The sequence below is a fragment of the Nocardia sp. NPDC050793 genome (assembly GCF_040654065.1).
In the GTDB taxonomy this organism is placed as follows: domain Bacteria; phylum Actinomycetota; class Actinomycetes; order Mycobacteriales; family Mycobacteriaceae; genus Nocardia.
In genome coordinates, this window is the sequence record NZ_JBFAHG010000010.1 from 1 (window position 1) to 57,671 (window position 57,671).

The following is a 57,671-nucleotide window of genomic DNA, read 5'->3' on the forward strand; positions in this document are numbered from 1 at the left end:
GCGAGTCTTACGAGCCCGTTCGCGGCCGTCTCGCTACCCAGCGGTCGAAGCGCATGCGACGAAGTCGCGAGTCTCGACCGCTGGGAAGCGAGACACAAGGGGCCGCGAACCCGCGCGCGCCAGCGCGCCAACAACACAGCCCGCGAACACGTGCGCGCCAGCGCGCCAACTACCCTGTTGATCATGGGTGAGCCGCAGCCGATCCTCGAACCGCTGACACCGGCCGCGATCTTCCTCGTCGCCACGATCGATGAGGGCGGAGAAGCGGCGGTGCGCGATCTGCTCGCCGACCTGCCCGGTTTGCGCCGTTCGGTCGGCTTCCGGTTGCCCGGCGCCGGGTTGAGCTGTGTCGCCTCGATCGGCTCGGACGCGTGGGACCGCTTGTTCGCCGGACCACGGCCCGCCGAGCTGCATCCGCTGCGCGAGTTCGTCGGCGCGCGCCATCGGGCGCCGTCCACGCCGGGCGATCTGCTGTTCCACATCAGGTCCGAGGTGCACGACGCCTGTTTCGAACTGGCGATGGTGATCGGCGACCGGCTCGCGGGCGCTGCGACCATCGTCGACGAGACCGCCGGCTTCCGCTATTTCGAGCAGCGCGACCTGCTCGGTTTCGTGGACGGCACCGAGAATCCGGAGGGCGCGGCCGCGATGAGCGCCGCCCTGATCGGTGACGAGGATCCCGAATTCGCCGGTGGCAGTTACGTGATCGTGCAGAAGTACCTGCATCCGCTCGACGACTGGCGCGCGCTGACGGTCGAGGAGCAGGAGAAGATCATCGGCCGCACCAAGCTGGACGATTTCGAGCTCTCCGACGAGGACAAGCCCGCCGATTCGCACGTCGCGGTGAACACGCTGGTCGACGCGGACGGCAACGAACGCCAGATCGTGCGCGCCAACATGCCGTTCGGCAGCGTGCGCGAGGGCCGGTTCGGCACCTACTACATCGCCTACGCGGCCACCCCGAGCGTCACCGAGACCATGCTCTCGCGGATGTTCGAGGGCACCGAAGAGGCGGCCTACGACCGGATTCTGGACTTCTCGGTCGCGGTCACCGGCACGCTGTTCTTCACTCCGCCACTGGATTTCTTCGACGACCTGCCGCCCGCGCCGAACGCGGCGTCCGCCGCGGCGACGGGCGGGGAATCTCTGCCGCGCAATGACGTTGATATGCCCGACGTCGATATGTCCGCCGTAGCGGGCGACGGCTCACTCGGTATCGGCACGTTGAATAGGAGCACGCCGTGAACAACCTCCATCGCGAACTCGCGCCGATCACCTCCGAGGCATGGACGGCGATCGAAGAAGAGGCCACCCGCACCTTCAAGCGGCACATCGCGGGGCGCAGGGTGGTCGACGTGTCCGGCCCGCACGGCGCCGACTACTCCGCCGTCGGGCTCGGTCGCACCACCCCGATCGACGCGCCGGACGAGGGCGTGCAGGCGCGCCAGCGCGTCGTCGCGCCGCTGGTCGAGTTGCGGGTTCCGTTCACGCTCTCGCGCGAGGAACTCGACAACGTCGAGCGCGGCGCCAAGGACACCGATCTGGACCCGGTGAAGGAGGCCGCGCGGCGCATCGCTTTCGCCGAGGACCGCGCCATCTTCGAGGGCTACCCCGGCGCGAACATCACCGGTATCCGGGCGAGCTCGTCGAACGAACCGATCCAGGTGCCCACCGATCCGCGCCTGGTCCCGGAGGCCGTCGCGCAATCGCTGAGCGCGCTGCGCCTGGCCGGCGTCGACGGACCGTACTCGGTGCTGTTGAGCGCCGATCTCTACACCGCGGTGAGCGAGACCTCCGACCACGGTCACCCGATCCGCACACACATCGAGCGCCTCATCCCGGAGGGCGAGATCATCTGGGCGCCCGCCATCGACGGCGCGTTCGTGCTGACCACCCGCGGCGGCGACTTCGATCTGAGCCTCGGACAGGACCTCTCGATCGGTTACCTCTCGCACGACGCCGACTCGGTGCGGCTCTATTTCCAGCAGAGCTTGCAGTTCCTGGTCTACACCGCGGAGGCGGCGGTCGCGCTACGCGCCTGACGGCTCGGCGCCAACGATGGGTACACACCGCGCGGACGTCTCGGCCCGGCGTACCGGTGCGTGCCGAGGCCGCGCACAGCGCCGCCCGCTTCGACGCACCGAGCGAGCGGGTACGGTGAGCCCGTAGTTCCCCGGGAGGCGAGACAGAGATGACGATGGTGCGCGCGGGCGTGGTCCCGACTCGACGGGCCATGCTGTACGGCGCGCTCGGCATCGCGGTGACAGTTCTCGTATGCGCCGCGATCGTCGCCGGTTTCGGGCTGAATCGGGTGTTCACCGGCCTGCTCGCGGGCGGGGTCGGCGGCATCGCGCTGTTGGTTGCGCTCTTCGGGCGGGACGCGATCCTGCTCACCGAGGGCGCCATCTATCGCCGCACGCCGTGGGCGGAGTCCAGCATCGAATGGGACCGGGTGGTCGCCGGCCGATTCGCGCTCGACGATCAGGCCCACTGGTCGCTGGCACTCGATCTGGCCGGCGGCGACGAGCGGCACGGCGAACTGGTGCTGCTGTCCATCCCGCCGGTGGTCCGTCCCGTGTCGGGCGCCTACGACCTGCGCAAACGCGATCAGGTGAAGCAGATACGGGAGATGCTGCGGCACAAGCGGGTTCCGGTGACGGTGCTGCCGGAGATCGCCGGTGCGCTGAGCACGCACTGGAACGTCGCACCGCCGACGCGCTGAACTCGCGCGCGGACGAACCGGTCGCGCCGTTCTTCCGCCGCGGCGCCGAACACGGATGACGAGCACCGCCCGCGTCGTATACGTTGACTGTCGTGTCGATGATGAAGGGCGCCAACGTTGCGGTGCCGATGTCCGCGGTTCGCATCGAGCTGGGGTGGCAATCGGGCCCGGGAATTCCGGACGCGGATGCCTCGGCTTTGCTGCTGGTCGGCGGAAAGGTCCGCTCCGACAACGACTTCGTTTTCTACAACCAGCCGCAACACCCGTCGGGCGCCGTCCGGCACGAGGGCAAGCAGCAGGGCCCGACGGTGCTCGACGTGCTGTCGGTGCAGCTGGCGCAGGTCGAACCGCAGATCGAGACCATCGTCGTCGCCGCATCCTCCGACGGCGGCACCTTCGGCCAGTTCCGCGGCCTGTACGTGCGGGTGCTCGACGCCTCGAACGGCGCCGAGGTGGCCCGCTTCGACAGCACCGACGCCACCACCGAGACCGCGTTCGTGCTCGGCGAGCTGTACCGCCGTCAAGGCGCGTGGAAGTTCCGCGCGGTAGGTCAGGGCTATGACTCCGGATTGGCCGGGTTGGCGACCGATTTCGGCATCAGCGTCGACGACGCTCCGGCTCCGGCGGCACAGCAGACGCCACCGCCCGCGCCGCCCCAGCAGTTCACCCCACCGCCGACCCAGCAGTACGCGCCTCCTCCTCCGCCGCAGCAGCAGCCGTACGCGCCGCCCCAGCAGCAGTACGCTCCCCAGCCGCAGCAGCAATACGCTCCGCCGCCAACGCAATTCGCGCAGCAGCAGTACGCTCCCCCGCCGCCCCAGCAGCAGTACGCGCCGCCGCCTCCGCAGCAGCAGTACGCTCCCCCGCCGCCTCCGCAGGGCGGCGGCGCGCCGGTGAACATGAGCAAGATCTCGCTCACCAAGGAAGCGCCCTCGGTGTCGCTCACCAAGCAGGGCGCGACCCGCGGCACCATGCGGATCAACCTGAACTGGACCAGCCAATCGCACCGCGGCGGCGGTCTGTTCGGCAGGCGGCGCGGCGGAGGCGGCTTGGATCTGGACCTCAGCTGCTTCTTCGAGCTGGCCGACGGCCGGATCGGCTCGGTGCGCGCCCTCGACCGCTCGTTCGGCGCCCTCGACCGTCCGCCGTTCATCCAGCTGGACCAAGACGACCGCACCGGCAGCAGCGCCACCGGCGAAAATCTGGACATCAACCTGGATTTCACCGCCCAGTTCCGCCGCATCCTGGTCTTCACCTCGATCTACGAGGGCGCCAACGATTTCCGCGGCGTGCACGCCACCGCGACGCTGTATCCGCTGAACTGCCCGCCGATCGAGATGACGCTCGACGGCTGCGCGGACGACTCGCGCGACGCGGTGCTCGCGCATATCGAGAACATCAACGGCGAGTTGGTGGTCCGCCGCGAGGGCACCTTCATCCGCCCGCCCGCGGGCAGGCCGTGCGCGGGTGTCATGGAGATCGCGCGGATGTACAACTGGGACTTCGGCTTCAAGGCGGGCCGCGGCAAGGGCTGACCCGCGGCGGCGTCAGTCCGCGGCGAACCGCTCCAGCAGGAAGGCCGCGTCGGAGCGCGCCTCCTCCAGGTCACCGGCCCAGCCGAGCATGCGCAGCGCGGCGTCGGGAATGGTCTGCTCGGGGTAAGCGGGCGCGCGGCCCTCGTCGGACCGGATGCTGATCACCGTCTCGACGAGGCGGAACGGCAGCACCTCCGCGCCGGGAATCCCCGCCGCGCCCGCGCCTTCGACGACGGCCTCGGCCAATGTCTCGTAGTGCCCGCGCAATTCGTCGCGACGCAGCCGGAAAGCCGCGAAGCGCTCGGTGCGCAGCTCGGGAAGCAGGTACAGCGCACCGAGATTCCAGCGTGCCGCGCAGAGTTGTCGCACGTCGAACCAGGCCAGCGCGTACAGCCGGGTCGGCGCGGGGTCCGTGTCGGCGCGCAGGCGCTCGGCGAGTTCGAGTGGGGCGGCGATGGTTTCGGAGAGCAGCGCGTCGAGGATGTCGTCCTTGGCGGCGAAATGGTGGTACAGGGACGCCTGTCGGATGCCGACGGCGTCGGCCACCGCCCTGGTCGAGGTGTTGGCGTAGCCGTTCGTGGTGAACAGTTCGCCCGCCGCGTCAAGGATTTCCGCGCGCGGCGTGTGACCGCGGCGGGGTCGCTGTTCCAAACGGGGACGGCCGGGACCGAGGTTTGCCACCTGCCCATTCTGGCACCGTGAGCCAGGTCGGCGGTCGGCGCCATCGGCGGCCGTCATCCGCCCGAGAGGTTTCTGTCACTCGATAGAAACTCAGGCAACGCAGAAGTTACCGGGGTTGCCGCAAGCGATACACGGCGGACACCGAAACCGCGATCGTGGACGCAAAACTGTCATGCGATAGGTATTGGCCGCACGCCGAAGGACACCGCCCATGGCCACAACAGTCGCCCCGCCTCCGCCCTCCGACGCCAACGTCGACAGCGCCGACCTCGCCAGTTTCGGCTATCGACCCGTCCTCCACCGTAAGCTGGGTCGCTACGCCTCGTTCGCGGCGGGCTTCTCTTTCGTCTCGATCCTCACCACGATCTTCCAGTTCTTCGGCTTCGGCTACTCGTTCGGCGGCGCCGCCTTCTTCTGGACCTGGCCGATCGTCTTCGCCGGGCAGTTCCTCGTCGCGCTGAACTTCGCCGAACTGGCCGCCCGCTACCCGCTTTCCGGCTGTATCTACCAATGGTCGCGGCGGCTCGGCGGCGAGCGCGTCGGCTGGTTCGCGGGCTGGATGATGGTCGTCGCGCAGATCGTGACCGCGGCCGCGGCCGCCATCGCGCTCCAGGTGGTGCTGCCGGCGATCTGGAGCGGATTCCAGATCGTCGGCGAGGACACCGCGCTCACGTCCGCGTCCGGCGCGGCCAACGCGGTGCTGCTCGGCAGCATCCTGCTGATCGTCACCACCACCGTCAACGTCATCGGCATCGACCTGATGGCGAAGATCAACTCCATCGGCGTCACCATCGAGATCGTCGGCGTCGCGGCGATCATCGGCCTGTTCTTCGTGAACAGCGAACGCGGACCGGGGGTCGTGCTGCACACCGATCAGGCCGCGCCGGGACCGTACTGGGCCGCCTTCCTCGTCTCCGGCCTGATGGCCGCCTACGTGATGGTCGGATTCGATTCCGCCGGTGAGCTTTCCGAGGAGACCAAGAACCCGCGCCGGGTCGCGCCGCGCACCATTCTCACCGCGTTGTCGGTCTCCGCGCTCGGCGGCGGGCTCATGCTGCTCGGCGCGCTGATGGCGGCTCCGAGCCTGGACGACGGCGCGCTGGCCACCGAAGGACTCGCCTACGTGCTGACCTCGAAGCTGGACAGCCCGGCGGGCAAGGTGCTGCTCGGCTGCGTCGCCGTCGCGGTCATGGTGTGCACCTTGGCGATTCAGACCGCAGGCTCGCGGCTCATGTTCTCCATGGCCCGCGACGGCAAGCTGCCCTTCGCCAGGCAGCTCGGGGCGGTGCATCCACGCTTCGGCACCCCCGTGCTGCCCGCGGTGGTGATCGGTCTGCTCGGGATAGCGCTGCTGGTGGTGAATCTCGGCAACGCCGCGATCTTCGCGACCCTCGCCAGCGTTTGCATCGTCTCGCTGTACCTGGCCTACCTGCTGGTCACCGTGCCGCTGCTGGTCCGGCGGCTGCGGGGCTGGGGCCGCACGGCGGAGGTCGCCGACGAATCGCTGTTCAGGCTGGGCCGCTTCGGGATTCCGGTGAACGCGCTGGCGGTGGTGTGGGGTGTCGCCATGGTGATCAACCTGGCCTGGCCGCGCGCCGAGGTGTACACGCCGAACGGCGGCGGCTGGTGGATGCTCTGGGCCGCGCCGCTTTTCGTGCTCGCCGTGGCCGCCGTCGGCGCGATCGTGCACCGGTTCGTCGTGGCCGCGCCGCGCACCGCCGCGAGCGGCGAACCGGCCCGGCAACCGGCCTGACCGCGTTCGTTCCGTGCGCGGCGTTCGGGCCGCCGACCGCCGCGCACGGGTTCATCTCGAAAGGATTCTCGATGACCGAGCCAAGCAGCCCAGGCACCGCCTCCACCGGGGGCGCCCGCTCGCACGCTCGCGCACAGGCCGCGGCCGCGACCTTCGCCGGACCGGACCTGCCCCCCGACGTGCCGTCCGCGAAGATCACCTGGGTGCAGCGCATTCCGGCGGACGGATACGCCAATGTCGTCCTAGGACGAGGCACCCGCATCCGGCTGAGCGACCCCGCCGGGTCCGCGTGCGCCCACGTGCTGCTGCTGCGCGCCGACGCGCCGTGGGAGCGGCTGAACGTCGCCGATACCGTGAAAGTGCCCTGGCAGGCATACCTTTCGACAGGGCATCCGCTGCTCACCGATCAGGGCCGGGTGCTGGCCACCCTGCTGGCCGACAGCTCGGGCCACCACGACACCCTGTGCGGCCCCACGCCCGAGGCTCGCGGGCTGCTGCGCCTCGCGGGCGCCAAACAGGGCCTCTCGCCACGCGATATCGCGCCGAGCGTCTCGTTCTTCCGCGGGGTCCGGGTGGCGCCGGACGGCGCGTTGAACGCGACCGGCAGCGCGGCCGCGGGCTCCTCGGTGGACCTGCTCGTCCACCTGCCCGCGATCATGCTGGTGGCCAACGCCGCGCACCCGCTCGACGAGCGCGCCACCACCGACCTCGACATCGTCGCCTGGTCCGCACCCGGGGACCTGACCGCGAATCACAACGGCGACCCGGAATACCAGCGGGCCGTGCAGAACACCGAAGCGGCCTGGACGGCCACGACCATGGAGATGACGGCATGACCCCGCCCCTGTCTCGCACCGTCGTACTCGACGAGACCGTCCCCGCCCGCGCGCCGTGGTCGGCGATCGTCCGCGCGGGCGAGCAGCTGGAGATCATCGACCTGCACGGCAACCAGGCCGTCGACTGCCTGCTCTACGCCGCCGCCGACACCGCCGACCGCTACAGCGCCCAGGCCACCGTCGCCGCCCAGCGCAATATCTTCCTGACCACGGGCAGCGTGCTGCTGACCGAGGCGGGCACCGCGCTGATGACGGTGATCGCCGACGAGGTCGGCAACCACGACACCATCGCGGGCGCCTGCTCGCAGGAGTCCAACACCCTTCGCTACGGTCATCACACCCGCCACCAGCACGCCTGCGTGGAGAACTTCCTCGTCGAGGCGATGAAATACGGCCTCGGCAAACGGGATCTGGTGTCGAACATCAACTGGTTCATGAACGTCCCTGTGGAGCCCGACGGCACCCTCGGCATCGTGGACGGGTTGTCCGCGCCAGGCAAGAAGGTGACCCTGTGCGCCGAGATCGACACGTTGGTGCTGGTGTCCAACTGCCCGCAGATCAACAACCCGTGCAACGGTTTCGACCCCACGCCGGTGCGCATGGTGGTCACGCGATGACGGTCGTCGAAGTTCCCGCCCCGGCCCCGCAACCCGAGGCCGCCGAGGCGCCGGCCGCTGTCGTCGACGTGGTGCGGCCCGGAATTCTTGTCACCGTGCAGGATTGGCCGGGGCGCGTCGGCTACTGGCACGTCGGCGTGCCGCCGTCGGGCCCGATGGACGACCTGTCCTTCCGGCTCGGCAACCGGGTGCTCGGCAATGCCGAGGGCGCGGCGGGGCTGGAATGCACGCTCGGCGGGCCCACGCTCCGGTTCGCCACCGCGACGTGGGTGTGTGTGACGGGCGCACCGGCGGACGTGACGGTGGACGGCGCACCCGTCGAGCAGTGGCGGACGGTCCTGGTGCCCGCGGGCGGCGTGCTGGAGGTCGGCGCGATCCGCGGACCCGGCATGCGCACCTACGTGCTGTTCGCGGGCGGCATCGAGCTGCCCGAATACCTCGGCAGCATGGCCACTTTCATGCTCGGACGGTTCGGCGGCAGCGCGGGCGCCGCGCTGCGCGCCGGGGAGATCCTGCCGTTGGGCGCGCCGCGCGATCCTCTCGCGACCGCCGTGCCGACCGACGACCGCCCGGCGCTGGCCAAGCGCTGGGAACTGGCCGTCACCGAGGGACCGCACGGCGCACCGGAGTTCTTCACCCGCGCCGATTTCGACGCCATCGTCGGCACCGACTACGAGGTGCACTTCAACTCCGACCGCACCGGCGTGCGGTTGATCGGCCCCAAGCCGGAGTGGGCACGCCCCGACGGCGGGGAAGCCGGACTGCATCCGTCCAACATCCACGACACGCCGTATTCCGTCGGCGCGCTGGATTTCACCGGTGACACCCCCATTCTGCTCGGACCCGACGGTCCGAGCCTCGGCGGGTTCGTCTGCCCGGTCACGGTCGTCGCGGCCGACCGATGGAAGCTGGGCCAGCTCAGCCCCGGCGATGCGGTGCGCTTCGTGCCGGTGCGCCGCGAGCACGCCGCCTCGCTGCGCGAACTCGGTCCCGGCCGTCGCGCGTCGTGGCCTTCGGTTCTTTCCGCAGGCGGCGACGGCGACGACGGCGTGCTGCGCCGCGCCGAGGCGGACGCGGAGACGGGAGTGACGTATCGCCGGGCGGGCGACGACGGCGTGCTCGTCGAATACGGCGCGATGACGTTGGATCTCGGCTTGCGGGCCCGCGTGCACGCGTTGCACCAGCACCTGCTGGCGGCGAACCCGCGCGGGGTGGTCGAGCTGACCCCCGGTGTGCGGTCCTTGCAGATCCGCGTCGATCCGCACGTCCTGCCCGTGCCCGTGCTGCTGGAGCTGCTCGCCGAAGCCGAGCGGGAGCTGCCCGCGGGCGCGGACCTCGTAGTGTCGAGCCGCACCGTGCACCTGCCGCTCTCCTGGGACGATCCCGCCACCAAGGAAGCGATCACCCGCTACATGCACGGCGTGCGCGCCGACGCGCCATGGTGCCCGTGGAACATCGAGTTCATCCGCCGGATGAACGGGCTTGCCACGGTGCAGGACGTCTACGACACCGTCTTCGGTGCGAAGTATCTGGTGCTCGGTCTCGGCGACGTGTACCTCGGCGCGCCGGTGGCCACCCCGATCGATCCACGCCACCGGCTGGTGACCACCAAGTACAACCCCGCACGCACCTGGACGCCGGAGAACGCGGTCGGGATCGGCGGCGCGTATCTGTGCATCTACGGCATGGAAGGTCCGGGCGGCTACCAGTTCGTCGGACGTACCACCCAGGTGTGGAACCACGCCGCCACCGAGACACCCTGGCTGCTGCGCTATTTCGACCGCATCAGCTGGTACCCGGTCAGCGCGGAGGAATTGCTCGACATGCGAGCCGATTTCGCCGCGGGCAAGGTGGAGGTGCGCGCCGAGGAGGGCGAGTTCCGGCTCGCGGACTACCGCGCGTTCCTCGCCGGCAACGCCGCCGACATCGACCGCTTCCGCGTTGTCCAGGCGAAAGCCTTTGTCGCCGAGCGCGACTCGTGGCGACGCGCGGGCGAACTCGGCGCGGACTGAGCGGAGCGCCTCACCAGCCGAGAACTTCGGCCAGGTCGATCCACTCGTCGCCCCAGCGCTGCTCGATCGCGCGGCGCTGTGTCTCGGGCTGCTCGGGTGACCAGCCGCAGCGCCGCCAGAAGGCCTCTCGATGTTCCTGCGTCATTCGCAACGGCTCGGTCATGGCGATCGCTCCTGCTCACCGCGGTCCTGCCCATCGATTGTGCGCCCGTTCCGGCGACGACATGCCGGAACGGGCGCGGCAGCGTCTTTCAGCTTCAGCGCAGGTCGCGGAAGAACGCGCGCACGTCGTCGGTGAGCAGCTCCGGCTCCTCCAATGCGGCGAAATGCCCGCCGCGGTCCACGTCGGTCCAGCGGGTGATGGTGTTCTCCCGCTCGTCGTAGCGGCGGATGGCGACGTCGTGGGCCAACACGAGCACACCGGTCGGCACACCGGAGTTCACCTTGGTCGCGCCCCACGGCGCGTCCTGCGCGTAGCCCACGTAGGCCGCGGAGCCCGCCGTTCCGGTGAGCCAGTACAGCATCGCGTTGGTCAGCAGGCGGTCCCGGTCGATGATCTTGTCCGGTTCCACCGCGCGCGGGTGTGTCCACTCGCGGAATTTGTCCATGATCCAGGCCAATTGGCCGACCGGCGAATCCGTGAGCCCGTAGGCGAGGGTCTGTGGACGGGTGGACTGGATCGCGATATAGCCGAACTCCTCGTTCATGAACGCCTCGATCCGGCGGATCCGGTCCCGCTCCAGGTCGGTCAGCTCGGCGAGCTCCTCCTCCGGGAGCGGGAGCGGCGGGAACGCGCCCGTGCCGCCGTTGGTGTGCACGCCGACCACCCGGTCCGGCGCGACCCGCGCGACCTCGGGACTGACCGCCGCGCCGATGTCGCCGCCCTGCACGCCGTAGCGGTCGTAGCCGAGCCTGCGCATCAATTCCGCCCATGCCCGCCCGACTCGCTCGATGGTCCAACCGGATTCGCGGGTGGGACCGGAGAATCCGAACCCGGGTAGTGCGGGGATGACGACGTGGAACGCATCGGCGGGATCGCCGCCGTGCGACCTCGGATCGGTCAGCGGGCCGATCAGATCGAGGAATTCGACCACCGAGCCGGGCCAGCCGTGCGTGAGCAGCAGCGGAAGAGCGTCCGGTTCGGGCGAGCGGACGTGCAGGAAGTGGATGGTCTGGCCGTCGATCTCGGTGCGGAATTGCGGATGCGCGTTGAGTTCGCGTTCGGCGGCGCGCCAGTCGTAGCCGGTGCGCCAGTGCTCGACCAGCGAACGCAGCCACGCGGTGGGCACGCCGGTGTCCCAGTCGTCGCCGGGCAGTGGCGCGGGCCAGCGCACCGCGTCGAGCCGTCGGTGCAGGTCGTCGAGCTGCTGCTGCGGGATGTCGATGCGGAATTCGGTGATCTCGAAGGTCATGAGAACTACGATAGGAGCGACCTAGGACAGCTTCGGCCCTAGGCTTCGGGCAAACTTGCTCGCATGTTGGAAACCTCCGCCCGGCTGCTGCGCTTGCTGTCGCTGTTGCAAACCCCGCGCGACTGGACGGGGGCCGAGCTGGCCGCCCGCCTCGAGGTCGACGTGCGCACCGTCCGCCGCGACATCGACAAGCTGCGCGCCCTCGACTATCCGGTGCAGGCCACCGCCGGGGTGGCGGGATACCGGCTCGGCGCGGGCGCGAAGCTGCCTCCGCTGCTGCTCGACGACGACGAGGCGGTGGCCGTCGCGGTCGGTCTGCGTACCGCCGCGGGCGGCACCATCGCCGGTATCGAGGAAAGCTCGCTGCGGGCCCTCACCAAGCTCGAGCAGGTACTCCCCTCCCGTTTGCGGCATCGCGTGCAGCTGCTGCACTCGGTGACGGTCACCGTGCCCGCCGCGGGCGCGACGGTCGATCCGGATGTGCTCACCGCCGTCGCCGCCGCCATCCGCGATCAGCACCGGTTGCGCTTCGACTACCGAAACCACGAGGGCGAGAGCGCTTTACGCACCGTGGAACCGCACCGGCTGGCGCACACCGGCCGCCGCTGGTACCTCATCGGCTGGGATGTCGATCGCGACGACTGGCGCACCTACCGGGTCGACCGGATGCACCCGCGCATCCCCACCGGGCCTCGATTCGCGCCGCGCGAGGCGCCCGAAATCGACCTGGCGGGCTACATCTCGCGAGGCGTGACGACCGCGCCCTACCGATACGCCGCCCGCATCACCCTTCGCGTGTCCGCGGCGGTGGCCGCCGACCGCATCGCGCCGACGGTGGGCGTCATCGAGCCGATCGACGACGAAAGTTGCCTGCTGCGAACGGGTTCCAACTCGCTCGACGAGCTCGCCGTGTACGTGGCGCTGTTCGACTTCCCCTTCCGGGTGCACGAGCCGCCCGAGCTCGTCGAGCGCGTCCGCGCGCTGGCCGAGCGCTTCGCGGACGCCGTCTCCTGAACCGCCGCGCTCACTCCGAGCTACCTAGTTCCGATACTGGTCAACGAGGTGCTGGTAGAAGCTGTTGTCCGGAGAGTCCAGCGAGATGGACCGGAGCCCGAGGGTGACTTTTCGGCCAGCAACGGTCGAGTATCCGTGCTCATCGACGCCGAGATCCTCCACAACGGCCTGCACGAGTTCGTCCAGTTCCTCCTCTGTCACATAGATAGCCAGGCTGCATTCGACCGGGATGGCCGCTGGGTCGTAGTCGTCTCCGTACGCTCGCCGAGCGAAAGCCGCGATCTCGATGACCGGGCCGAACTCGGTGTAGCACGGGATACGGTTGACCCCGCGGATCCGATGGGCGCTCTCTTCCAGAGCCAGAGCGATGGGGTGGATCTCCTCGCTCTCGCGAGATCCGGGACCTGCAGTGTCGGGCAGCCCGAGACCTATCGCGACCTGCCAGACCTGGCGGTCATCGTCGTCCATGCGCAGACCTTTCTGTCATTTCTTCCATGTGTCGTCGGTGCGGCAGTGCTTCAACTTCCACCCTCGCTCCACAGTGCCTTGAGCCTTGCGCTTGGCATCGTTCACCGCATCGACTTCGGTCTTGCCGCTGCCCTCGAACTTCTGCGGACCACGAGTGTTCTTCCGGTCCAGAGTCTCGAAGTAGCACGACACCCGCGCGTAGTACCTAGCATCGCGCTCGAACTCCCACGGCACCGCCGAATCGACCGCCACGGCGACGGAGGTAGGTGTCTCTGCCCCTGCGCTACCTGTCCCGACCACCGCGAGACCGCCGGTGCAAACCGCGGCCAGAGCAACAGCAGTGATGAATCGGCGGCCAGTCATGATCGTCTTCATTTCACCCTCCCTCGTATTGTCTTCGCTATTACTGGACGCGGTTGGGGCTCAACCGGTTTCGCCACACCCCGGTGACCTGCACCACACATGTCCGGCCAGATCAGCCAACCCGACTGGTCCCGGTGCCAGAACTCGATCGACCGCGTTTATGCGCGACCAGCGTGCGCCTCCCGATCGCCCGCACCCACTCCGCGCCTCCTCGACGGCCGACTGCCCGCTCGAAAGCCTTCCCTCCACGCTGACCAGCATGTCGATGTTCGTGGCCTGCACATCAGTCTCGAATTTGCCGAAGCACTTGGTTATTCGCCTGTGCCTGAGGACATTTCGGCGATCAATGCCGCGGTGGCGCGTCCCCACGCTCGTGCCGGGCCGACCGAGGACACGACCGCGACCTACGCCGCGTCAACTGCCCGCGCGGCGCCGCCAACGCTCGCGCGCCGCCATCGACCTGTTCAGCGGGCCGCTCGCCGCCCACATCCGGGTGTGCGCCGCCGAGTGCGGCCTGCTTTCGTCGACGACTCCCGTCCCGGCGGCCGCCGCTGGTACGCGATGGAGCGCTGCGAAACCCTCACAAAGGTTCGCCGGCACCGGACCGGCTGACGATCAGCACCGTCTTGCCCTGGGCGTGACCTTCGGCGACGTGGGCGATCGCGGTCGCGGCGTCGCGCAAGGGGTATTCGCGCTCGATGACCGGGCGCACCTTGCCGGTCTCGACGAGCTCGGTCAGGAATTCCAGGTCGGCTCGCCGCGGCTTCATCAGCAGCGGACGCATGGTCTGCCGGGTGAAAAGGTCGGCCACGACCACCCGCCCGATCCAGAGCACCGGACCGATCCAGTCCCCGCCCGGCGAGCCCGCGGAGGATACGAAGACGCCCTCGGGCGTGAGCACCCTGCGGCAGTCGGAGAGGCTGCGGTTGCCGACCAGGTCGAGCAGCACGTCGTAGCGTTCGCCGGATTCGACGAAGTCCGCTGCCGTGTAGTCGATCACCCGATCCGCGCCGAGGCCGCGGAGGTATTCGACATGGCGGGTGCTGCACACCGCCGTCACCCGCGCGCCGAGCGCCTTGGCGATCTGCACCGCGAAACTGCCGACACCGCCGGACGCGCCGTTGATCAGCACCGACTGCCCGGCGCGCACCCCGCCGACATCGCGCAGCCCTTGCAGCGCGGTCATGCCCGAATCCGGCACGGCGGCAGCCTGTTCGAAGGAGAGACCGGCGGGCATCGGCGCGAGCGTCGCGGCGTCGACACACACGTACTCGGCGAACGCGCCGAAATCCGTTGCCCCGTAGACCCGATCACCGATCCGGAGCGAAGTGACCGCCGACCCGACGGCCACCACCTCGCCCGCGAGATCATGGCCGATCACCGGATGCTTGGGCCTGCGCACCCCGAAACCCATCAGCCGGATGAGGTACGGCTTGCCGGTGAGCAGGTGCACGTCACCCGAGGCGACGGCGGCCGCCCTGACCCGCACCAGGACTTGATGCGCGGCGGGCGCCGGGCGCGGCGCCTCCTCCACGCGCAGGACGTCACTGGACCCGTAGCGCGGTGCGACGACCGCGGTCATCACGTCCCGTTCGATCGCTGTGCGCGGGCTCGACGACTTCGACATGGCGATTACCACCTCTACTTACACCGTAAGTGCGACGCTCCGAACGCTACACTTACGGTGTAAGTACGTCAAGGGAGAGCGATCGATGACCAAGCCCGCCGAGCGTGCCCGGCTCACCCGCGAGCGCGTCCTGCAAACCGCCGTCCACCTCGCCGACGAACAGGGACTCGACGCGTTGTCCATGCGCAAGCTGGCCCAAGCCCTCGGCGTGGAGGCGATGTCGCTGTACAACCACGTCGCGAACAAGGACGACCTGCTCGACGGGATCGCGGATCTGGTGGTCGCCGAGATGGCGGTGCCCGAGATCGGCGGGGACTGGCGGGCGGCGCTGCACACCCGCGCCGTCTCGGCGCACGACGTGCTACGCCGCCACCCCTGGGCGACCGGGCTGATCGGCTCGCGGGTGAACGTCGGCCCGGCGATGCTGCGCTACGTCGACGCCACACTCGGCTGCCTGCGCGCCGCCGGTTTCACCTATCAGCAGGCGGACCGGGCATGGAACGCGATGGACGCGCACATCTACGGATTCACGCTGCGGGAGTCGACCTTTCCACTGGATCCTTCCGAATACATCTCGGCGGCAACGTATTTCTTGCCACGCATCCCGGAATCGACGCACCCGCATATGAACGCGCTCACCCGCCTCGTCATCGACGGCGCGCACGACGGCATCGCGGATTTCGAATTCGGCCTCGAACTCGTCCTCGACGGACTGGAGCGACTACTGGAGGCGAGCGAGTAACCCGTCAGTCGGTGCGCGCGGTGGCGTCCGGGTTGGTGGCGTCGCGGACGATCCGCAGCGCGGTGGTCAGCGCGTCGAGCTGTTCCGGCGTGAGCAGACCGGTGAACCAGCGCTGAATCGCGTCGAGATAGTCCGGCAGTACCTGTTCGAGGCGGCGCACCCCGGCGTCGGTCAGCACCGCGCGGGCGCTGCGGCGGTCGGCCGGGTCGAGCACGCGCTCGACCAATCCCGCCGCCGACAACCGATCGACCAGTCGTGTGACACCGCTGGTCGACAGCGAGGTCTGTGTCGCGAGGTCGGTCATTCGCAGCCGCCGTTCGGGGGAACGGCTCAGGCGAAGCAACGCATTCAGGTCCAAGCCGGAGAGGCCGCTCGACTTCCAGGTCGGCTCCAGCTTGGCGAGCAGACCGTCGCGCGCCTCGTAGAGCAGGCCCATCGCGGTCAGGCGCGGATCGTCGAAGAGGTCGGACTCGTCCATGTGCCCGGACTCTACCGCACGTATTTGACGCGCGGATAGTTGACGAGAGGAATACATTGGAGTAGATATATGCCTACGCAATATTCCTCACGTCAACAACTTGGGAGTTCTCATGACACCTCAAGCCACCCGCTGGGTCGCAGGCTTCCGCTCGGCCGTGATCAGCCCGGACGAGCGGATCAAGCTCACCGAACCGCACGAGTTCGCCGATCAGACCCTGCGCCAGGTACTGCACATGGCGGGCGGCGGCGAGCAGATTCGCGTTCGCCTGACCAACCGCTACGGACAGACCCCGCTCGTCATCAGGGCGGCCAGGATCGCGCTGCGCAAGACCGCCGACGCGATCGTCCAGGAGACCGACCGCGAAGTGCGGTTCTCGGGGACCGCGCAACTGACCGTGCCCGCGGGCGGCGACGTGCTCAGTGATCCGATCGACCTCGCGGTGCAGGCGGGCGACGATCTGCTGCTCAGCCTCTACCTGCCCGAGCCGACCGGGCTCGCGACCTTTTCGCACATGCCAACCGAAATCGCCTATGTCGCCGGTGGCGATCACACCGGCGGGACGGAAATGCCGGGCGCGCAGGAGATTCCCTCCCGGTTCTTCGTGAGCGGCGTCGATGTCCTCGCGCCGGCCGGGACCGATATCGCCGTCGCCTTCGGGGATTCGTGGTTCGAGGGCGTCGGCAGCACACTCGGCGCCAATCGCCGCTCGGTGGACGTGCTCAACGAGCGCACGCAACGCGGTTGGGTGGTGAACCAGGGCATCGGCGGAAACCGGCTGCTCACCGGGGAGATCGGCGAACGCGGCCTGGACCGGTTCGATCGCGACGCACGCGATGTGCCCGGCGTGCGCCACGTGCTCATCCATTTCGGCATCAACGACCTCATCCTCGGCGGCATGGGCGGCCAAGCACCCGCCACCGCAACGGAACTCATCGATGGCTTCACCGAACTGGCAGGCCGCGCGCACGCCGCCGGGCTGACCATCCACGCCGCCACCATCGGCCCCTACGCGGGCTGCATCTACCCTGACCTCCCCGTCGCCGAGACCCTGGCGACCCGGCGCGCTGTGAACGAATGGATCCGTGGCACAGACGTTTTCGACTCGGTGTTCGACGTGGCAGGCGCCGTCGCCGATCCGCAGCGCCCGGACTACATCCGGCCCGAGTTCGACAGCGGTGACGGCATGCACCTCAACGACGCTGGCGCGCGGGCGATGGCCGAGGCCGTCGACCTCGCGAAGGTCTTCGGGTAGCCGGATCGCGCACGGCCGCAGCTGGATTCAGCGCGGGGACAGTCCGCGCAGCACGATCTCGACGCCGCCGCGGAATTCGTCGTCGACCGACATCCTCCGCGCCTGGCTCGCCGTCTGCACCAGCAGCGGGAAATCGTCGGTGGCCAGCGCCGCGATGGTCGCGGTGCCCGGCCCCGCGATCGAGGCGTAGTGCTCGTTCTGCAGGAAGCCGAGCAGGAAACCGACCACCGTGCGCTGCGCGATCACCCGCTCCCGGCCGGTGAAGCCCGCGGCGGTGAGTACCGCCAGCATGGCCTCCATCCAGTGCAGCGACGCGGTCGAGGACTGGCGGTGCCGCAAGATCAGCGGCACCACGGCGGGATGGGCCGCGACGGCGGCGCGCATGCGCGCCAGCAGGACCGCGGCCCTGGCTCGCCAGTCCTCCCCTTCCGGCGGCGCGGTCTCCATGGCGCCGAGCACCCGGTCGACCACCAGCACTTCGAGCCGATCCCGGTCTGCGACATAGCGATACAGGCCCATGGTGGCGATGTCCAGTTCCTTCGCGACGGCACGCATGGTCAGTCCTTCGAGCCCGTCGCGGTCGATGACAGCGAGGGCGGCGTTGCCGAGATCGTCGGTGGTCAGCGAGCGAGGACGTGGCATGGGTTGACAGCGTACAAGGTACGCGCATACTGGCGGTAGGAGTACGTCGTACACCTACGAAGGAGACACCATGTCACTGCCGACTTCCGTCGCCGCACGCACCCTGCGGACCATCACCGGCGTCGAGGTACCCGTCCCGGACCCCGATTGCCTCGTTCACCTGCAATTCCGCCGCTTCGCCGGCTGCCCGGTGTGCAACTTGCACCTGCGCTCGATCGTCACGCGCCACGCCGAGATCACCGCGGCGAACATCCGCGAGGTGATCGTCTTCCACTCGCACGCGGACGAACTGCGCAAGTACACCGACGATCTGCCGCTCGATGTGATTGCCGACCCGGACCGCATCCTCTATCGCGAGTTCGGCGTCGAGTCCGCGCCGCGCGCCCTGCTCGACCCGCGCGGCTGGCCCGCCATCGCCCGCGCCGTCGCCCATGACCTGCGCGCCGCGCTGCGCGGCGACCGCCCCGCTCCCCCGGCCCGACCCGACGGCGGCCCGCTCGGTCTGCCCGCGGATTTCCTCATCGCCCCCGACGGCCGCGTGCTGGCTTCGAAGCACGGGACGCACGTCTACGACCAGTGGTCGGTCGACGAACTTCTGGCGCTCGTACCCGCCGAGCAGCTCCGGTGACGCCGATCGCCGAGACGTGCATGCTCCTGACCTTCGAGGAATACGCCATTCCCGCCTGACCAGGTCAGTGACTCCGGAATTACTTGGCGCGGGCCAGTTTTCGTAACGCAGGAGCTAATGCGACCGATTGGTCAAATGCGGAACACTGCGAGCCGCCATCCATAACCATGGAACTGAAAAGGATTCAAAATGTCGTTCACCAAGCTACTCGGCGCAGGCGTCGCGGCACTGGCCTTCGGAGCCGTTCTCACAGCGGGTCCGGCTGCGGCCGAACCGATTACCCCCACACCGGTGATCGCGCCCGGCGAGCCCGCACCGGGCGCGTCGTCGGGTAGTGCTGTCCTCGATCCGCTGCTGCGCATGCTGCGGTGCGGCTCCGCCTACAGCTGCAACTAGGAGCCCGGCGCGTAGCGCGGTCGACGGCATGGGCGGGTTGGCTCCCGCCCATGCCACGGGGCACTCACCGCGGCAGCGGCCTTCGATCGGGTTCAGGGCAAGAGCGCGGCGGGATCGATGGTGAACTCGAAAGGAGTTCGGACGGTGACCTTCTCGCCGGCAGCGACCCGGTGCGTTGGCTCGTAGCTGCTGTCGCCACCGAGCGCATGGACGAACGCGACAGGCAGTGACTCACCCGGCAACTGGCCTTTGAAGGGGTTGAACTCGAAGCGCCAGTAATTCGGAATACCCGCCTCGGAGTAGAGAACCGGCTTCACCATGCGGTCCTGCAATGTGGTCGACTTGGAAACCACTTCGACGGCGAGCTCAACCTGCTCGACAGGAATCCCGCGACCATCCCAGTCGATCGGGCCGGAGACCACGATCAGATCGGGAATCGGCTCGTCGTCTCCGATCAAGACACCGACGCCCTGCATCACCTCGTACCCATCAGACCGGACGGCCTCCAGCGCGCTCTCCAGCCGCTTGATCACCCACTGATGCCGCGGCGTCGGAAAGGCGTTCACGACGAGCTGACCGTTGAGCACCTCGTACCGCAGTCCGTCATCAGGCATGCGATCGAGGTCGGCGGACGTCCAACATTCCGAGCCGGGAACCGGCGTCGTCATCGAATCGCCTCCAACCCACAGACATTCGCCAACCGCGCCGGTTGGGCCTGCCCGACCCTAGCTCTGAAACCAAGAACTAGGAGCAAGGCGAGCCGAACGCTTACGACTTGGTTCCATCAGATTCCGAGAGACGCGACCATCCAGTTCCGGGCTGCCTCGAGATCGTTGCGGGGAATGGCGCGAGTTGCGTAAGTCGGCTTGCTGACCCATCGCCGTGACCGCCACGCGATCATGGGTCGCACTGTCCACCAACCCATCTCGCGAAGCGAGCATGTGGCCCGCAAGGATGGGAGACCGACGAGCCCGGAACAATCGAAATCCCACACTTGCTCCTCGGGTTCGCTGAGCCGGATACATTCATCGGGGCCACACTCAGCGATACCGGGCGCGGCACCTTTTCCCTCAGTGGTCGACCGATCACGGATGACGAGACGCTGAGCCAGCTCGACCTGGCCGACGACGAAACGGCTATCGAGGTGCCGAAGCGAGAAAGGAAGTTTTTCGGTGCGACTGCTACAAGGACAAGCGTTCTGGGACCTGTTCCGGCAAGCTGAGCGCTCCGCGTTCCACCTCGAAACCAGGGACGCCTACGACGTAGACGACGAGAACCCGCAACTGGCGCGGTTCCTAGAAGGTCACCGAGATGACGACTACGCATGGTTTCAGCCGTGGCTGAACCTGATACGGGACGCTACGAATCGAGGCGTAGCCGTCTCGCGGGTTCGAGTGGTCACGGTGCCGTTGCCGGACTACCACCGCTGGTTGCTTTCGATCACCCCCGAGAACGCGAGCGCTGGGGAAGACATCCGATACGTAACTCGGCATCTCGCAGGGGAGCTACCTCGGGATGATTGGTGGCTGTATGACGATTCGACGGTTGCCTTCAACGTCGTTGACGCCAAGGGCTCCGGGGTCGGGGTCGCTGCGACCGACGACCCGCACATAGTTGCCTACTGCCGCAGCGTTCGAGAACGACTGTGGGAGGTGGCTACGCCCTATGCCGAGTTCGCATACGGCGCGGAGGGAATCCGCACCAAGTGACCGACTCTGGTTCTCGCGTTATACACCCGAGCGTTCGAAACGCTGGCCGCGCAGTCTGTCAGCGGCAAGGCGGCTCGGGCGCTGGTCGGTACCGCTCTCGACCGCTGGCGTAGCAAGTCCCAGGAATGACGTAATTCGGAATACCCGCCTCGGCGAAGAGAACCGGCTTCACCATGCGGTCCTGCAATGTGGTCGTCTCGGAGACCGCTCAGTCGGCACGGTCGACAAGGTCGTCTTCCGTGCCGACTGAGCAGGCACATCACTCCGCGACGATGAGGCGGATCTCCTCGTCGGCGGCGTCGGTCGGTTCGCCGGGGGCGACGAACCAGTGGGTGACTTCGCCGTCGGCGAGGTCGTCGGCGATGTCGTCGGCCGTGGGGAGCACGGAGAGTGCGCCCGCGGTGGACGTCGCGACGAACTCCCACAGCGCGGCGCGGCCAGCGGCGGCGGTGGTGAACGTGGTCGATTCGTAGTCGATCGCGTTCTCGTCGCGGATGCGTTCGGCCAGGTCGAGCGCCGCGGTCTGGCTCAGCGCGACCGGCGCGCCGTCGACCAGCTCCACGAAGGCCGGGTGCTCTTCGCCGAGCGAGCGCACCCGGTCCGCGTAGGACACCGGGTGTCCTGCGGCGGCGGCCAGTTCGGTCTGCACCTGCGGATCGCTCGGCACGAGCCAGCGCGCCGCGCCCTCGGTCGCCGCTTCGCCGATGCCGAAACCGGCTCCGGCCGCGGCGATCTCGTCCGCGCTCAGGCCCGAGGCGAACAGGCAGGCGGCGCCCGCCTTCTGCACGGCCCATGCCGCGACCACGGCGTCGACACCGCGCGGCAGCGCCACCGCGACGACGTCGCCGGGACCGGCGCCCCGCGCGATCAGGACCCGAGCCAGCTGCGAGGAACGCCGATCCAGCACGTGGTAGGCGATCTCGTCGCCGTCGACGAGCAGCGCGGGCGCCTGCGGATCCGCCTCGACCACGTCGGCGAGCACCGTGGCCACGGTTCGCGTGCCGACTCGGTTCGCCGACTCCGGCACCGCGGCCGTCGCCGCCACGCCGGATTCGGCGAGCAGCTGGGCGCGTTCGGCGCTGTCCAGGATGTCGATGTCGCCGACGAGTCCGGACGGGTCGCCGAGCAGCGAGTCCAGCACCCGCACCAACCGGGTGGACAGCGTCTGCACCTCCTCGGCGGTGAACCGGCTGAGCAGGTACTCGAGGCTGATCTCCAGGATCGACTCGGCCGCGACCTTCAGTGTCAGCGGGTAGTGCGTCGTGTTGCTGACGTCCACCCCGGTCACCGACATGCCGTCGATCGAGCTGGCCGCCTCGATCGCCTCGCGGTCGATCGGGTAGGACTCGAACACGAACAGCGTGTCGAACTGCGACCCGGCCCCCGCCGCCCGCTGGATGTCGGCCAGGCCGACGTAGTGGTGATCCAGCAGATCGGCCTGCTCGCGCTGCAACTGCCGCAGCTGCTCCTCGATGGTGGCGCGGTCATCGATGCGCACCCGGACGGGCAGCGTGTTGATGAACAGGCCGACCATCGATTCGACGCCGTGCAGCTCTGCGGGCCTGCCCGACACCGTCGCGCCGAAGGCCACGTCCGAGCGTCCGGTGAGCCTGCCGAGCAGGATGCCCCAAGCCGCCGACACCAGGGTGTTCACCGTGATGCCGAGTTCCGCGCAGTGCTTGGTGAGCCTGCGGGTGCGGTCGGCGTCGAGGTGGGTGACCAGCTTGCCGGTCTCGTACTCCTCGGCCGAACGCGGTTGCGGGGCAAGCTCGGTCGGCTCGTCCAGTCCCTCGAACGCGCCCGCCCATGTCCGCAGCGAGGCGTTCAGGTCGCGGCCCGAGAGCCACTCCAGGAACGTCCGGTAGGACGCGACCTCCGGCAGCGCGGAGGCGTCGCCGCGCACCGCGTACAGCACCAGCAGGTCCTGCATCAGCAGCGGCATCGACCAGCCGTCCAGCAGCACATGGTGGGTGCTGATGACCAGGTGCCAGTGGTCGGCGGCGGTGCGGTACAGGCCGTAGCGCACCAGCGGCGGCACGGCCATGTCGAACCGCTGCGCCAGGTCATCGGCGAGCCGCCTGCGCAGCTCCGCCTCCCGCTCGGCCTCGGGCAGATCGGTGAGATCCACCTCGCGCCACGGCACCTCGACGCCGTCCATCGCGATCTGCACGGACTGGCCCGTGGAGTCGGTGACGAACGCGGTGCGCAGGTTCGGGTAGCGGTCGAGCAGCGCCTGCGCCGAGGCGTGCAACCGCTCGGCGTCCACCTCGCCGCTCAGCTCGACCACGGCCTGCATGTTGTAGACGTCCACGGTGGCGGTGGTCATCAGCGCGTGGAAGAGCAGACCGGACTGCAGCGGCGTGAGCGGCCAGACCTCGGTGAGGCCGGGGTAGCTCCGCTCCCACAGCTCGATGTCGGTCTGGCCGACCCGCACCAGCGGCATGTCGGACGGCGTGTGGCCGCCGGCGTCGGGCCTGCGGATCCGGGTGGCAAGCGCGGTCAGCGCGGACACCCAGGTTTCGGCGAGTTCGCCGACGCGCTCGGCTGTGAGCAGGCCGGTCGGGAAGGCGAACGACGCCACCAGCTCCGGTCCGCTCGCACCGTCGAGCACCATCGCGTCGATGTCGAGCGCCGCGGCCGCCGGCCGGGCGGGGTCGGCGACGGTGACGATCTCGGCGGGCAGCGCGCCCAGGTAGCGGAAGGCGACCTGCGCGGTGTCGGCCAGTCCGAGCAGCCCGTGACCACGCCCGTTGTCGGGCACGGCGAGCAGCTGCTCCTTGACCGCCTTCAGGATCCGATCCGCCGCGACGCCGCCCGCGAAGGCGTCGCCGAGGTCGGCGCCGTCCAGGTCGACCCGCACCGGGTGGGTGAGATCGAACCAGCCGAGCGTGCGATCCAGGTGCGCGGCGCCCACGGCGTGCGCGGCGCGGCCGTCGCCCGCGAGGCGGATCAGCGCGGCGGCGCCGTGCTCATCCGCGGCGGTGCCGTGCTGTTCGCCGCGCCAGCGCACCAGCGCCATGGCCAATGCCGCGAGCAGTGCGTCGGCCGCGGCGCCGTGGAAGCGGGCGGGGGCGATGTTCAGCACCGCGTCGGTCACCTCGGCGGGCACGGTGATCCGCACCCGGTCGACGGTGGCCACGGTGTCGATCGCGGGATCGAACGCCCGCGCGCCGAGCAGCGGTTCGTCCGTCGCCGAGATCTCCTGCCAGAACGGCAGTTCCGACTCGTGAGCGGCGGCTTCGTCGGCGGCCACGCTGTGCGCCCAGCGCCGCAGCGTGGTGCCGGTGGCGGGCAGCTCGAGCGGCGCGTCGACGCCGAGCTGCTCTGCCGCGGTGGCCAGTTCGGCGAGCAGAACCCGCCAGGACCGCGCGTCCACCGCGAAACGGTGTGCCACGACCAGCAATTCGTCGGGACGGTGGTCCGCGAAGGTGAACAGCACGAACTGCGCCATCACACCGTCGGCCGGATCGAGCCGGTCGACCGCGGCGGCGCGCTCGGCCGCGAGCAGATCGGCGTACTCGGCGCTCTTCTCGACCCGGACCTCGCACAGCAACGGCTCCACGTCGATTCGCGGCATGGCCTCGAACACCCAGCCTTCGCCCTCCGCACGCAGTGTCGTGCGCAGCGCGTCGTGCCGGTCGAACAGGGCCTCGAGCGCGTCGACCAGCGTGTACCAGTCCAGCGCGGCGGGCAGCGCGAGCAGCGCGGACTGCGCGAACCGCCGGAACGGCGCACCGCCTGCGAGCGCGGCGGCCACCGCGGGCGGCAGCGGCATCTCGCCGACACCGCCGCCTGGCAGTTCGGCAGGCTGCTCCCGTTCGGCCTGCGTCGCGGTCGCGATGGCCGCCAGCGCGGCCACGCTGCGCTGGTCGAATACGTCGCGGACGCTGAACTCGACGCCGAGCGCCTTGGCCCGCGACACCAGCTGGATCGACAGGATGCTGTTGCCGCCGAGCGCGAAGAAGTCGTCGTCGGCGCCGATGTGCTCGACGTCGAGGACGTCGCTGAACACGCCGGCCACGATCTGCTCGGCCGGGGTCACCGGCGCGCGGAACGCCGCCTTCTCGAATGTCGGCTGCGGCAGCGCGTTGCGGTCCAGCTTGCCGTTCGCGTTGAGCGGCAAGGCTTCCAGCGCCATGAAGGCGCTCGGCACCATGTAGGACGGCAGCTCCGCCGCCAGCGCGGACTGCAGCTTGCGCTTGTCCAGTTCGCCGGTCTCGGAGTCGATTCCGGCCGCCGACGGCACGACGTACGCGACGAGCCGATCGCCGAGGCCGGGATCGTTGTGCGCGAGCACCGCCGCCGCCGCGATCGTGTCCTGCCGCAGCAGCGCGGCCTCGATCTCGCCGAGCTCGATGCGGAAGCCGCGGATCTTCACCTGGAAGTCGGTGCGGCCACGGTATTCCAGCTCACCGCCCGCGTTCCACGCGACCAGGTCACCGGTGCGGTACATCCGCGCGCCCGGCTCGCCGAACGGGTTGGCGACGAACCGTTCCGCGGACAGGTCGGGGCGGGCGAAGTAGCCGCGCGCCAATTGCGCACCGGCCAGGTACAACTCGCCGGAAACGCCGACCGGAACCGGCCGCAGGCGCGAATCCAGCACGTAGACCTGGCTGTTCCACTCCGGCGCGCCGATCGAGACCGAGAACTCGTCGGCCACGGTGACGGCGTGGTTGGTGATCGACACCGCCGCCTCGGTCGGGCCGTACAGGTTGTACAGCCCGGCCGCGTTGGCGCGCCGGAACTTCTGCGCGGTCGCCGCGGGCAGCGCCTCGCCAATGGCGAGGACGCGCCGCAGCGCATTCGGCATGCGTCCACCGGATTCGGTGAGCAGCGCGTCCAGCATCGACGGAACCACGTGCAACGTGGTCACACCGGTCGAACGCATCAGTTCGTTGAGGTACGCCGGATCACGGTGACCGTCTGCGGTCGCGATCACCAGGCGTCCGCCGCTGACCGCGGCCGACCAGAACTCCCACACCGACAGGTCGAAGGTCGCCGCCGTCTTCAGCAGCACCACGTTCTCGCTGTCGAGATCGAACTTGGCAGTCTTCCACAGCAACTGGTTCACGATCGCCCCGTGCGGCACCGCCACACCCTTGGGCTGACCCGTCGAACCCGACGTGAAGATCACATACGCCGTATTCGCCGCGACCAGAACACCGTTGCGCTCGCCGGCCGCGATGGGGGCATCCGAGTGACCGGACAGATCCAGCTCGTCGATCGCGACGGTCTCCGCCGCGGTGGTCTCGAACGCGTCCCTGGCCGTGGTCAGCACGCAGACCGGCGCGGCCGTGCCGAGGATGTAGTCGACACGATCCACCGGCTGATCCGGATCGATCGGCACATACGCCGCACCGGCCTTGGCGACCGCGTACATCGCGATCACCAGATCCGCCGACCGGCGAATCGCCAACGCCACCCGATCCTCCGGACGCACACCGCGACCGATCAGGTACCGCGCCAACCGGTTCACCCGAGCATCCAGCTCGGCGTAGGTCAGCTGCGTCCGGTCACCGGAAGCCGCGTCGGCGACCAGCGCGACCGTGCCAGCCGCGGCCTCGGCCACGGCGGCGTCGAGCAGCGACACCAGCGTGGCATCGGTGTCCACCGGGTGCGCGGTGTCGTTCCAGGTGCGGAGGATCCGTTCGCTCTCGGTGCCTGCCAGCAGGTCGATCTCGCCCACCGGCACCGTCACATCGGCGATCACCGCGTCCAGCACCCGCACGAACCGGTCCGCGAAGCCCTGCACCGTGGCCTCGTCGAACAAGTCGGTGGCGTAACCGAATTCGGTGATGATCTCGGCCGGAGTGCCGTCGTCGGCGTACCGGTCGTAGAGCGTCACGTGCAGGTCGGTCTTGGCCAGCTGCGAGTTGAAGTTGACCGCGCTCACCTGGAGCCCGGGCAGCGTCAACGTGGTCTCGGCCAGGTTCTGGAAGGACAGGCCGATCTGGAACAGCGGGTTGCGCGCGGTGGAGCGCTCCGGGTTCAGGACCTCGACGAGGCGCTCGAACGGAACGTCCGCGTTGGCGAACGCCTCCAGGTCGCGTTCGCGCACGTCGGCGAGCAGGTCGGCGAAACGGTCGCCCGGCTGCACCGTGGTGCGGAACACCAGCGTGTTGACGAACATGCCGATCAGATCGTCGAGTTCGCGCTCACCGCGACCCGCGATCGGCGTGCCGACCGCGATGTCGTCGGTGCCGGACAGCCGCGCGAGCAGCACCGCGAGCGCCGCGTGCACGACCATGAACAGCGAGGCGTTGTTGGCGCGGGCCAGCTCCGCCAGCTCGGCGTGCCGCTGCGGCGAGAGCTCGAAGCGCAGCGCCTTGCCGTGGAACGACTGCGCGGGCGGGCGCGGGCGGTCGGCGGGCAGCTCCAGCTGATCGGGCAGCCCGGCGAGCGCGGACTTCCAGTAGGCGACTTGGCGTGCGGCCACCGACTCCGGATCGTCCTCGGAGCCGAGCACCGCGCGCTGCCACAGCGCGTAGTCGGCGTACTGCACCGGCAGCGGCGTCCACTGCGGGGCGTCGCCGCCGACCCTGGCCACGTAGGCGGCCATCAGGTCGCGCGCGAGCGGGCCCATCGACGCGCCGTCCGCGGCCACATGGTGCACCACGAACGCGACCACGTGCTCCTGCTCGGAGATGCGGAACAGCGCGACCGCCAACGGCACCTCTGCGGTGACGTCGAACGTGGTCATGGCGAAGGCGATGACCCGCTCGATCAGCTCGGACTCGTCGATCCCGACCGGATCCAGCTGCGGCAGGTTCACCGGCAGGATCACCTGGTGCGGCCCGTCCGCCGAGCTCGGGTAGGTGGTGCGCAGCACCTCGTGGCGGGCGAACACGTCGCCGATCGCCTGTTCCAGCGCGCGCACGTCGAGCGCGCCGGAGAGCCGGACGGCCAGCGGGATGTTGTCCACCGCCGAGGTGGCCGTGTCGAACTGGTTGAGGAACCAGTACCGCGCCTGCGCGGGCGAGAGCGGAATCCGCTCCGGCCGTTCCACCGCGGTCAGTTCCGGACGCGACCGGCCGGACCCGGCGATGCGCTCGACCCTGGCCGCAAGCGCGGCCACGGTGGACGCCTCGAACAGATCACGCACCGCGAGCTGGGTGTCCAGCGCCGCGCCGAGACGCGCGGTCACCTGGGTGGCGACCAGCGAGTTGCCGCCCAGCTCGAAGAAGTCGTCGTCCAGGCCGACGCGGGCCACGCCGAGCACGTCGCCGAAGGTGCCCGCCACGATCTCCTCGATCGGCGTCGAGGGCGCGCGGAACGCCTTGACCTCGAACACCGGCGCGGGCAGCGCCTTGCGATCCAGCTTGCCGGAGGCGTTGAGCGGGAACTCGTCGAGCACCACGAACGCCGAGGGCACCATGTACCCGGGCAGCTCGCCGCCCAGTTCGGTCCGCGCGGATTCGACGTCGATGACCTGACCGGCGGTCGCGATCACGTAGCCGACCAGCTGGTCTCCGAGGCGCTCGTCCGAGCGCACGACGACGACGGCCTGGGCGATCGAATCCAGCGCGGTGAGCGCGGCTTCGATCTCGCCGAGCTCGATGCGCAGACCGCGCAGCTTCACCTGGAAGTCGGTGCGGCCCAGGTATTCCAGCTCGCCCTTCTTCGTCCAGGTGACCAGGTCGCCGGTCCGGTACATGCGCTCGCCAGCGGCGAACGGGTTGGCCACGAACCGATCCGAGCTCAGATCCGGTCGCGCCACGTAGCCGCGCGCCAGCTGGATACCGGCCAGGTACAGCTCACCCGCGACGCCCACCGGCACCGGGTGCAGGCGCGAATCCAGCACGTACACGCGGGTGTTGAACACCGGAGCGCCGATCGGCACCGACACTGTGTCGTCCTCGGTGACCTCGTGATAGGTCACGTCGACCGCGGCCTCGGTCGGGCCGTACAGGTTGTGCAGACGTGCGCCGGTCAGCTCCTGCAAACGCTGCGCCGTCACCGCGGGCAGCGCCTCGCCGGAGGCGAAGACGTTGCGCAGGCTGGTGCATTCGTCCGCCCGCTCTTCAGCGACGAACACCGACATCATCGACGGCACGAAGTGCGCCGTGGTCACCCGCTCGCGCTTGATCACCTCGACCAGGTAGCCGGGATCGCGGTGGCCGTCCGGCTTGGCGACCACCAAGCGCGCGCCGATCTGCAAGGGCCAGAAGAACTCCCACACCGACACGTCGAACGTCGCCGGGGTCTTCTGCAACACCACGTCGGTGCCGTCAAGCCCGTACTCGGACTGCATCCACACCAGGCGGTTCACGATCGCCTCGTGCGAGACCGCCACACCCTTCGGGCGACCGGTCGAACCCGACGTGAAGATCACGTACGCGGTGTTAGACGGACGCAGCGGGGCACGGCGATCGGCGTCGGTCACCGGGGCGTCGTCGTAAGCCGACAGGTCCAGCGTGTCGATCTCGAGCGCGGTGACCGCGCCCGCGTCGAAGCCGTCCCGCGAGGTGGTGAGCACGCACACCGGGTCGGCCAGGTCCAGCACGTAGCGGGTGCGGTCGGCCGGGTGATCCGGATCCAGCGGCACGTACGCGCCGCCCGCGATGCTCACCGCGTACATGCCGACGACCAGCTCCACCGAGCGGCGCATGCCGAGTGCGACGAGCGTGTCCGGTCCGACGCCAGAGGCAATCAGGCGCCGCGCCAAACGGTGTGCGCGCGAGGCGAACTCGGCGTAGGAGAGACTCGTCCCCTCGAAGGTCAGCGCCGTCGCGTCCGGCGTCAGCGCCGCCTGCGCCTCGAACATCGACACCAGGGTCGCGTCCCGGTCGACCCGGCGCGCCGTGGCGTTCCAGGTCTGCACCACGGTGGTGCGCTCGCCCGCGTCGAGCAGGTCGACGTCGCCGATCTGCACCGCGGGATCGGTGATCACCGCGTCCAGCATGCGGACCAGGCGATCGGCGAACGAGGCCACCGTCTCCTTGTCGAACATGTCGGTGGCGTAGGCGATCTCGGCCTTCATGCCATCGGCGGCGGAGCCGGTGAAGTTCAGGTGCAGATCGAACTTCGCGGTCACCACGTCCAGCGGCACGCCGGAGACCTCCAAGCCGGGCAGCTCGAAGGTGGTCTCGCCGGTGTTCTGGAACGAGAGCATCACCTGGAACAGCGGGTGCCGCGCCTGCGAACGCGCCGGGTTCAGCAGCTCGACGAGCCGCTCGAAGGGCAGGTCCGCGTGCCCGAACGCGGCGAGGTCGGTTTCCCTCGTCCTGGTGAGCAGTTCGGCGAACGGCTGTGCCGGGTCGACGGCGCTGCGCAACACCAGGGTGTTGACGAACATGCCGATGGCGTCGTCGAGCACCGCCTCGCCGCGGCCTGCGACCACGGTGCCGATGGCGACGTCGTCGCTGCCGGACAGGCGCGAGAGCAGCGCGGCGAATGCCGCGTGCACGACCATGAACAGGCTCGCGCCGTGTTCGCGGGCCAGTGCCTCGCCCGCCTGCGCGAGCTCGGCCGAGAGCTCGAACTCGAACACCCCGCCGCGGTTCGACGCGACGGCGGGACGCTTGCGGTCCGACGGCAGGTCGAGCTGGTCGGGCAGGCCCGCGAGGTTCTGCGACCAGTACGCGACCTGCGCCGCGATCAGCGAGTCCGGATCGTCCTCGGAGCCGAGCGTCTCGCGCTGCCACAGCGCGTAGTCGGCGTATTGCACCGGCAGCGGCGCCCAGCCCGGCGCCTCGCCGCGCGAGCGCGCCGCGTAGGCGATCATCACGTCGCGGGCGAGCGGGCCGACCGACCAGCCGTCGCCGGAGACGTGGTGCACCACGAACACCAGCACGTGCGTGTCGGGCTGAGAGCCGTCCATCGAACCGGCGATGCGGAACAGCGCGGCGCGCACCGGCACCGCGGCGGTGACGTCGAATCCGGTGAGCACCAGCTCGCTGATGCGCTCCTGAATCTCGGTCTCCGACACCACGATCGGGGTCAGGTCCAGGTTCTCCTTGCCCGCGGGGAGCACGACCTGCACGCCCTGGCCGTCGGCGGTCTCCGGGTACACGGTGCGCAGCACCTCGTGCCGGTCGACCACGTCGGCGACCGCCCTGCGCAGCGCGTCGGTGTCGAGCGCGCCGGTGAGCCGCACCGCGAGCGGGATGTTGTTGACCGCGGTCTGGTTGTCGAAGCGGTTGAGGAACCACATCCGCTGCTGCGCCAGCGACAGCGGAATCCGTTCCGGCCGCGGCCCGGCGACCAGTTCGCGCCGTCGTCCGCTGCCCGCCTTCGCCGCGGTGCGCGCGGCCAGCGCGGCCACCGTGGGCGCCTCGAACAGTTCGCGCACCGCGAGATCGGCGTCGACCGCCTCGTTGATGCGCGCGACCACCCGGGTGGCCAGCAGCGAGTTGCCGCCGAGCGCGAAGAAGTCGTCGTCGAGACCGACCTCGTCGACGCCGAGCAGATCGGCGAAGACCGTAGCGACGGCCTGCTCGATCGGGGTGCTCGGCGCGCGGAAGGCCGCGGTGCTGACGAACTCCGGCTCCGGCAGCGCGCGCCGGTCCAGCTTGCCGTTCGGGGTGAGCGGCAGGGTGTCCAGCACCACGAGGGCGTCCGGGACCATGTACGCGGTCAGGAATTCGGCGACAGCGTCACGCAGCACGGCCGGATCGATCGCGACGCCGGTCTCCGGCACCACGTAGCCGACCAGGCGATCGCCCGCGTGCTCGTCGGCGCGGACCAGCACCACGGCCTGGCGCACGCCGTCGCAGCGCATCAGCGCCGACTCGATCTCGCCGAGCTCGATACGGAAGCCGCGCAGCTGCACCTGCTGGTCGCTGCGGCCCGCGTACTCGAGGTTGGCCGCGTCGCCGTCGCCGAACCAGCGGCCGACGTCGCCGGAACGGTACATCCGGGAACCGGGCTCCCCGAAGGGGTTCGCGACGAAGCGGCTCGCGGCGAGGCCGGGCCTGCCGAGGTAGCCGCGCGCCAGCTGCGCTCCAGTCACGTAGATCTCGCCTGCGACACCCACCGGCGCGGGGGCCAGCCGGTTGTCGAGCACGAAGGCGCTCAGGCCGGGCAACGCGCGGCCGATGACGCTGGCCGGGTTGTCGACGTCCTGCTCGTCCATGGCCAGGAACGACACGTGCACCGTGGTCTCGGTGATGCCGTACATGTTCACCAGGCGCGGCGCGTCCGCCGGATGGCGCTCGTACCAGCGCCGCAGCTGGCGCAGGTCGAGCGCTTCACCGCCGAAGATCACGTGGCGCAGCGCGAATTCGCCGTCGCCGTCGGCGGCGCTCGCCGCCCGATCGGCCTCCACCAGCTGGTAGAACGCCGACGGCGTCTGGTTCAGCACGGTGACCCGGTCGCGAACGAGCAACTCGCGGAACAGCTCCGGCGAACGCGAGGTGAGGTAGTCGACCACGACCACCGAACCGCCGTAGGCCAGCGCGCACCACAGTTCCCAGACCGAGAAGTCGAAGGCGAACGAGTGGAACAGCGTCCACACGTCGGACTCGTCGAAGCCGAACAGCGGCTGGGTGTTCGCGAACAGCTGCACCGCGTTGCGGTGCGAGACGCCGACGCCCTTGGGCACACCGGTGGAACCGGAGGTGTAGATGACGTAGGCGAGGTTGTCCTGGCGCAGCGGCCGGACTCGGTCGGCGTCGGTCATCGGCGCGTCGGACTGCTCCGCGGTCTGCTCCAGAAGCAGCAGCGGAATCTCGCCCGCCGGAACGGAATCCGCGTCCGCCGCGGTGGTCAGCACGCACACCGGAGCGGCGTCGGCGAGGGTGAACTCGAGCCGCTGCACGGGGTAGGTGGTGTCGATCGGCACGTACGCCGCGCCGGTCAGCAGCACCGCGTACAGCGCGATCGGCAGTTCCTCGGTGCGCGAAACCGCGACCGCCACCTTCGATTCCGGCCCGACGCCGAGCTCGATGAGCGCACGCGCGATCCGGTTGGCCGCGCGCTGGAACTCGCCGAAGGAGACGGTGGTCTCACCGAAACGCACCGCGGGAGCGTCCGGCCGACGCTGCGCCTGCGCACCGATGAGGTCGACCAGCGTGACCGCGGGCGCGTCGACGCCCTCGGTGTTCCATTCGCGCAGCACCAGTTCGCGCTCGCCGGGGGCGAGCAGGTCGATGTCGCCGACCACCACGCCGGCGTCGGCCGAGACCGCGCCGAGCACACGCAGCAGGCGATCCGCGAACGCGCGCACCGTGCCCTCGTCGAACAGGTCCGTGGCGAAGCTGAATTCGGCCGACATGCCCTGCGGGCCGCCGTCCGCGCCGAGCTTCTCCTCCAGCGTCAGCTGCAGGTCGAACTTGGCAAGCGGCACCGTCATGTCCACGCCGGACACCGTCAGACCGGGCAGCTCGAGCACGGTCGGCGCGGTGTTCTGGAAGGTCAGGCCGACCTGGAACAGCGGGTGCCTGCCCGGCGAACGCACCGGGTCGAGCACCTCGACAAGGCGTTCGAACGGCACGTCGGCGTGGCCGAACGCGTCCACGTCCACCCGCCGCACGGTGCGCAACAGTTCCTCGAACGCGACACCGGGCTCGATCTCGGTGCGCAGCACCAAAGTGTTGACGAACATGCCGATCAGGTCGTCGAGCGCGCGTTCGCCACGGCCCGCGATCGGGGTGCCGATGGCGACGTCCGAGCTGCCGGACAGGCGCGCGAGCAGCACCGCGAGCGCGGCGTGCACGACCATGAACAGCGTCGAATTGTGCTGCTGCGCCAGCGCGCGCAGCGCCGCGTGCACCTCGGCGTCCACGGTGAAGGCCACCGTGTCGCCGCGGTTGGAGGCGGTCGCGGGCCGCGGGCGATCGGCGGGCAGGTCCAATTGCTCGACCAGCCCGGCCAATTCGTTCTTCCAGAACTCGAGCTGACCGGAGACCAGCGAGTCCGGGTCGTCCTCGGCGCCGAGCACCGCGCGCTGCCACAGCGCGTAGTCGGCGTACTGCACCTCGAGCGGACGCCACGCGGGCTCCTCGCCGTCCACGCGGGCGCTGTAGGCGATCATCACGTCCCTGGTCAGCGGCCCCATGGAGAAGCCGTCGGCCGAGATGTGGTGCACCACGAGCGCGAGCACGTGCTCGGTGGGGCTGATCTCGAACAGGCTCGCCCGGAACGGCACCTCGGCGGTGACGTCGAAGGCGGTCAGCACCACCTCGGAAAGGCGCTGTGGCAGTTCGTCTTCGGTGATGTCGATGGGCGAGAGATCAGGGATCACCTGGCCGGTCGGGACGATCTGCTGGTAGCCGACGCCGCCGATCTCCGGGTAGTAGGTGCGCAGCGACTCGTGCCGTGCCAGCACGTCGGCCACCGCGACCTGCAATGCCTGCCGGTCGAGCAGACCCGAGAGCCGCACCGCCGCCGGAATGTTGTCGGCCGCGGCCGCCGCGCTGTGCTCTGCCGCCGTGCCGCCCATGTTGAACCGGTTGAGGAACCACATGCGCTGCTGCGCCAGCGAGAGCGGTACCCGCTCGGGCCGCCGCTGCGGGACGAGCGCCGACCTGGCGCCCGCGCCTGCCTTCGACTCGGTGCGCGCGGCGAGGGCCGCCACGGTCGAGGCCTCGAACAGCTCGCGGACGCCGAGATCGGTCTCCAGCGCCGCGGACAGCCGCGCCGCCACCTGGGTGGCGGTGAGCGAGTTGCCGCCGAGCGCGAAGAAGTCGTCGTCCAGGCCGACCCGGTCGAGGCCGAGCACGTCGGCGAAGGTGCGCGCGACGATCTCCTCCACCGGCGTGGTCGGCGCGCGGAACACCGCGGCCTCGAAAACCGGCGCGGGCAGCGCCTTGCGATCCAGCTTGCCGGAGGCGTTGAGCGGGAACTCGTCGAGCACCACGATCACCGCGGGCACCATGTAGGCGGGCAGCTGCCTGCCGAGGTCCTCGCGCACCACGTCGCCGTCGACACGCGCGTTCGACGCGGCGACCACGTAGGCCACCAGCTGATCGCCGGTGCGCTGATCACCGCGCACCACGACCACCGACTGCGCGATCTCGTCCAGCGCGGTGAGCGCCGACTCGATCTCGCCCAGTTCGATGCGCAGACCGCGCAGCTTCACCTGGAAGTCGGTGCGACCCAGGTATTCCAGCTCACCGTCGGCCGTCCATGCCACCAGGTCACCGGTGCGGTACATGCGCTGTCCGTCGGCGAACGGGTTGGCCACGAAACGATCGGCGGTCAGATCCGGCCGCGCCACGTAGCCGCGCGCCAGCTGGACGCCTGCCAGGTACAGCTCGCCCGCGACGCCCACCGGCGCCGGGCGCAGCCGCGAATCCAGCACGTACACCTGGGTGTTGAACACCGGGGCGCCGATCGGCACGGTGTCGGTGTCGGCCGCGGTCACCCGGTGATAGGTGACGTCGACCGCGGCCTCGGTCGGGCCGTACAGGTTGTGCAGTTCGGCGCCGGTCAGCTCGCGCAGGCGGTGCGCGGGCTTGGGCGGCAACGCCTCACCGGAGGCGAAGACCATGCGCAGCGCGTCGCAGCGGGCCGCGGCGGCATCCGCGACGAACACCGCGAGCATGGACGGCACGAAGTGGGTGACCGTGATCCGTTCGGTCGCGATGACCTCGGCCAGGTACGCCGGATCGCGGTGGCCATCCGGCTTGGCGACCACCAGGCGCGCGCCGATCTGCAAGGGCCAGAAGAACTCCCACACCGACACGTCGAACGTGGCAGGCGTCTTCTGCAGCACCGCGTCGGACTCGGTGAGCCCGTATTCGGATTGCATCCACACCAGGCGGTTGACGATCGCCGCGTGCGAGACCGCGACGCCCTTCGGGCGACCGGTCGAGCCCGACGTGAAGATCACGTACGCGGTGTTCGACGGACGCAGCGGGGCACGGCGTTCGGCGTCGGTCACCGGCGCCTCGGATACACCGGACAGGTCGAGCAGATCGATGCGCACCTGCGCGGTGTCGATCTCCAGGTCGCTGCCCGAGGTCAGCACGCACACCGGATCGGCCGTGGCGAGAATGTATTCCGTGCGCTCGGCCGGGTGATCCGGGTCGAGCGGCACGTACGCGCCGCCCGCGACGGTGACGGCGTACATGCCGACGACCAGGTCGATCGAGCGCCGCATGCCGAGCGCCACCGCGGACTCCGGGCCGACGCCGCGTTCGATGAGCCAGCGCGCCAGGCGATAGACCCGTCCCGCGAACTCGTCGTAAGTGAGACTTGTCCCCTCGAACGTCAGCGCGGTCGCCGCGGGCGTCTCGGCCAGCTGCGCCTCGAACTTCGACACCAGCGTCGCCGCCGCGTCGAGTTCGTGCGCGGTCTCGTTCCAGCCGGACACCACGAGCTCGCGCTCGGCGGTGTCGAGCAGCTCGATGTCGCCGACGGCAACGCCGGGATCGGCGGTGACGGCGGCGAGCACCCGGACCAGGCGGTCGGCGATGCGGCGCACGGTCTGCTCGTCGAACAGGTCGCGCAGATAGCCGGCGCGGATGCGCAGGCGCGAATCCAGCTGGGCGATCAGCGTCAGCGGGTAGTGCGTGGCGTCGGCGGCCTCCAGGTCGGCCACCGCCATGCCGTCGATGTCGGCGGCCTGGGCGCGGATGCCGTCGGCGTCCACCGGGTACGACTCGAACACCACGAGGGTGTCGAACAGTGCGCCGACGCCCGCGGCGGACTGGATGTCGGCCAGCCCGATGTAGTGGTGGTCGAGCAGGTCGGCCTGCTCGCCCTGGGTGCGGGTCAGCAGGTCGCGCGCGGACTCCGCGGGATCGAAGCGCACCCGCACCGGGACGGTGTTGATGAACAGACCCACCATGGATTCCACGCCGGACAGCTGAGCCGGGCGACCCGAGACGGTGGTGCCGAACAGCACGTCCTCGGTGCCGGTCATGCGGCCGACCAGGATGCCCCAAGCCACCTGAAGCACCGTGTTCGGGGTGACACCAAGCGAACTCGCCAGCGCGGTGAGCCGCGCGGTCGCCGCCTCGTCGACGTCGAACAGGTACTCGCCGGACAGCGCGGTGATCTCGCGACCGGCGTCGGGGCGGGCGAGCAGCGTCGGCTCGCTCACCCCGCGCAGCGCGGCCGACCACGCGGCCAGCGAGGCCGAATGGTCCTGGCGCGCGGTCCATTCCAGGAAGTGCCGGTAGGAGCGCACCGCGGGCAGCGCGCTGGCGTCGGCGTGCACCGCGTAGAGCACGAGCAGGTCGCGCATGAGCAGCGGCATCGACCAGCCGTCGAGCAGGATGTGGTGGTTGGACACCACGAACTGCCAGCGGTGGTCCTCCACCTGGATCAGCGTGAAGCGGATCAGCGGCGGCGCGTCGAGGTCGAACCGGCGCATGCGGTCGGCCTCGATCAGGTCGGCGGCCGATCCGGTCGCGGTCCGGTCGTGCTCGGCCCACGCGACCCGCACGCTGTCGAGCACCACCTGCACGGGGTTGCCGTCGTTGTCGCTGACGAACGCGGTGCGCAGGTTCTCGTAGCGGTCCACCAGCGCCTGCGCGGCGGCCCGCAGCCGGGCCGCGTCGACCCGACCGGTGAGGGTCAGCACCGCCTGCGCGGTGTAGACGTCCACCGAGCTCGCGGCGAGGCGGGCGTGGAAGAGCAGACCCGCCTGCAGCGCGGACAGCGGCCATACGTCGGACAGCGCCGGGAAACGTCGCTCCCAGACCTCGATGTCGCGCTGGCTCGCGCGCACCAGGGCGAAGTCGGACGGCGTGTGCCCGCCCGTACCGGTCGAATTCGCGTGCCGGGCAACCGCTTCCAGCGCGGCGATCCACAGCTCGGCGAACTCGCGCACCTCGGCGGCGTCGAGCAAGGTGGCCGGGAAGCCGATGTTCGCGGTGAGTTTGTCGCCCACCACGATCGCGTTGACGTCCAGCGGGGCCATGGCGGGCATGTCGGCGTCGTAGGCGCCGCCGAGCGCGCCGAGTTCCGGCGCCGGGGTCCAGCCGAAGCCGCGCAGCGCCTCCGGCACGTCGCTGTCGGAGACGCGGCCCAGGTAGTTGAAGCTCACCTGGCCGGGCAGCTGCGCGGGCAGCTCGGCGGCGGTGCGCGGGTTCAGGTAGCGCAGCAGGCCGTAGCCGATGCCCTTGTCCGGCACCGAAAGCAGCTGCTCCTTGACCGCCTTCACGGCCTTGGACAGCTCCGCGCCGCCCGCGAGCGCGGCGTCCACGTCGACGCCGGTCAGGTCGAGCCGCACCGGGAAGATGGCAGTGAACCAGCCGACCGTGCGCGACAGGTCGGCGCCGGGCACGACGTCTTCCTCGCGGCCGTGGCCTTCCAGGCGGATCAGCAGCGCGTCGTCGGTGCGCGCGCCCGCCCGGCCCGACCGCCACTTCGCGGTCGCCAGGGCGAGCGCGGTGAGCAGGCCGTCGTTCACGCCGCCGTGGAACAGCGCGGGCACCGTGGTGAGCAGCGCCTTGGTGACCTCGGCGGAGACCTCGACCTGAACCTTCTCGATCGCGCCGGAGACGTCCACCGCGGGGTCCATCGGACGCGCGGTCAGCAGCGGATCGGGGGTGTCGGTCACGGCACGCCAGTAGCCGAGTTCGGCTACCCGCGAAGGGCTTTCGGCTTCGCGCTGCAACGCGTGCGCCCAGGCTCGCATCGAGGTCGCGGGAGCAACCAGCTCGGGCCGCTGGCCCGCGGTCAGCTGGCCCCATGCCGCGACGAAGTCGGGCACCAGGATGCGCCAGGAGACGCCGTCCACCACCAGGTGGTGGGCGACCACGATCAGACGGCCCATCCGGCCGCCGTCGGCGGGGTCGAGCCACACGAACCGCACCACAACACCGGCCGCGGGGTCCAGCCGGTCCAGCGCGGAATCCAGTGCGGCCGAGGCGATGTCGAGCAGTTCGGCGTCGGTGGCCGCGGTCGGGAACTCGACCCGTTCGATCAGCGCGTCCACGTCGACGTCGCCGGGCTCCGCGGTGCGCACCGCCCAGTCGCCGCCGTCGCGGTGCAGCTGCGAGCGCAGCATGTCGTGCCGGTCGATCACCGCGCCGACGGTCGTCGCGATGCCGGCGCGGTCGATGCCGAGCGGCAGCTCCAGCGCGAGGGTCTGGTTGAACCGGCCGAAGGAACCGGGGCGCTCGGCCATGAACCGCACCACCGGGGTGAGCGGCATGGAACCGACACCGCCGCCGGGCAATTCGGCCAGCGCCGCGACGGCGGGAGCCGCCGCGTCGGCGGTCTCGGCAACCGAAGCCAAGCCCGCGACCGTCTTTTGCTCGAACACGTGCCGCGGCGTGAACACCACGCCGCGCGCCTTGGCGCGCGAGACCAGCTGGATCGAGACGATGCTGTCGCCGCCGAGCGCGAAGAACGAGTCGTCGACGCCGACCCGCTGCACGCCGAGCACCTCGGCGAACACCTCGGCGATGATCTGCTCGACCGGGGTGCGCGCGGAGCGGAACACGACCTCTGTCGCGAACACCGGCTCCGGCAGCGCCTTGCGGTCCAGCTTGCCGACCGGGGTCAGCGGCACCCGGTCGATCACCATGATCGACGAAGGCACCATGTAGGCGGGCAGCCGGTCCTCGACGTGCGCGGTGAGTGCCGCGACGTCGACGGAATGTCCTTGCGCGGCAACCACGTACGACACCAGAGACACCGCGCCAGCGGTGTTCTTGTGGCCGACGGTGACTGCGAAGTCGACGGTCTCGTGCGCCGCGAGCGCGGCGTCGATCTCGCCGAGCTCGATGCGGAAACCGCGGACCTTCACCTGGAAGTCGGAGCGGCCCACGTACTCGACCTCGCCCGCCCGGGTCCAGCGGACCACGTCACCGGTGCGGTACATGCGCTCGCCGTCGACGTACGGGTTGGCCACGAACCGCTCGGCCGTCAGGCCCGCGCGGGCGTGGTAGCCACGCGCCAGCTGAATGCCCGACAGATACAGCTCACCCGCGACACCCACCGGAACGGGCCTGAGCTGGGCGTCCAGGATCAGCGACCGCATGCCGCGGATCGGTCCGCCGATGGTCACCGTCTCGCCGACCACCAGCGGATCGCTGATGTTGGTCATGATGGTGGTCTCGGTCGGGCCGTAGCCGTTGTGGAACGCGCGCAGCGCGCCGCTCTCGTCCAGCGGCACCGCCCACTTCGCGACCAGCTCCGGCGGGCACGCCTCGCCGCCCGCGACCAGCACGCGCAGCGTGTCCAGGCCGCTCGGGTCGAAGGTGGCCAGCGCGGCCGGGGTGATGAACGCGTGTGTGACCCGCTCGCCGCGGATCAGCTCGGACAGCTCCTCGCCGCCGTACACGCCCGGCGGCACCACGACCAGCGCGCCGCCCGCGCCCACCGCGAGCAACAGCTCGAGGATCGAGGCGTCGAAGCTCGGCGAGGCGAAATGCAGTGCGCGGGAACCGGAGTCCAGGCCGTAGCGCTCGATCTGCTCGGCGCTGAAGTTGGCGAGACCCGCGTGCGTCACCACGACACCCTTGGGCACACCGGTGGAGCCGGAGGTGTAGATGACGTAGGCCGGATGCTCCGGACGCACCGCGCGGATCCGGTCGGCGTCGGTGATCGGACCGCCGTCGAAGCCGTCCAGCTCGAGCTCGTCGAGCACCAGCCAGCGCGCCGACTCCGGCAGACCGTCCCGCACCGCGGCGACCGTGAGGCCGACGGGCGAACCGGAATCGGTGACCATGTGCGCGATGCGCTCGGCCGGGTAGTTCGGGTCGACCGGCACGAACGCGGCGCCGGTCTTGGACACCGCCCACGCGGCGAACACCGAATCCGCGGAACGCGGCACACCGACCGCGACCAGGTCCTCAGCGCCGACGCCCTCGGCGATCAGCAAGCGGGCCAGGCGGTTCGAGCGTTCGTCCAGCTCGGCATAGGACAGAGTTGTCCCCTGGAACACCACCGCCGGTGCCTGCGGGTCGCGTGCCGCCGCCTCGGCGAGCAGCTCGGGCAGCGTGCGCGGGGGCACCGCGGGAGCGCCGGTGCGCGCGACGAGATCGGCCAGCTCGGCCGCGTCGAGCACGTCGACGGCGCCGACCGTGACGGCCGGATCGGCCGCGACGGCGATGAGCACGCGGACCAAGCGGTCCACGATCTCCCGCGCGGTCGACTCGTCGAACAGCTCGGTGGCGTAGGTCAGCGCCAGGGTCATGCCCGCGACGCCGTTGCCCGCTACCGCGTCGTTCTCCGACAGCGTGAACTGGAGATCGAAGCGCGCCACGTTCTCTTCGAGATCGAGCGCGGACACCGAGAGACCGGGCAGCTCGAGCGCGGTCCTTTCCAGGTTCTGGAAGGCCAGCATCACCTGGAACAGCGGGTTGCGCGCCTGCGACCGCTCCGGCGCGAGCAGCTCGACCAGGCGCTCGAACGGCACATCGGCGTTGCCGTACGCGTCGAGGTCGGTCCTGCGGACGCGATCGAGCAGGTCGGTGAAGGATTCGCCGTTGTCGATGCCGGTGCGCAGCACCAGGGTGTTGACGAACATGCCGACGAGGTCGTCGAGCGCCTGCTCGCCGCGGCCCGCGATCGGCGTGCCGACCGCGATGTCGTCGCCGCCGGACAGTCGCGCCAGCAGCACGGCCAGCGCGCTGTGCATGACCATGAACAGCGAAGCGCCGCTGCCGCGGGCGATCTCGTCGAGCGCGGCGATCAGCTCGCCGGGCAGCTGGTGGTGCAGCGTCGCGCCGCGGTGCGAGGCGATCGCGGGACGCGGGCGGTCGGCGGGCAGCGCCAGTTCGTCCGGCACGCCGTCCAATGCGCGCTGCCAGTAGGCCACCTGACGCGCGAGCAGCGAGTCGGCGTCGTCTTCGGAACCGAGGACCTCGCGCTGCCAGACCGCGAAATCGGCGTACTGCACCGCGAGCGGCGACCAGCCGGGCGCGCTGTCCTGGGTGCGCGCCGTGTAGGCCAGCATGACATCGCGGGTCAGCGGCCCCATGGAGAAGCCGTCGGCGGCGATGTGGTGTACCACCACGACGAGCACGTGCTCGTCCGGTCCCGCGGCGTACAGCCGGGTGCGCAGCGGAACCTGTTCGGCCACATCGAATCCCGCGGTGACGAACTCGGTCACCGCAGCGATCAGCTCGGCGGACGGCACCGCGACCGGGTGCAGATCGAGCGCGATCTCCTCGGCGGGGACGATCACCTGCACCGGCGTGCCGCCGTGCTCTGGGTAGCGGGTGCGCAGCGATTCGTGCCTGCGCACCACGTCGGCCACTGCCAGTCGCAGCGCCTCGATGTCGAGCGCGCCGGACATCCGGATCGCGATCGGCAGGTTGTAGGCGGCCGAGGAGGTGTCGTACTTGTTCAGGAACCACATGCGCTGCTGCGCGTAGGACAGCGGCACCAGTTCGTCGGCGGCGCGCTTGCGCGCGACCAGCGGGGCCCTGCCGTCGCCGCCCGTGTGCGATTCCACTCGTGCGGCAAGGGCTTCCACGGTGGACGCCTCGAACAGCGTGCGCACCGGCACCGAGGTACCGAGCGCGGCGCCGATCCTGGACACCACCCTGGTGGCGATGAGCGAGTTGCCGCCGAGGTCGAAGAAGTCGTCGTCGACGCCGACCCTTGGCAGGTCGAGCACCTCGGCGAACACGGCGGCCACCGTCTCCTGCACCGGCGTCACCGGGGCGCGGAACGCCCTGGCCTGGGCGGCGGGCGCGGGCAGCGCGCGACGGTCCAGCTTGCCGTTGACGGTCAGCGGAATCCATTCCAGGCGCACCAGCGCGGAGGGCACCATGTAGGACGGCAGCCGCTCGGCGGCACCGGAACGCACCACGTCCAGGTCGGGAACCACGTCGGGTTCGGCGACGACGTAGGCCACGATCCGCTGGCCGCCGGGCTGATCCTCGCGCACGATGACCGCGGCCTGGGCGATGCCAGGCTGGGCGAGCACCGCGGCCTCGATCTCACCGAGCTCGATGCGGAAACCACGCACCTTGACCTGATCGTCGGCGCGGCCCAGGTACTCCAGCTCACCGAAGCGGTTCCAGCGCGCCAGGTCACCCGAGCGGTACAGGCGCGAACCCGAATCATCCCGGGTCGCCAGCGGGTCGGCCACGAAACGGGCGGCGGTCAAGTCGGGACGACCGAGGTAGCCGCGCGCCAATTGCGGTCCGGCGACATACATTTCGCCCGCGACACCGACCGGCACGGGACGCAGCCGGTTGTCGAGCACATACACCTTCAGGCCCGCGATCGCACGACCGACGATGCTGCCGGAAGCAGCCTCGATGGTCGCCGCGTCCAACGCACGGAAGGACACGTGCACCGTGGTCTCGGTGATGCCGTACATGTTCACCAACACCGGAGACCCAGCCGCGGAGCTTGCGGAGCGGCCATCCAACGGAGCACCGTGGCGGGCAACCCAATCCGACAGACGGCGCAGCTCGAGAGCTTCACCGCCGAACACCACGTACCGCAGCGACAGCGGCGCGGCATCGGCGGCGGCATTGCGGTCGGCTTCGGCCAATTGGTAGAACGCCGACGGGGTCTGGTTCAGCACCGTCACGCGCTCGTCGCGCAACAGTTCCAAGAACTGCTCGGGCGAACGCGAAGTGAAGTAGTCCACAACCACCACGGTCCCGCCGAACAGCAGCGGACCCCACAACTCCCACACCGAGAAGTCGAACGCATACGAGTGGAACAACGTCCACACATCATCCGGACCGAAACCGAAATCACGATCGGTATTCGCAAACAGCCGCACCACATTCCGATGCGCGACCGCCACACCCTTCGGACGACCCGTCGAACCCGACGTGTAGATCACGTAGGCGACATGGTCGGGGGTCAGCGCGGCCCGGCGATCGGCGTCGGTAACAGGCGCGTCGTCGGCGTCGACAACGTTGCCGGTCTCCACCGCGAACCCGTCGAGCACCACCGAGGGCAGACCCGCCGGGATCTCGACCTCCACCGTGGAGTCCAGGACCACGCTGGTCGGACGCGAATCCGACAGCACGTAAGCGATCCGGTCGGCCGGATAGGTCGGATCCACCGGCACATAACCCGCACCGGTCTTCACCACCGCCAGCAGCGCCACCACCAGATCCAGCGACCGCGGCAGAATCACCGCGACCAGCGACTCCGGCCCAGCACCATCGGCGATCAGCCTGCGCGCCAACACATTCGCGCGCCGATCCAGCTCCGCATAACTCAGCGAGTCGGCACCGAAACGCGCCGCGATCCGATGCGGATGCGCGGTGACCATCTGATCGAACAACTCGACCAACGTCACCCCGGGCTCGGCGAACCGGCCCACACCGGCATCCGCGCCCGCCGACACCCACCGCTGCGAAACATCCAGCAGCTCGGCCTCACCCAGCAGATCGATGTCACCGACGACCACCGACGGGTCCTCGGCCACACCGCGCAGGATTCGCACCAGACGATCGGCGAACGAGGCGACCGTCTCCGGGTCGAACAACTCACTCGCGTAGTTCCACGACATCGCCAGCCCACCATCGCGGGCCGCGCCGACGGTCAGCTGCACATCGAATTTCGCGGTGCCCGCGTCGAACTCGATGACATCCAGATCCAAGCCGGGCAGCGCGACGGTGCCCATGTCGGCGGCCGAGGCCGCCTCGAAAGTCAGACCCACCTGGAACAGCGGATGATGCGCCTGCGAACGCGCCGGGCTCAGCACATCCACCAACCGCTCGAACGGCACGTCGGCGTTGGCGAACGCCGCCAGATCCGTGCGCCGCACCTGCTCGAGCAGATCGCTGAACTTCCCGCCCAGATCGATCTCGTTGCGCAACACCAACGTGTTGACGAACATGCCGACCAGATCATCCAGCGCACGCTCGCCACGACCCGCGATCGGCGTACCGATCGCGATATCGGTGCTGTTGGACAACCGCGCCGCCCACGACGCCAACGCCGCGTGCACGACCATGAACAACGTCACCCCGTGCGCGCGCGCCACCTCCTCGAGCGCGCGATGCAGCTCCGCGTCCACCGAGAACGCGTGCAGCCCACCGACGTTCGACGCGACCTCCGGACGCGGCCGATCCGCGGGCAACTCGATCTGATCCGGCAGATCCCGCAGCTGCTCGGTCCAGTAGGCGATCTGCTTGGCCGCCACCGACTCCGCGTCGTCCTCGGAGCCCAGAACCTCGCGCTGCCACAGCGCGTAATCGGCGTACTGCACGTCGAGCGGCGCCCAACCGGGCGCTTCCCCGCCCGCGCGCTCGGTGTAGGCCACCACCACGTCGCGCAACAGCGGACGCAGCGAGAAACCGTCGGCGCTGATGTGGTGCATCACGAGCACTACGACATGGCTGCGCTCGTCGACCGTGAGCAGGTCGGCCCGGAACGGGACCTCGCTCGTCACGTCGAAGTGCACGCTCGCGAGTTCGACGATGCGCGAAGGCAGTTCGGTGCTCGGCACCCACTCCGTCGCCAGGTCGAAGCGCACCTCGTCGGCGGGCACGACGCGCTGGTAGCCCTCGCCCTCCACCTCCGGGTAGACGGTGCGCAGCGCCTCGTGGCGCGCGATCACGTCGCGGATCGCGGCCTGCAGCGCGACGGCGTCGAGCCTGCCGGTCAACCGGATGGCGACCGGGATGTTGTTCACCGCGGTGCGGTTGTCGAAGCGGTTGAGGAACCACATCCGCTGCTGCGCCAGCGAGAGCGGCACCAGCTCGGGCCGCGGCTGCGCGACCAGCGGCGCCTTGGCGCCCGAGCCCGTGGCCGACTCCACCTTGGCGGCCAGCGCGGCGACCGTGGACGCCTCGAACAGGGTGCGCAGCGGGATCTGGGTGTCCAGCGCCTCGCCGAGCCTGGCCGCCACCTGGGTGGCGACCAGCGAGTTGCCGCCGAGTGCGAAGAAGTCGTCGTCCAGGCCGACCCGCTCGATACCGAGCACGTCGGCGAACGCGCTGGCCACGATCTGCTGCACCGGGGTGACCGGCGCCTGGAAGACCTTGGCCTCGAACGTCGGCTCCGGCAGCGCCTTGCGGTCCAGCTTGCCCGAGGTGTTCAGCGGGAACGCGTCGAGCACCACGAAGGCCGCGGGCACCATGTAGGCGGGCAGCTGGGTGGCGAGCGCGGACTTGACTCGCTCGATATCGATGGCCGTGCCAGGCTGCGCGATGAGGTAGGCCACCAGCTGATCGCCGGTGCGCTCGTCGGTGCGCACCACGACCACCGACTGCGAGACCTCGTCCAGCGCGGCCAACGCGCCCTCGATCTCACCGAGCTCGATGCGCAGACCGCGCAGCTTCACCTGGAAGTCGGTGCGGCCCAGGTACTCCAGCTCACCGGCGGGCGTCCAGGCCACCAGGTCGCCGGTGCGGTACATGCGCACGCCGTGGCCGAACGGGTCGGCGACGAAGCGCTCGGTGGTCAGATCGGGACGGGTGACGTAACCGTACGCCAGCTGCGCGCCCGCCAGGTACAGCTCGCCTGGCACGCCGACCGGCACCGGCCGCAGGCGCGAATCCAGCACGTACACCTGGGTGTTGAACACCGGAGCGCCGATCGGCACGGTGACGGTGTCGGCGTCGGTGACCTCGTGGAAGGTCACCTCGACGCCTGCCTCGGTGGGGCCGTACAAGTTGTGCAGTCGTGCGCCGGTCAGCTCGCGCAGACGCTGCGCGGTGACCGCGGGCAGGCCCTCGCCGGAAGCGAAGACGTTGCGCAGACCGGTGCATTCGGCCGCGCGCGGCTCCACGACGAACAGCGACATCATCGACGGCACGAAGTGCGCCGTGGTGATCTGCTCCTCGATGATCAGCTGGGCGAGGTAGGCCGGGTCGCGATGGCCGTCCGGCTTGGCGATCACCAGGCGGGCGCCGACCTGCAAGGGCCAGAAGAACTCCCACACCGACACGTCGAAGGTGGCCGGGGTCTTCTGCAGGACCACGTCGTCGGCGGCGAGGCCGTATTGCGCGTGACCCCACACCAGGCGGTTGATAATCGCGGCGTGCGAGACCGCGACACCCTTCGGGCGACCGGTGGAACCCGACGTGAAGATCACGTAGGCGGTGTTGCCGGTGCGCAACGGCCGGTGCCGGTCCGCGTCGGTGAGCGGCTCATCGGAGTAGGCCGACAGATCCAGCTCATCGATGCGCACCTGGCGCGCCAGCGCGACGCCGAGATCCGCGCCGGAGGTCAGCACGCAGACGGGGCCCGCGGTCTCGAGGATGTGCTCGATGCGCTCGACCGGGTTGTCCGGGTCGAGCGGCACGTACGCGCCACCGGCGGCGGAGACCGCGTACATGCCGACCAGCAGGTCCAGCGAGCGACGCATGCCAAGGGCGACATACGATTCCGGGCCGACGCCGTTCTGCTTGAGCCAGCGCGCGAGGCGGTGCACCCGGCTCGCGAACTCGGCGTAGGACAGACTCGTCCCCTCGAAGGTGAGCGCGATCGCGTCCGGGGTGCGCGCGACCTGCGCCTCGAACAGCGCGACCAGGGTGGCCGCGTCGTCGCCAACGGGCGAGGCGAGCGCCGCGTCCACCGCGAATTCGGTGTCGTTCCACTGCTTCAGCACCAGCGTGCGCTCGGCGGCGTCGAGCAGCTCGATGTCACCGATCGCGGTCGACGGCGCGGCGGCGATCCCGCGCAGCACGCGCAGGAACCGGGCGCCGAAAGCGCCCGCGAAGGCGGCGTCGAAAAGGTCGGTGGCGTAGACGAGTTCGGCGTCCATCTCGGACGCGCCGCCCGGCACCTCGCTCAGCGTGAGCTGCATGTCGAACTTGGCCGTCGGCTGATCGATGCCCAGTTCGGACACCGTGAGGCCGGGCAGCTCCAGCGACGTGCGGCCCATGTTCTGGAACGAGAGCATCACCTGGAACAGCGGGTGCCGCGCCTGCGAGCGGGCCGGGTTGAGCACCTCGACCAACCGCTCGAACGGCACGTCCGCGTGCGCGAACGCCTGCAGGTCGCGTTCCCGGACCTGGGTGAGCAGATCGGTGAACAAAGCGGCGGTGTCGATCTGGGTGCGCAGCACCAGGGTGTTGACGAACATGCCGACGAGGTCGTCGAGCGCCTGCTCGCCGCGGCCTGCCACCGGGATGCCGATGGCGATGTCGTCGGCGCCGGACAGGCGCGAGAGCAGCGTCGCGAAGGCGCTGTGCACCACCATGAACAGCGTGGTGCCGTTCGCGTGCGCGACCCGGTTCAGCTCGTCGATCAGCTCGCCCGGTACACGGAAGCGGTGCGTGCCCGCCTGGTAGGAGGCCACGGTCGGGCGCGGCTTGCCGGGCAGGCGCAGCTCGTCGGGCAGATCGGCCAGCGCCTCGCGCCAATAGTCGAGCTGCTCGGAAATGAGCGAGGTGGGATCGTCCTCGTCGCCGAGGGTTTCGCGCTGCCAGAGCGCGAAATCGACGTACTGGACGGCCAGCGGCGGCCAGCCGGGCTCGGAGTTCGAGGTGCGCGCCACGTAGGCGGTCATCAGGTCGCGCACCAGCGGCCGCATGGAGAAGCCGTCGGCGGCGATGTGGTGCACCACGACCGCGAGCACGTAGTCGCGCTCGCCTGCTTCGTAGATGCGCAGCCGCACCGGCGGTTCGGCGGTGACGTCGAAGCCGCGGTTCACGAATTCGTAGAGCGCGCCGTACATCTCGGTCTCGTCGACTTCGACGAGGTCCAGTTCCGGGATGGCGTGGATGGACGGCAGCACCCGCTGGTACGGGACGCCCTCGTGCGACGGATACACGGTGCGCAGCGACTCGTGCCGTGCGATGACGTCGCCGAGCGCACCGCGCAGCGCGCTCAGATCCAGCAGGCCCCGCAGCCGGACGGCGGCCGGGATGTTGTAGGTGCCCGCCGCCGCGCCCGGCTCGGTGCCGAGGTCGAAACGGTTGAGGAACCACATGCGCTGCTGGGCGAGCGACAGCGGCGGATACTCCGGGCGGGTGCGGGCGCTGAGCGCCTGGCGCACACCGGTGCCCGCGTGCGATTCGACCCGGGCGGCCAGCGCGCCGACGGTGGGCGCCTCGAAGAGCGTGCGCACGCCGACCTCGGCGTCCAGCGCCTTGCTCAGCCGCGCCGCGACCTGGGTGGCGACGAGCGAGTTGCCGCCGAGCTCGAAGAAGTCGTCGTCGACGCCGACACGGGCGACGCCGAGCAGATCGGCGAAGATGTCCGCGACGATCTCCTCGATCGGCGTGGACGGCGCGCGGAAGCTCTTGGCCTCGAAGACCGGCGCGGGCAGCGCCTTGCGGTCCAGCTTGCCGGACGCGTTGACCGGGAAGGCGTCCAGCACGACCAGCGCGGCGGGCACCATGTACCCGGGCAGCGACGCGGAAAGGCGCGCTTTCACCATCGCCGGATCGATGACGGAATCCGCTTCGGCGACAACGTAACCCACCAGCTGATCACCGGCGTGCTGATCCGAGCGCACCACGACCACCGACTGCGCGACACCGGACTGCGCCAGCAGCGCCGCCTCGATCTCACCCAGCTCGATACGCAGACCACGCAACTTCACCTGGAAGTCGGTGCGGCCCAAGTACTCCAGCTCACCCTGCTCGGTCCAGGTGACCAAGTCACCCGTGCGATACATCCGCGAACCAGCCGAACCGTAGGGGTTGGCGACGAAACGATCCGAGGTCAGATCGCTGCGACCCAGATACCCCAGCGCCAGCTGATCGCCGGCGAGATGCAGCTCACCCGCGACACCCGGCGCGACCGGATGCAGGCGCGAATCCAGCACGAACACCTTCGTGTTCCACACCGGACGGCCGATCGGCACCGACACCTCGTCGGCGTCGATCACCTCGTGGTAGGTGACGTCGACAGCGGCCTCGGTCGGGCCGTAAAGGTTGTGCACACGCGCACCGGTCAGCTCACGCAACCGCTGCGCCGTCGGCGCCGGCAACGCCTCACCCGAGGCGAACACCTGGCGCAGGCGCGAGTCGGGCAGTGCCGCGGTGTTCCCGTTCTGCTCGCCCGGTGTCGAGTTACCCAGCGTCGAGACGAACACCGACAGCATCGACGGCACGAAATGCGCCGTGGTGATGCCTTGTTCGGCGATGATCTGCGCGAGGTACACGGGATCGCGATGGCCGTCCGGCTTCGCGATGACCAGCCGCGCGCCGGTCTGCAACGGCCAGAAGAACTCCCACACCGACACGTCGAACGTGGCGGGGGTCTTCTGCAACACGGCGTCGTCGGCGCCGATCGGGTACTCGTGCTGCATCCACAGCAGGCGGTTCACGATCGCGGCATGGCTGACCGCCACGCCCTTCGGCCGGCCGGTCGAGCCGGAGGTGAAGATGACGTAGGCGGTGTTCCCCGGCCGCAGCGGGCGCACCCGTTCGGCGTCGGTGATCGGCGCGCCGGAGGTCTGCGCGGAGGCGGGCAGATCCTCGACGTACCGGGAGGCGACCGCGTCGTCGGTGACGAACCCGTCGCGGCGGGTGGTCAGCAGCAGGCTGGGCCGCGCGGTGTCGAGAATGTGGCCGATGCGGTCGGCGGGCTGATCGGGGTCGAGCGGCACGTAGGCGGCGCCCGTCTCGAGCACCGCGTACATCGCGACGACCAGCTCGGTCGAACGCCGCATGGCAAGCGCCACCAGCGATTCCGGGCCGACGCCGGAGGCGATCAGCTCCCTGGCGATGCGGTTGGCGCGCTCATGGAGCTCGCGGTAGGTGAGCTGTTCGTCCTCGTAGACCAGCGCCATCGCGTCCGGGCTCGCCGCCGCCTGCGCGTCGAACAGCGAGACCAGCGTCTCCGCGGGCACCGCGTTGGCGGTGTCGTTCCAGTCGACCAGGACCTGCGCCTGCTCCTCGGGGGCGAGCAGATCGATATCGCCGATCGGCACGTCCGGGTCGGCGATGACGGCCGCGAGGATCCGGTCGAGGCGGCGCGCGAAACCGGCCACCGTCGACTCGTCGAAAAGGTCCAGGGCGTAGGAGAACTCGGCCGACATGCCCGCGGCCTCGCCCTGCTCGTCCTGGGTCTCCTGCAGGGTCAGCTGCAGGTCGAACTTGGCCAGGCGGGCGTCGTAGTCGACGCCGTGCACCGAGAGGCCGGGCAGCTGCAGGGTGGCCTGCTTGGTGTTCTGGAAGGCCAGCATCACCTGGAACAGCGGGTGCCGCGCCTGCGACCGGGCCGGGTTGATCACCTCGACGAGCCGCTCGAACGGCACGTCGGAGTGGGCGAATGCCTGCAGGTCGGTGTCCCTGGCGTGGTCGAGCAGCTCGGCGAAGGTACCCGCGCCGTCCACCTCGGTACGCAGCACAAGGGTGTTGACGAACATGCCGATCAGGTCGTCCAGCGCGGCCTCACCGCGGCCCGCGACCGGCGTGCCGATGGCGATGTCGGAGGTGCCGCTTGCCCGCGCCAGCAGCACGGCGAGGGCGCTGTGCATGACCATGAACAGCGAGGCGTTGTAGCGGCGACCCAATTCGACCAGGGCGCGCTGGGTTTCGCCGGAGATCACGAACGCGTAGGTGCCACCCTGGTAGGAGGCGACCGCGGGACGCGGGTGATCGGACGGCAGCACCAGCTCGTCCGGCAGGTCGGCGAGCTCGCGCGTCCAGTAGCTGATCTGGCTGGAGATCAGCGAGCGCGGGTCGTCCTCCGAGCCGAGGATCTCGCGCTGCCAGAGCGCGTAATCGGCGTACTGGACCGGCAATTCGGCCCAGGTCGGCGCTTCCCACGTGGTGCGCGCCGCGTACGCGACGATGACGTCGCGCGAGAGCGGACCCATCGACCAGCCGTCGGCGGAGATGTGGTGCACCACCATGCCGAGCACGTACTCGGACTCGCTGATCTCGAAAAGCCGTGCGTGCAGCGGCACTTCGCTGGTCACGTCGAAGGCCATGGTGGCCAGGTCGATCAGGTGCTCGAGCAGGGTCTCCTCGGTCACCCGGTACGGCGTCAGGTCGGGCACGATCTGGGCCGCGTCGAGGACGACCTGCATGGGGCCGCCTTCGGTCTCCGGGAAGACCGTGCGCAGCGACTCGTGCCGATCGATGACGTCGATGACCGCGACCTGCAGTGCGGCGACGTCGAGTTCGCCGGAGAGCCGGATGGCGACCGGAATGTTGTTGACCGCCGAGGAGGTGTCGAAGCGGTTGAGGAACCACATGCGCTGCTGAGCCAGCGACAGCGGCACCTCGTCGGGCCGCTCGCGCGCGACCAGCGCCTTGCGCGCGCCGTCGCCCGCCTGCGATTCCACGCGGGCGGCGAGTGCGGCGACGGTGGGCGCCTCGAAGAGCATGCGCACCGGGACGCGGGTGTCAAGGGCGATGCCGACGCGGGAGGCGACCTGGGTGGCGATGAGGGAGTTGCCGCCGAGGTCGAAGAAGTCGTCGTCCACGCCGACCCTTGGCAGGTCGAGCACGTCGGCGAAGACCTGGGCGACGATCTCCTCGATCGGTGTCGTTGGCGCGCGGAATTCGCGCACCTCGAAAACCGGCGCGGGCAGGGCGCGGCGGTCCAGCTTGCCGTTGACGGTCAGCGGGATCGCGTCCAGGGCCATGAAGGCCGAGGGCAGCATGTAGGCGGGCAGCCGGTCGGAGGCGGTGCGGCGGACCTCGTCGAGGTCGAGCTCGGCGCCGGGTTCGGCGACGACGTAGGCCACGATGCGCTGACCGCCGGGCTGGTCCTCGCGCACGATGACCGCGGCCTGGGCGATGCCGGGCTGTTCGAGGACGGCGGCTTCGATCTCGCCGAGCTCGATGCGGAAACCACGCACCTTGACCTGGTCGTCGGCGCGGCCGAGGTATTCGAGTTCGCCGAAGCGGTTCCAGCGCGCGAGGTCACCCGAGCGGTACAGGCGCGAGCCCGCGGTGGCGGCGTCGGCGAGGGGGTTGGCCACGAAGCGGGCCGTGGTGAGGTCGGGGCGGCCGAGATAGCCGCGCGCCAATTGCGGTCCGGCGACATACATTTCGCCGACGACGCCGACCGGGACCGGCTGCAGCCGGTTGTCCAGGACGTAGACGCCGAGCCCGGAGATGGCGCGGCCGACGATGCTGCCGGAAGCAGCCTCGATGGTCGCCGCGTCCAGCGCACGGAAGGACACGTGCACCGTGGTCTCGGTGATGCCGTACATGTTCACCAACACCGGAGACCCAGCCGCGGAGCTTGCGGAGCGGCCATCCAACGGAGCGCCATGGCGGGCAACCCAATCCGACAGACGACGCAGCTCGAGAGCTTCACCGCCGAACACTACGTAGCGCAGCGACAGCGGCGGGCCGACTGGTCCCGCAGCGCGGTCGGCCTCGGCGAGCTGATAGAACGCCGACGGAGTCTGATTGAGGACGGTCACCCGCTCCTCGCGCAGCAGCTCGAGGAACTGCTCGGGCGACCGCGAGGTGAAGTAGTCAACAACCACCACGGTCCCGCCGAACAGCAGCGGACCCCACAACTCCCACACCGAGAAGTCGAACGCATACGAGTGGAACAACGTCCACACATCATCCGGACCGAAACCGAAATCACGATCGGTATTCGCAAACAGCCGCACCACATTCCGATGCGCGACCGCCACACCCTTCGGACGACCCGTCGAACCCGACGTGTAGATCACGTAGGCGACGTTGCCGGGGTTCAGCGGCGCGGAGCGGTCCGCGTCGGTGATCGGGGTGTCGGCGAAATCGGTGGCGTCGGAGGCGAATTCGTCCAACACCACGGTGGGCAGTTCGTCCGGAACGGCCACGTCGACGGAGGAGTCGATGACGACGCTGGTCGGACGCGAATCCGACAGCACGTAAGCGATCCGGTCGGCCGGATAGGTCGGGTCCACCGGCACGTAGCCCGCGCCGGTCTTCACCACCGCGAGCAGCGCGACGACCAGTTCGATCGAGCGCGGCAGGATCACCGCGACCAGCGACTCCGGACCCGCGCCATCGGCGATCAGCCTGCGCGCCAACACATTCGCGCGCCGATCGAGCTCGGCGTAGGTCAGCGACTCCGCGCCGAAGCGCGCCGCGACTCGATCGGGGTAGGCGGCGACCGCCTGATCGAACAGCGCGACCAAGGAGGCGTCGGGATCGGCGAAACGGCCCGTGCCGCCGTCGGCGCCGGAGAACACCCAGTCTCGCGAGACGGCGAGCCGCTCGTCGGCGGCGAGCACATCGATCTCGCCGACCACGACCGCGGGATCGGCGACGACGCTGCGCAGGACACGCACGAAGCGTTCGGCGAACGAGGTCACCGTCTCCGCGTCGAACATGTCGGTGGCGAACTGCACCGCCGCGGTCATGCCGCCGGGCTCGCCGTTGCTGCCGCGTTCCTCGGTGATGGTCCACTGCAGGTCGAATTTGGCGATGTCGACCTCGAGCTCGGTGGCGGTCACCGAGAGACCGGGTAGCTCGAGCGCGCCGTGCGCCATCTCCTGGAAGGAGAGCATCACCTGGAACAGCGGATGCCTGGCCTGCGAGCGAGTCGGATTGAGCACCTCGACGAGTCGCTCGAACGGCACGTCGGCGTAGGCGAACGCCGCAAGGTCGGTTTCCCTTGTGCGCGTGAGGAAGTCGGTGAACTGCTGCCCGCTGTCCACGTCGGAGCGCAGCACGAGGGTGTTGACGAACATGCCGATCAGGTCGTCGAGCGCCTGCTCGCCACGGCCCGCGATCGGGGTGCCGATCGCGATGTCGCTGGTGCCGGAAAGGCGTCCGAGCAGCACCGCGAGCGAGGCGTGCACGACCATGAAGAGGCTGACGCCCTGCGTGCGCGCCAAACCCGCTAGGGCGGTGTGCAATTCGGCGTCGATGTCGAAACGCACCGTGCTGCCGCGGAAGCTCTGCACCGGCGGACGCGGCCGATCGGTGGGCAGGTCCAGCTGGTCGGGCAGGCCGCCGAGCTGGCGTCGCCAGTAGGCGATCTCGCGGGCGGCCATCGAGCCGGGATCGGCCTCGGAGCCGAGCAGTTCGCGCTGCCAGATGCTGTAGTCCTGGTACTGCACCGGCAGCGGCGCCCACGCGGGAGCCTCACCGGCGGCGCGCGCCAGATACGCGCTGGCCACATCACGCGAGAGCGGACCGAAGGAGAAGCCGTCGGCCGCGATGTGATGCACCACGAAAGCGACCGCGTGATCGGGCGTTCCGTTGGTCGACCCGCCCGTCACCTGATAGATCCGCACCCGGATCGGCAACTCACGCGCCACATCGAAGCCCGAGCTGGCGAACTCGGTGAGCACACCGGCCAGCTCGGACTCATCGATCGCCTGCACCGAGATCGCCAAATTGATCTCGTCATCCGGAACGACCTGCTGATACCCGCCGTCACCGGACTCCGGGAACACCGTGCGCAGCGATTCCTGGCGCGCCATCACATCGTTGAGCGCGGCCTTCAACGCCGCAACGTCGACATGCCCGCGCAACCGCACCACGAACGGCAAGTTGTAGGTCGGCGCCGCCGGATCGAACTGGTTGATGAACCACATCCGCTGCTGCGCCAGCGACAACGGCACCCGCGCGGGCAGCTGCTGGGCCACCAACGGCGGACGCGAAACCTCACCCGGGCCCGCGGCCTCCGCGCGCGCGGCGATACCGGCCACCGTCGGAGTCTCGAACAACGCCCGCACACCGATCTGCGTGCCGAACGCCGCACCGATCCGCGACACCACCTGCGTCGCGACCAGCGAATTACCACCCAGATCGAAGAAGTTGTCGTCGATGCCGATCTGCTGGCGGCTCAAAACATCGGCGAAGATCCCCGCCACGATCTGCTCGGCCTGCGTCCGCGGCGCCCGATACCCCGCATCCGCGGCGAACACCGGCTCCGGCAACGCCTTACGATCCAGCTTGCCGGACGTGTTGAGCGGGAACGCGTCCAACACCATCACCGACGCGGGCACCATATAGCTCGGCAACTGCTCGGCCGCGAAACGCGTCAGCTCCACCGGATCGATCGACAGACCCGGCCCCGGCACCACATACGCCACCAGCTGCTGACCGGTCGCGGTATCGACCACCAACACCGCCGACTGACTCACCGCGGGATGAGCAAGCGTCACCGTCTCGATCTCACCGAGCTCGATACGCTGACCGCGGAACTTCACCTGGAAGTCGGTACGACCGATGTACTCCAACGTCCCCGCGGGACTCCACCGCACCAGGTCGCCGGTGCGGTACATGCGCTCACCGTTCGTGCCGAACGGGTTGGCCACGAACCGATCCGAGGTCAGGTCGGGGCGGCCGCGGTAACCGCGGGCCAGCTGGCGTCCGCCCAGGTAGAGCTCGCCGGGAGCGCCGATCGCGGCCGGACGCAGCCGCGAATCCAGCACGTAGACCTCGACGTTCCACTCCGGGATGCCGATCGGCACGGTCACCGTGTCGGCGGCGGTGGCCTCCCAGTAGGTCACCGAGACCGCGGCCTCGGTGGGGCCGTACAGGTTGTGCAGGCCCGCGGAAGTGATCGCGCGGAAGCCCGCGGCCGTCTCCGGCGGCAACGCCTCACCGATCACGAACACCGCGCGCAGCGTCGCGCACTGCTCGGCGGTGGCGTGCGCGACGAACACCGTCAGCATCGAAGGCACGAAGTCGGTGACCGTCACGCCGTGCCGCTCGATCATCTGCGCCACGTACAGCGGATCGCGATGCCCGTCGGGCGCGGCGACGACCAGCTTCGCGCCGACCATCAACGGCAGGAAGTAACCCCACAGCGACACGTCGAACGTGGTCGCGGTCTTCTGCAAGTACACATCGGCCGCGGTCAACCGGTACTCGTCCAGCATCCACAGCTGCTGGTTGACGATCGCGTGATGAGTGACCGCCACACCCTTGGGCCGACCCGTCGAACCCGAGGTGTAGATGACATAGGCGGTGTTGGCCGGACGCAACGGCGCCAGCCGATCGGCATCGGTCACCGGCGCGTCGGAGAACTCCGACACATCGAGGGTGTCGATCTCCACCCGCCGCACCGACTCCGGCAACTCCAGCTCGTCGTGCGACACCGTCAGCACGCACACCGGATCGGCCGAGTCCAGAATGTAGGCCGTGCGATCGGCCGGATGATCCGGATCGATCGGCACGTACGCGCCACCGGCCTTGAGCACCGCGTGCATGCCGATGACCAGCTCCAGCGAACGCCGCATACCCAGCGCCACCAGCGACTCCGGGCCCACGCCGTCGGCGATCAGGAAACGCGCCAACCGGTTGACCCGCGCGCCGAACTCGGCGTAGGTCAGCGTTTCGCCCTCGAAATCGAGGGCGATGTTGTCGGGAGTCAGCGGGATCTGCGCGTCCAGCAACGCCGCCAACGTGGTGTCGGGAACGTCCTGTTCGGCGTCGTTCCACTCGATGAGCGTGGTCTCACGCTCCGCGGCCGTGGTCACCGGCAGGTCCCAGACCCGCGCCTCGGCATCGGCGGCCAGGAACCGCTGGAAGAACTCCAGGAACCGGCCGTGATGGGCGCGCGCCTCGTCGGCGGTGTAGAGGTTCGGGTTGGTCTCGAAGTCGATGTGCGAACGGGTGCCCGCCACCGACTGATAGAAATTGACGCCGAGGTCCTCGATGCTGCCGGTGGACAGCACGTTCAGCTGGCCGACCATCGGGCCGAGTTTCATCTCGCTGTGGAACAGCATGATGTTCACCCACGGGCCGAAGAACTCCGTGGTCACCATGCCGTCGCCCGCCGCGTCGCGGCGGATGTCCTCGTGCCGGTAGCGCTGGTGGCGCAGCGCGCCCGACACCTCGACCTGCACCGACTTCAGCAAATCGGCGACGGTCGTGTCGTGCCCGACCCGCAACCGCAGCGGCACGATGTTGGAGACCACACCGCCGGAGCGGCGCATGGTCGCCGTGGTGCGCGCGGTCACCGGGAGGCTGAGGATCACGTCCTCGGCGCCGGTCAGCTGCGCGAGGTAGGTCGCGAAACCGGCGATGAGCAGGCCGGCGGGCGAGTTGTCGTGCCGGGCGACGGCCTCGGCGAGCAGCGCGTCCTGCTCGGTCGACAGCGCGGCGCTGGAGACCCCGTTGACCGGGGCGGGCGGCGC

The 57,671-nt window shown here is 69.7% G+C and carries 25 protein-coding genes (1 of these 25 running past the window's edge); 15 read left to right on the forward strand and 10 right to left on the reverse strand.

Translation table 11 applies throughout. The annotated features are described in order from the left end of the window. The first annotated feature begins 183 nt into the window (after window positions 1–183). The 4 genes from AB0H50_RS28315 (at window position 184) to AB0H50_RS28330 (ending at window position 4,257) form a co-directional block, all read left to right on the forward strand. Window positions 184–1,245 carry a Dyp-type peroxidase gene (locus AB0H50_RS28315; RefSeq protein WP_357458370.1) on the forward strand — a complete coding sequence of 354 codons (1,062 nt, stop codon included), beginning with the start codon at window positions 184–186 and terminating at the stop codon, window positions 1,243–1,245. Next, window positions 1,242–2,042 (forward strand): family 1 encapsulin nanocompartment shell protein, encoded by an 801-nt coding sequence (locus tag AB0H50_RS28320; RefSeq protein WP_357458373.1) that lies wholly within the window; start codon window positions 1,242–1,244, stop codon window positions 2,040–2,042. The genes AB0H50_RS28315 and AB0H50_RS28320 overlap by 4 nt, the downstream gene beginning before the upstream one ends. Before the next feature lie 149 nt (window positions 2,043–2,191). Beyond that, a complete protein-coding gene (locus AB0H50_RS28325) occupies window positions 2,192–2,722 on the forward strand; it encodes a hypothetical protein (protein ID WP_357458376.1) in 531 nt (176 codons plus the stop codon). A 98-nt stretch (window positions 2,723–2,820) separates the two neighbouring features. Then, complete coding sequence (locus AB0H50_RS28330) at window positions 2,821–4,257, forward strand: TerD family protein (protein ID WP_357458857.1); 1,437 nt, start codon at window positions 2,821–2,823, stop codon at window positions 4,255–4,257. A gap of 12 nt (window positions 4,258–4,269) precedes the next feature. Here AB0H50_RS28330 and AB0H50_RS28335 read toward each other — a convergent pair whose 3' ends face one another. Continuing rightward, window positions 4,270–4,938, reverse strand: a complete 669-nt coding sequence (locus tag AB0H50_RS28335) for a helix-turn-helix domain-containing protein (protein ID WP_357458379.1) — start codon at window positions 4,936–4,938, stop codon at window positions 4,270–4,272. A gap of 211 nt (window positions 4,939–5,149) precedes the next feature. On the opposite strand from AB0H50_RS28335, the gene AB0H50_RS28340 reads away from it, so the two are divergent. The 4 genes from AB0H50_RS28340 to AB0H50_RS28355 all read left to right on the forward strand — a co-directional run bounded on the left by AB0H50_RS28340 (window position 5,150) and on the right by AB0H50_RS28355 (window position 10,156). Continuing rightward, a complete protein-coding gene (locus AB0H50_RS28340; RefSeq protein WP_357458382.1) occupies window positions 5,150–6,691 on the forward strand; it encodes an amino acid permease in 1,542 nt (513 codons plus the stop codon). A gap of 71 nt (window positions 6,692–6,762) precedes the next feature. Further along, on the forward strand, window positions 6,763–7,527 hold the full coding sequence (locus tag AB0H50_RS28345; protein WP_357458385.1) for a DUF1989 domain-containing protein: 765 nt from the start codon (window positions 6,763–6,765) through the stop codon (window positions 7,525–7,527). Continuing rightward, the gene (locus AB0H50_RS28350; RefSeq protein ID WP_357458387.1) at window positions 7,524–8,144 is read left to right on the forward strand and encodes an urea amidolyase associated protein UAAP2; all 621 of its coding nucleotides are present in this window, start codon (window positions 7,524–7,526) and stop codon (window positions 8,142–8,144) included. The genes AB0H50_RS28345 and AB0H50_RS28350 overlap by 4 nt, the downstream gene beginning before the upstream one ends. Next, window positions 8,141–10,156 (forward strand): 5-oxoprolinase/urea amidolyase family protein, encoded by a 2,016-nt coding sequence (locus AB0H50_RS28355; RefSeq protein WP_357458390.1) that lies wholly within the window; start codon window positions 8,141–8,143, stop codon window positions 10,154–10,156. The genes AB0H50_RS28350 and AB0H50_RS28355 overlap by 4 nt, the downstream gene beginning before the upstream one ends. Before the next feature lie 10 nt (window positions 10,157–10,166). On the opposite strand, the gene AB0H50_RS28360 is transcribed toward AB0H50_RS28355, so the two are convergent. Both AB0H50_RS28360 and AB0H50_RS28365 read right to left on the reverse strand, forming a co-directional pair. Beyond that, complete coding sequence (locus AB0H50_RS28360; RefSeq protein ID WP_357458393.1) at window positions 10,167–10,319, reverse strand: hypothetical protein; 153 nt, start codon at window positions 10,317–10,319, stop codon at window positions 10,167–10,169. Window positions 10,320–10,413: 94 nt separating this feature from the next. Continuing rightward, window positions 10,414–11,568 carry an epoxide hydrolase family protein gene (locus AB0H50_RS28365; RefSeq protein WP_357458396.1) on the reverse strand — a complete coding sequence of 385 codons (1,155 nt, stop codon included), beginning with the start codon at window positions 11,566–11,568 and terminating at the stop codon, window positions 10,414–10,416. A 63-nt stretch (window positions 11,569–11,631) separates the two neighbouring features. Here AB0H50_RS28365 and AB0H50_RS28370 point away from each other — a divergent pair, with 63 nt between their 5' ends. Then, on the forward strand, window positions 11,632–12,582 hold the full coding sequence (locus tag AB0H50_RS28370) for a YafY family protein (protein WP_357458398.1): 951 nt from the start codon (window positions 11,632–11,634) through the stop codon (window positions 12,580–12,582). A 24-nt stretch (window positions 12,583–12,606) separates the two neighbouring features. Here the strand turns inward: AB0H50_RS28370 and AB0H50_RS28375 are convergent, their stop codons facing one another. Together AB0H50_RS28375 and AB0H50_RS28380 are read right to left on the reverse strand one after the other, a co-directional pair. Next, the gene (locus tag AB0H50_RS28375; RefSeq protein WP_357458400.1) at window positions 12,607–13,050 is read right to left on the reverse strand and encodes a hypothetical protein; all 444 of its coding nucleotides are present in this window, start codon (window positions 13,048–13,050) and stop codon (window positions 12,607–12,609) included. A 15-nt stretch (window positions 13,051–13,065) separates the two neighbouring features. Further along, window positions 13,066–13,425 carry a hypothetical protein gene (locus tag AB0H50_RS28380; protein WP_357458402.1) on the reverse strand — a complete coding sequence of 120 codons (360 nt, stop codon included), beginning with the start codon at window positions 13,423–13,425 and terminating at the stop codon, window positions 13,066–13,068. Window positions 13,426–13,512: 87 nt separating this feature from the next. On the opposite strand from AB0H50_RS28380, the gene AB0H50_RS28385 reads away from it, so the two are divergent. Further along, the gene (locus tag AB0H50_RS28385; RefSeq protein ID WP_357458405.1) at window positions 13,513–14,025 is read left to right on the forward strand and encodes a CGNR zinc finger domain-containing protein; all 513 of its coding nucleotides are present in this window, start codon (window positions 13,513–13,515) and stop codon (window positions 14,023–14,025) included. Here AB0H50_RS28385 and AB0H50_RS28390 read toward each other — a convergent pair. Continuing rightward, window positions 13,994–15,040 (reverse strand): NAD(P)-dependent alcohol dehydrogenase, encoded by a 1,047-nt coding sequence (locus AB0H50_RS28390; protein ID WP_357458407.1) that lies wholly within the window; start codon window positions 15,038–15,040, stop codon window positions 13,994–13,996. The genes AB0H50_RS28385 and AB0H50_RS28390 overlap by 32 nt on opposite strands. An 85-nt stretch (window positions 15,041–15,125) precedes the next feature. On the opposite strand from AB0H50_RS28390, the gene AB0H50_RS28395 reads away from it, so the two are divergent. Next, window positions 15,126–15,782 (forward strand): TetR/AcrR family transcriptional regulator C-terminal domain-containing protein, encoded by a 657-nt coding sequence (locus tag AB0H50_RS28395; RefSeq protein WP_357458410.1) that lies wholly within the window; start codon window positions 15,126–15,128, stop codon window positions 15,780–15,782. Window positions 15,783–15,786: 4 nt separating this feature from the next. Here AB0H50_RS28395 and AB0H50_RS28400 read toward each other — a convergent pair whose 3' ends face one another. After that, window positions 15,787–16,260: a MarR family transcriptional regulator gene (locus AB0H50_RS28400; protein ID WP_357458413.1), complete on the reverse strand. Its 474-nt coding sequence runs from the start codon at window positions 16,258–16,260 to the stop codon at window positions 15,787–15,789. A 112-nt stretch (window positions 16,261–16,372) separates the two neighbouring features. Between AB0H50_RS28400 and AB0H50_RS28405 the strand changes: the two genes are divergently transcribed. Beyond that, complete coding sequence (locus AB0H50_RS28405; RefSeq protein WP_357458416.1) at window positions 16,373–17,515, forward strand: GDSL-type esterase/lipase family protein; 1,143 nt, start codon at window positions 16,373–16,375, stop codon at window positions 17,513–17,515. Between the two features lie 27 nt (window positions 17,516–17,542). Here AB0H50_RS28405 and AB0H50_RS28410 read toward each other — a convergent pair whose 3' ends face one another. Then, entirely contained in the window at window positions 17,543–18,157 is a 615-nt protein-coding gene (locus AB0H50_RS28410; RefSeq protein ID WP_357458419.1) for a TetR/AcrR family transcriptional regulator C-terminal domain-containing protein, read from the reverse strand. A 70-nt stretch (window positions 18,158–18,227) separates the two neighbouring features. On the opposite strand from AB0H50_RS28410, the gene AB0H50_RS28415 reads away from it, so the two are divergent. Together AB0H50_RS28415 and AB0H50_RS28420 are read left to right on the forward strand one after the other, a co-directional pair. Beyond that, complete coding sequence (locus tag AB0H50_RS28415; protein ID WP_357458422.1) at window positions 18,228–18,785, forward strand: peroxiredoxin-like family protein; 558 nt, start codon at window positions 18,228–18,230, stop codon at window positions 18,783–18,785. A gap of 189 nt (window positions 18,786–18,974) precedes the next feature. Beyond that, a complete protein-coding gene (locus tag AB0H50_RS28420) occupies window positions 18,975–19,181 on the forward strand; it encodes a hypothetical protein (protein ID WP_357458425.1) in 207 nt (68 codons plus the stop codon). Window positions 19,182–19,273: 92 nt separating this feature from the next. Here AB0H50_RS28420 and AB0H50_RS28425 read toward each other — a convergent pair whose 3' ends face one another. After that, window positions 19,274–19,849, reverse strand: coding sequence for a Uma2 family endonuclease (locus AB0H50_RS28425; RefSeq protein WP_357458428.1), 576 nt, complete (start codon window positions 19,847–19,849; stop codon window positions 19,274–19,276). Between the two features lie 504 nt (window positions 19,850–20,353). Between AB0H50_RS28425 and AB0H50_RS28430 the strand changes: the two genes are divergently transcribed. Beyond that, window positions 20,354–20,890, forward strand: coding sequence for a DUF6879 family protein (locus AB0H50_RS28430; protein WP_357458431.1), 537 nt, complete (start codon window positions 20,354–20,356; stop codon window positions 20,888–20,890). Window positions 20,891–21,149: 259 nt separating this feature from the next. On the opposite strand, the gene AB0H50_RS28435 is transcribed toward AB0H50_RS28430, so the two are convergent. Further along, window positions 21,150–57,671, reverse strand: partial view of a non-ribosomal peptide synthase/polyketide synthase gene (locus AB0H50_RS28435; RefSeq protein WP_357458434.1) — the 3' portion only. 669 nt of this gene lie beyond the right edge of the window; 36,522 of the gene's 37,191 nt are visible here — the last part of the coding sequence; its start codon lies beyond the right edge, outside the window; it ends in the stop codon at window positions 21,150–21,152.

Bases quoted from the DNA above. Each gene is read 5' to 3' on its own strand.
- AB0H50_RS28315 (WP_357458370.1), top strand. From the start codon at position 184: ATGGGTGAGCCGCAGCCGATCCTCGAACCGCTGACACCGGCCGCGATC.
- AB0H50_RS28325 (WP_357458376.1), top strand. From the start codon at position 2,192: ATGACGATGGTGCGCGCGGGCGTGGTCCCGACTCGACGGGCCATGCTG.
- AB0H50_RS28330 (WP_357458857.1), top strand. From the start codon at position 2,821: ATGATGAAGGGCGCCAACGTTGCGGTGCCGATGTCCGCGGTTCGCATC.
- AB0H50_RS28340 (WP_357458382.1), top strand. From the start codon at position 5,150: ATGGCCACAACAGTCGCCCCGCCTCCGCCCTCCGACGCCAACGTCGAC.
- AB0H50_RS28345 (WP_357458385.1), top strand. From the start codon at position 6,763: ATGACCGAGCCAAGCAGCCCAGGCACCGCCTCCACCGGGGGCGCCCGC.
- AB0H50_RS28350 (WP_357458387.1), top strand. From the start codon at position 7,524: ATGACCCCGCCCCTGTCTCGCACCGTCGTACTCGACGAGACCGTCCCC.
- AB0H50_RS28355 (WP_357458390.1), top strand. From the start codon at position 8,141: ATGACGGTCGTCGAAGTTCCCGCCCCGGCCCCGCAACCCGAGGCCGCC.
- AB0H50_RS28360 (WP_357458393.1), bottom strand. From the start codon at position 10,319: ATGACCGAGCCGTTGCGAATGACGCAGGAACATCGAGAGGCCTTCTGG.
- AB0H50_RS28365 (WP_357458396.1), bottom strand. From the start codon at position 11,568: ATGACCTTCGAGATCACCGAATTCCGCATCGACATCCCGCAGCAGCAG.
- AB0H50_RS28370 (WP_357458398.1), top strand. From the start codon at position 11,632: ATGTTGGAAACCTCCGCCCGGCTGCTGCGCTTGCTGTCGCTGTTGCAA.
- AB0H50_RS28375 (WP_357458400.1), bottom strand. From the start codon at position 13,050: ATGGACGACGATGACCGCCAGGTCTGGCAGGTCGCGATAGGTCTCGGG.
- AB0H50_RS28380 (WP_357458402.1), bottom strand. From the start codon at position 13,425: ATGAAGACGATCATGACTGGCCGCCGATTCATCACTGCTGTTGCTCTG.
- AB0H50_RS28385 (WP_357458405.1), top strand. From the start codon at position 13,513: ATGTCCGGCCAGATCAGCCAACCCGACTGGTCCCGGTGCCAGAACTCG.
- AB0H50_RS28390 (WP_357458407.1), bottom strand. From the start codon at position 15,040: ATGTCGAAGTCGTCGAGCCCGCGCACAGCGATCGAACGGGACGTGATG.
- AB0H50_RS28395 (WP_357458410.1), top strand. From the start codon at position 15,126: ATGACCAAGCCCGCCGAGCGTGCCCGGCTCACCCGCGAGCGCGTCCTG.
- AB0H50_RS28400 (WP_357458413.1), bottom strand. From the start codon at position 16,260: ATGGACGAGTCCGACCTCTTCGACGATCCGCGCCTGACCGCGATGGGC.
- AB0H50_RS28405 (WP_357458416.1), top strand. From the start codon at position 16,373: ATGACACCTCAAGCCACCCGCTGGGTCGCAGGCTTCCGCTCGGCCGTG.
- AB0H50_RS28410 (WP_357458419.1), bottom strand. From the start codon at position 18,157: ATGCCACGTCCTCGCTCGCTGACCACCGACGATCTCGGCAACGCCGCC.
- AB0H50_RS28415 (WP_357458422.1), top strand. From the start codon at position 18,228: ATGTCACTGCCGACTTCCGTCGCCGCACGCACCCTGCGGACCATCACC.
- AB0H50_RS28420 (WP_357458425.1), top strand. From the start codon at position 18,975: ATGTCGTTCACCAAGCTACTCGGCGCAGGCGTCGCGGCACTGGCCTTC.
- AB0H50_RS28425 (WP_357458428.1), bottom strand. From the start codon at position 19,849: ATGACGACGCCGGTTCCCGGCTCGGAATGTTGGACGTCCGCCGACCTC.